Origin of the sequence: Streptomyces sp. NPDC015346, from assembly GCF_043078785.1 — a bacterium.
Classification (GTDB): Bacteria; Actinomycetota; Actinomycetes; order Streptomycetales; family Streptomycetaceae; genus Streptomyces.
Window position 1 is genome coordinate 160,144 of record NZ_JBIBTW010000008.1, and the last position, 54,590, is coordinate 214,733.

At 72.0% G+C, this 54,590-nt stretch carries 55 protein-coding genes and 4 pseudogenes (2 of these 59 only partly in view); 25 read left to right on the forward strand and 34 right to left on the reverse strand.

The window, feature by feature from the left end:
• The 3 genes from ACF06X_RS27290 to ACF06X_RS27300 all read left to right on the forward strand — a co-directional run.
• On the forward strand, positions 1-1,569 hold the 3' portion of the coding sequence (locus ACF06X_RS27290; protein ID WP_392289929.1) for an ATP-binding protein. It extends 117 nt beyond the left edge of the window; the window shows 1,569 of its 1,686 coding nt (coding positions 118-1,686); the start codon falls outside the window, past its left edge; it ends in the stop codon at positions 1,567-1,569.
• Positions 1,570-1,734: 165 nt separating this feature from the next.
• Positions 1,735-2,745 carry a questin oxidase family protein gene (locus tag ACF06X_RS27295; protein ID WP_392289930.1) on the forward strand — a complete coding sequence of 337 codons (1,011 nt, stop codon included), beginning with the start codon at positions 1,735-1,737 and terminating at the stop codon, positions 2,743-2,745.
• A 120-nt stretch (positions 2,746-2,865) separates the two neighbouring features.
• Positions 2,866-3,906, forward strand: coding sequence for a vWA domain-containing protein (locus tag ACF06X_RS27300; RefSeq protein WP_392289931.1), 1,041 nt, complete (start codon positions 2,866-2,868; stop codon positions 3,904-3,906).
• A 99-nt stretch (positions 3,907-4,005) separates the two neighbouring features.
• Here the strand turns inward: ACF06X_RS27300 and ACF06X_RS27305 are convergent.
• Positions 4,006-4,227, reverse strand: a pseudogene (locus ACF06X_RS27305) (VOC family protein); the annotation flags it as partial.
• Here ACF06X_RS27305 and ACF06X_RS27310 point away from each other — a divergent pair.
• From ACF06X_RS27310 to ACF06X_RS27325, 4 genes and pseudogenes are all read left to right on the forward strand, one after another.
• Positions 4,206-4,403, forward strand: coding sequence for a hypothetical protein (locus ACF06X_RS27310; protein ID WP_392289932.1), 198 nt, complete (start codon positions 4,206-4,208; stop codon positions 4,401-4,403). The pseudogene ACF06X_RS27305 and the gene ACF06X_RS27310 sit on opposite strands and share 22 nt — an antisense overlap.
• 147 nt (positions 4,404-4,550) lie before the next feature.
• Positions 4,551-5,081 carry a hypothetical protein gene (locus ACF06X_RS27315; protein WP_392289933.1) on the forward strand — a complete coding sequence of 177 codons (531 nt, stop codon included), beginning with the start codon at positions 4,551-4,553 and terminating at the stop codon, positions 5,079-5,081.
• 150 nt (positions 5,082-5,231) lie between these two features.
• Positions 5,232-5,354: pseudogene (locus ACF06X_RS27320) on the forward strand (transcriptional regulator); the annotation flags it as partial.
• Positions 5,351-5,743, forward strand: coding sequence for a VOC family protein (locus tag ACF06X_RS27325; protein ID WP_392289934.1), 393 nt, complete (start codon positions 5,351-5,353; stop codon positions 5,741-5,743). The pseudogene ACF06X_RS27320 and the gene ACF06X_RS27325, both read left to right, overlap by 4 nt.
• Position 5,744: 1 nt before the next feature.
• On the opposite strand, the gene ACF06X_RS27330 is transcribed toward ACF06X_RS27325, so the two are convergent.
• From ACF06X_RS27330 to ACF06X_RS27340, 3 genes are all read right to left on the reverse strand, one after another.
• On the reverse strand, positions 5,745-6,578 hold the full coding sequence (locus tag ACF06X_RS27330) for an SDR family oxidoreductase (protein WP_392290188.1): 834 nt from the start codon (positions 6,576-6,578) through the stop codon (positions 5,745-5,747).
• A gap of 173 nt (positions 6,579-6,751) precedes the next feature.
• Entirely contained in the window at positions 6,752-7,138 is a 387-nt protein-coding gene (locus tag ACF06X_RS27335) for a VOC family protein (RefSeq protein WP_392289935.1), read from the reverse strand.
• Positions 7,139-7,198: 60 nt separating this feature from the next.
• The gene (locus ACF06X_RS27340) at positions 7,199-8,716 is read right to left on the reverse strand and encodes a glycoside hydrolase family 6 protein (RefSeq protein ID WP_392289936.1); all 1,518 of its coding nucleotides are present in this window, start codon (positions 8,714-8,716) and stop codon (positions 7,199-7,201) included.
• A 210-nt stretch (positions 8,717-8,926) separates the two neighbouring features.
• On the opposite strand from ACF06X_RS27340, the gene ACF06X_RS27345 reads away from it, so the two are divergent.
• Positions 8,927-9,676: an SDR family NAD(P)-dependent oxidoreductase gene (locus ACF06X_RS27345; protein WP_392289937.1), complete on the forward strand. Its 750-nt coding sequence runs from the start codon at positions 8,927-8,929 to the stop codon at positions 9,674-9,676.
• A 211-nt stretch (positions 9,677-9,887) separates the two neighbouring features.
• On the opposite strand, the gene ACF06X_RS27350 is transcribed toward ACF06X_RS27345, so the two are convergent.
• The 3 genes and pseudogenes from ACF06X_RS27350 to ACF06X_RS27360 all read right to left on the reverse strand — a co-directional run bounded on the left by ACF06X_RS27350 (position 9,888) and on the right by ACF06X_RS27360 (position 16,089).
• Entirely contained in the window at positions 9,888-12,935 is a 3,048-nt protein-coding gene (locus ACF06X_RS27350) for a tetratricopeptide repeat protein (RefSeq protein WP_392289938.1), read from the reverse strand.
• Positions 12,936-14,815 (reverse strand): annotated as a pseudogene (locus tag ACF06X_RS27355) (HSP90 family protein). It lies immediately after the preceding gene.
• A gap of 296 nt (positions 14,816-15,111) precedes the next feature.
• Positions 15,112-16,089 carry a hypothetical protein gene (locus ACF06X_RS27360; protein ID WP_392289939.1) on the reverse strand — a complete coding sequence of 326 codons (978 nt, stop codon included), beginning with the start codon at positions 16,087-16,089 and terminating at the stop codon, positions 15,112-15,114.
• Positions 16,090-16,239: 150 nt separating this feature from the next.
• Here ACF06X_RS27360 and ACF06X_RS27365 point away from each other — a divergent pair, with 150 nt between their 5' ends.
• Complete coding sequence (locus ACF06X_RS27365; protein ID WP_392289940.1) at positions 16,240-17,502, forward strand: phospholipase D-like domain-containing protein; 1,263 nt, start codon at positions 16,240-16,242, stop codon at positions 17,500-17,502.
• Positions 17,503-17,559: 57 nt separating this feature from the next.
• Here ACF06X_RS27365 and ACF06X_RS27370 read toward each other — a convergent pair whose 3' ends face one another.
• The 8 genes and pseudogenes from ACF06X_RS27370 to ACF06X_RS27405 form a co-directional block, all read right to left on the reverse strand.
• Positions 17,560-17,823, reverse strand: a complete 264-nt coding sequence (locus ACF06X_RS27370; RefSeq protein WP_392289941.1) for a hypothetical protein — start codon at positions 17,821-17,823, stop codon at positions 17,560-17,562.
• A complete protein-coding gene (locus ACF06X_RS27375; RefSeq protein ID WP_392289942.1) occupies positions 17,807-18,379 on the reverse strand; it encodes an RNA polymerase sigma factor in 573 nt (190 codons plus the stop codon). Before ACF06X_RS27375 ends, ACF06X_RS27370 begins: the two co-directional genes overlap by 17 nt.
• Before the next feature lie 385 nt (positions 18,380-18,764).
• Entirely contained in the window at positions 18,765-19,037 is a 273-nt protein-coding gene (locus ACF06X_RS27380; protein ID WP_392289943.1) for a hypothetical protein, read from the reverse strand.
• Positions 19,037-19,288: a hypothetical protein gene (locus ACF06X_RS27385; protein ID WP_392289944.1), complete on the reverse strand. Its 252-nt coding sequence runs from the start codon at positions 19,286-19,288 to the stop codon at positions 19,037-19,039. The genes ACF06X_RS27380 and ACF06X_RS27385 overlap by 1 nt, the downstream gene beginning before the upstream one ends.
• Positions 19,289-19,381: 93 nt before the next feature.
• Complete coding sequence (locus tag ACF06X_RS27390; protein ID WP_392289945.1) at positions 19,382-19,906, reverse strand: AAA family ATPase; 525 nt, start codon at positions 19,904-19,906, stop codon at positions 19,382-19,384.
• Between the two features lie 320 nt (positions 19,907-20,226).
• Positions 20,227-20,421, reverse strand: a pseudogene (locus tag ACF06X_RS27395) (MFS transporter); the annotation flags it as partial.
• Between the two features lie 84 nt (positions 20,422-20,505).
• Positions 20,506-20,889: a VOC family protein gene (locus ACF06X_RS27400; RefSeq protein ID WP_392289946.1), complete on the reverse strand. Its 384-nt coding sequence runs from the start codon at positions 20,887-20,889 to the stop codon at positions 20,506-20,508.
• Between the two features lie 47 nt (positions 20,890-20,936).
• Positions 20,937-21,254 (reverse strand): hypothetical protein, encoded by a 318-nt coding sequence (locus ACF06X_RS27405; protein WP_392289947.1) that lies wholly within the window; start codon positions 21,252-21,254, stop codon positions 20,937-20,939.
• A 242-nt stretch (positions 21,255-21,496) separates the two neighbouring features.
• Between ACF06X_RS27405 and ACF06X_RS27410 the strand changes: the two genes are divergently transcribed.
• From ACF06X_RS27410 to ACF06X_RS27420, 3 genes are all read left to right on the forward strand, one after another.
• The gene (locus ACF06X_RS27410) at positions 21,497-22,408 is read left to right on the forward strand and encodes a hyaluronoglucosaminidase (RefSeq protein WP_392289948.1); all 912 of its coding nucleotides are present in this window, start codon (positions 21,497-21,499) and stop codon (positions 22,406-22,408) included.
• 34 nt (positions 22,409-22,442) lie between these two features.
• Positions 22,443-22,598: a hypothetical protein gene (locus tag ACF06X_RS27415; RefSeq protein ID WP_392289949.1), complete on the forward strand. Its 156-nt coding sequence runs from the start codon at positions 22,443-22,445 to the stop codon at positions 22,596-22,598.
• A gap of 247 nt (positions 22,599-22,845) precedes the next feature.
• Entirely contained in the window at positions 22,846-24,834 is a 1,989-nt protein-coding gene (locus tag ACF06X_RS27420; protein WP_392289950.1) for a PQQ-binding-like beta-propeller repeat protein, read from the forward strand.
• Between the two features lie 111 nt (positions 24,835-24,945).
• On the opposite strand, the gene ACF06X_RS27425 is transcribed toward ACF06X_RS27420, so the two are convergent.
• Positions 24,946-25,497 (reverse strand): YciI family protein, encoded by a 552-nt coding sequence (locus ACF06X_RS27425; protein WP_392289951.1) that lies wholly within the window; start codon positions 25,495-25,497, stop codon positions 24,946-24,948.
• A gap of 47 nt (positions 25,498-25,544) precedes the next feature.
• Entirely contained in the window at positions 25,545-26,978 is a 1,434-nt protein-coding gene (locus ACF06X_RS27430) for a purine-cytosine permease family protein (protein ID WP_392289952.1), read from the reverse strand.
• Between the two features lie 93 nt (positions 26,979-27,071).
• On the opposite strand from ACF06X_RS27430, the gene ACF06X_RS27435 reads away from it, so the two are divergent.
• Positions 27,072-27,704 carry a TetR/AcrR family transcriptional regulator gene (locus tag ACF06X_RS27435; protein ID WP_392289953.1) on the forward strand — a complete coding sequence of 211 codons (633 nt, stop codon included), beginning with the start codon at positions 27,072-27,074 and terminating at the stop codon, positions 27,702-27,704.
• Positions 27,705-27,951: 247 nt separating this feature from the next.
• Here the strand turns inward: ACF06X_RS27435 and ACF06X_RS27440 are convergent, their stop codons facing one another.
• Positions 27,952-29,136, reverse strand: a complete 1,185-nt coding sequence (locus tag ACF06X_RS27440; RefSeq protein WP_392289954.1) for an aromatic acid exporter family protein — start codon at positions 29,134-29,136, stop codon at positions 27,952-27,954.
• Positions 29,137-29,405: 269 nt separating this feature from the next.
• Here ACF06X_RS27440 and ppk2 point away from each other — a divergent pair, with 269 nt between their 5' ends.
• Positions 29,406-30,332 (forward strand): polyphosphate kinase 2, encoded by a 927-nt coding sequence (gene ppk2, locus ACF06X_RS27445; RefSeq protein WP_392290189.1) that lies wholly within the window; start codon positions 29,406-29,408, stop codon positions 30,330-30,332.
• Positions 30,333-30,361: 29 nt separating this feature from the next.
• On the opposite strand, the gene ACF06X_RS27450 is transcribed toward ppk2, so the two are convergent.
• The 3 genes from ACF06X_RS27450 to ACF06X_RS27460 form a co-directional block, all read right to left on the reverse strand.
• On the reverse strand, positions 30,362-30,841 hold the full coding sequence (locus tag ACF06X_RS27450) for a hypothetical protein (protein ID WP_392289955.1): 480 nt from the start codon (positions 30,839-30,841) through the stop codon (positions 30,362-30,364).
• Between the two features lie 202 nt (positions 30,842-31,043).
• Complete coding sequence (locus ACF06X_RS27455) at positions 31,044-32,246, reverse strand: MFS transporter (protein ID WP_392290190.1); 1,203 nt, start codon at positions 32,244-32,246, stop codon at positions 31,044-31,046.
• Positions 32,247-32,269: 23 nt separating this feature from the next.
• On the reverse strand, positions 32,270-33,655 hold the full coding sequence (locus ACF06X_RS27460) for an NAD(P)-binding domain-containing protein (RefSeq protein ID WP_392289956.1): 1,386 nt from the start codon (positions 33,653-33,655) through the stop codon (positions 32,270-32,272).
• A 165-nt stretch (positions 33,656-33,820) separates the two neighbouring features.
• Here ACF06X_RS27460 and ACF06X_RS27465 point away from each other — a divergent pair, with 165 nt between their 5' ends.
• A complete protein-coding gene (locus ACF06X_RS27465; protein WP_392289957.1) occupies positions 33,821-34,183 on the forward strand; it encodes an ArsR/SmtB family transcription factor in 363 nt (120 codons plus the stop codon).
• Positions 34,184-34,210: 27 nt separating this feature from the next.
• Here the strand turns inward: ACF06X_RS27465 and ACF06X_RS27470 are convergent, their stop codons facing one another.
• From ACF06X_RS27470 to ACF06X_RS27485, 4 genes are all read right to left on the reverse strand, one after another.
• Positions 34,211-34,495: a hypothetical protein gene (locus ACF06X_RS27470; protein WP_392289958.1), complete on the reverse strand. Its 285-nt coding sequence runs from the start codon at positions 34,493-34,495 to the stop codon at positions 34,211-34,213.
• Complete coding sequence (locus ACF06X_RS27475) at positions 34,492-34,791, reverse strand: hypothetical protein (RefSeq protein ID WP_392289959.1); 300 nt, start codon at positions 34,789-34,791, stop codon at positions 34,492-34,494. The genes ACF06X_RS27470 and ACF06X_RS27475 overlap by 4 nt, the downstream gene beginning before the upstream one ends.
• Before the next feature lie 85 nt (positions 34,792-34,876).
• Positions 34,877-35,539: a response regulator gene (locus ACF06X_RS27480; protein WP_392289960.1), complete on the reverse strand. Its 663-nt coding sequence runs from the start codon at positions 35,537-35,539 to the stop codon at positions 34,877-34,879.
• On the reverse strand, positions 35,536-36,684 hold the full coding sequence (locus ACF06X_RS27485; protein WP_392289961.1) for a sensor histidine kinase: 1,149 nt from the start codon (positions 36,682-36,684) through the stop codon (positions 35,536-35,538). The genes ACF06X_RS27480 and ACF06X_RS27485 overlap by 4 nt, the downstream gene beginning before the upstream one ends.
• Positions 36,685-36,913: 229 nt before the next feature.
• Here ACF06X_RS27485 and ACF06X_RS27490 point away from each other — a divergent pair, with 229 nt between their 5' ends.
• From ACF06X_RS27490 to ACF06X_RS27510, 5 genes are all read left to right on the forward strand, one after another.
• Entirely contained in the window at positions 36,914-37,372 is a 459-nt protein-coding gene (locus ACF06X_RS27490) for a DUF6223 family protein (RefSeq protein WP_392289962.1), read from the forward strand.
• A gap of 314 nt (positions 37,373-37,686) precedes the next feature.
• Complete coding sequence (locus ACF06X_RS27495; RefSeq protein ID WP_392289963.1) at positions 37,687-40,182, forward strand: SpoIIE family protein phosphatase; 2,496 nt, start codon at positions 37,687-37,689, stop codon at positions 40,180-40,182.
• A gap of 230 nt (positions 40,183-40,412) precedes the next feature.
• Positions 40,413-41,477 (forward strand): polyprenyl synthetase family protein, encoded by a 1,065-nt coding sequence (locus ACF06X_RS27500; protein WP_392289964.1) that lies wholly within the window; start codon positions 40,413-40,415, stop codon positions 41,475-41,477.
• 162 nt (positions 41,478-41,639) lie between these two features.
• Complete coding sequence (locus tag ACF06X_RS27505; protein ID WP_392289965.1) at positions 41,640-42,512, forward strand: ABC transporter ATP-binding protein; 873 nt, start codon at positions 41,640-41,642, stop codon at positions 42,510-42,512.
• A complete protein-coding gene (locus ACF06X_RS27510; protein WP_392289966.1) occupies positions 42,509-43,288 on the forward strand; it encodes an ABC transporter permease in 780 nt (259 codons plus the stop codon). The genes ACF06X_RS27505 and ACF06X_RS27510 overlap by 4 nt, the downstream gene beginning before the upstream one ends.
• Positions 43,289-43,383: 95 nt before the next feature.
• Here the strand turns inward: ACF06X_RS27510 and ACF06X_RS27515 are convergent, their stop codons facing one another.
• From ACF06X_RS27515 to ACF06X_RS27530, 4 genes are all read right to left on the reverse strand, one after another.
• Complete coding sequence (locus ACF06X_RS27515) at positions 43,384-43,641, reverse strand: hypothetical protein (RefSeq protein ID WP_392289967.1); 258 nt, start codon at positions 43,639-43,641, stop codon at positions 43,384-43,386.
• 170 nt (positions 43,642-43,811) lie between these two features.
• Positions 43,812-44,888 carry a hypothetical protein gene (locus ACF06X_RS27520; protein WP_392289968.1) on the reverse strand — a complete coding sequence of 359 codons (1,077 nt, stop codon included), beginning with the start codon at positions 44,886-44,888 and terminating at the stop codon, positions 43,812-43,814.
• A gap of 144 nt (positions 44,889-45,032) precedes the next feature.
• Complete coding sequence (locus ACF06X_RS27525; protein ID WP_392289969.1) at positions 45,033-45,164, reverse strand: hypothetical protein; 132 nt, start codon at positions 45,162-45,164, stop codon at positions 45,033-45,035.
• A gap of 131 nt (positions 45,165-45,295) precedes the next feature.
• Entirely contained in the window at positions 45,296-45,940 is a 645-nt protein-coding gene (locus ACF06X_RS27530) for a class I SAM-dependent methyltransferase (RefSeq protein ID WP_392289970.1), read from the reverse strand.
• A gap of 105 nt (positions 45,941-46,045) precedes the next feature.
• Here ACF06X_RS27530 and ACF06X_RS27535 point away from each other — a divergent pair, with 105 nt between their 5' ends.
• Together ACF06X_RS27535 and ACF06X_RS27540 are read left to right on the forward strand one after the other, a co-directional pair.
• The gene (locus ACF06X_RS27535) at positions 46,046-47,155 is read left to right on the forward strand and encodes a PP2C family protein-serine/threonine phosphatase (RefSeq protein WP_392289971.1); all 1,110 of its coding nucleotides are present in this window, start codon (positions 46,046-46,048) and stop codon (positions 47,153-47,155) included.
• Between the two features lie 54 nt (positions 47,156-47,209).
• Entirely contained in the window at positions 47,210-47,839 is a 630-nt protein-coding gene (locus tag ACF06X_RS27540) for an alpha-ketoglutarate-dependent dioxygenase AlkB (RefSeq protein ID WP_392289972.1), read from the forward strand.
• Between the two features lie 15 nt (positions 47,840-47,854).
• On the opposite strand, the gene ACF06X_RS27545 is transcribed toward ACF06X_RS27540, so the two are convergent.
• Positions 47,855-48,691: an oxaloacetate decarboxylase gene (locus ACF06X_RS27545; RefSeq protein ID WP_392289973.1), complete on the reverse strand. Its 837-nt coding sequence runs from the start codon at positions 48,689-48,691 to the stop codon at positions 47,855-47,857.
• Between the two features lie 205 nt (positions 48,692-48,896).
• Positions 48,897-49,346 carry a MarR family winged helix-turn-helix transcriptional regulator gene (locus ACF06X_RS27550; RefSeq protein ID WP_392289974.1) on the reverse strand — a complete coding sequence of 150 codons (450 nt, stop codon included), beginning with the start codon at positions 49,344-49,346 and terminating at the stop codon, positions 48,897-48,899.
• A gap of 105 nt (positions 49,347-49,451) precedes the next feature.
• Here ACF06X_RS27550 and ACF06X_RS27555 point away from each other — a divergent pair, with 105 nt between their 5' ends.
• Together ACF06X_RS27555 and ACF06X_RS27560 are read left to right on the forward strand one after the other, a co-directional pair.
• Complete coding sequence (locus tag ACF06X_RS27555) at positions 49,452-50,009, forward strand: quercetin 2,3-dioxygenase (protein ID WP_392289975.1); 558 nt, start codon at positions 49,452-49,454, stop codon at positions 50,007-50,009.
• Positions 50,006-50,893 (forward strand): alpha/beta hydrolase fold domain-containing protein, encoded by an 888-nt coding sequence (locus ACF06X_RS27560; RefSeq protein ID WP_392289976.1) that lies wholly within the window; start codon positions 50,006-50,008, stop codon positions 50,891-50,893. Before ACF06X_RS27555 ends, ACF06X_RS27560 begins: the two co-directional genes overlap by 4 nt.
• A gap of 67 nt (positions 50,894-50,960) precedes the next feature.
• On the opposite strand, the gene ACF06X_RS27565 is transcribed toward ACF06X_RS27560, so the two are convergent.
• The 3 genes from ACF06X_RS27565 to ACF06X_RS27575 form a co-directional block, all read right to left on the reverse strand.
• Complete coding sequence (locus ACF06X_RS27565) at positions 50,961-51,794, reverse strand: aldo/keto reductase (protein ID WP_392289977.1); 834 nt, start codon at positions 51,792-51,794, stop codon at positions 50,961-50,963.
• Positions 51,795-51,888: 94 nt separating this feature from the next.
• Positions 51,889-52,527, reverse strand: coding sequence for an isochorismatase family protein (locus ACF06X_RS27570; protein WP_392289978.1), 639 nt, complete (start codon positions 52,525-52,527; stop codon positions 51,889-51,891).
• 101 nt (positions 52,528-52,628) lie between these two features.
• Positions 52,629-53,621: a GlxA family transcriptional regulator gene (locus tag ACF06X_RS27575; protein ID WP_392289979.1), complete on the reverse strand. Its 993-nt coding sequence runs from the start codon at positions 53,619-53,621 to the stop codon at positions 52,629-52,631.
• Positions 53,622-53,744: 123 nt separating this feature from the next.
• Here ACF06X_RS27575 and argG point away from each other — a divergent pair, with 123 nt between their 5' ends.
• On the forward strand, positions 53,745-54,590 hold the 5' portion of the coding sequence (argG, locus tag ACF06X_RS27580; RefSeq protein WP_392289980.1) for an argininosuccinate synthase. Its footprint extends 600 nt past the window's final position; 846 of the gene's 1,446 nt are visible here — the first part of the coding sequence; the start codon lies at positions 53,745-53,747; the stop codon falls past the right edge of the window.

The window sequence follows — 54,590 nt, forward strand, 5'->3', positions numbered from 1 at the left end:
GACCGTAATGGGCGCGGGGGCGGTGGCGGCCGCGACCAAATCGACGTCCTCGGTCCGCTGATCCGTCTGGTGGACCGCTCGCTGGTCACCGTGGCCGACGGCCCCCGATACCGGCTGCCCGAGTCGATAGCGGCGTACGCGCTGGAACGACTGGCGGAGGCGGGCGAGAGCGACGTCCTGAACCGGCGCCATCAGGCCTACTACACCGAGTTGGCCGAGCAGGCGGCACCCCACCTGTACGGATCCGAGCAGCAGCGCCGGCTGACACTCCTCGACCAGGAACGCGGCAACCTGCGCGGCGCCCTGGAGCGTGCCGTGCGGGGGAAGGACGTCACCGGGGCCCTGCGCCTGGCGCTCGCCTCGACGTGGTACTGGTTCCTGCGTGGGCGTCTGAGCGAGGCACGGCGGTCGCTGGAGGGGGCCTTGCGGCTCTCCGGCCACGCGGAGCCCGCGCTCCGGTCCGACGCACTCCTCTGGCACGCCGGTTTCACCGTGCTGGCCGCGCAGGGATCCGGCCGTACGGTCCGGACGCCCGACGTGACGGCCACCGACGAGACAGCCGCCGACGCGACAGCTGCCGGCGAGACAGCCACCGAGAAGGCTGGTTCCGCGCGTGGCGTCTGGTTCCTCGGCTACGCGCTGCTCAGCGCGGGCGAGAACCTGTCCCGCAGCGAGGCCCTGGTGGACCGAGCCCTCAATCGTCTACGTACCGCCGGCGATCGGTGGGGTACCGCCGCGGCGCTCAGCACCCGGGCCGCGCAGGCCCTGCTACGGGGTGACCTGGCCGCCGTACGCCACAGCGCCGGGGAGGGCCATGCCCTGTTCGAGGAACTCGGCGACCACTGGGGGCAGTTGCAGACGAGCTATCCGCTGGCCGCGCTGGCCGGCATCACCGGTGACTACGCGCGCGCCGCACAACTGCACCGGGAGGGCCTCCGGCTCGCCGAGGACCTGGGATTTTGGACCCACGCCGCCGACCGGCTCACCGGGCTCGGCAGGGTCGCCCTGCTGACCGGTGACGTCCCAGAGGCGACCGAACTGCACCGGAAGGCGATGGCCCTGGCCGCCGAGCACGGCTACGCGGCGGGCGAGATCCACGCGGAGATCGGCCTCGCGCTCGCGGCCCGGCGCGAGGGCGACCTCGACCTCGCCGAGCAGCACCTGCGCACGGCCCTCGCCTGGCACCGGCGGTTCGACTTCGACCCCGGCCCCGCACTCCTGCTCGCCGAACTGGGCTTCCTCGCCGAACAGCGCGGCCAGGCCGCCGATGCCCTCTCCCTGCACCGCCAGAGCCTCGCGGTAGCTCGCGAGGGCGGCGATCCGAGGGCCGTCGCTCTCGCGTACGAGGGCCTGGCCGGCGCCTACGTCCTCCTGGGAGAGCCGGAGCGAGCCGCCCGCCTGCTCGGCACGGCCGCCCGTGCCCGCGAGGCCGCCGGCGCCCCACTGCCGAAGGCCGAACGCGGCGACGTGGACCGCATCACCGCCAGAGTCCTCGCGGCGCTCGGAATGCCGCCGTTCACCGCCGCGTTCTCAGCGGACATCGACGAGTCCGACGGCGGATCCGCATGAACCAGCCCCGGCCGCGTGGACCACCGCTGGTGACTGTGACTGTGTGTCAGTCGACCGTACGGAGGCAGCGATTCCGCCCCAGGGCACACCCTTCTCGCGTCCTAGGTCAGGTCTTAAGCCTTCAGCCCGTTACGCCGTCATGGCACCCCGCCTAGCGTTCCAGCCATGGATACGACGGGCATTCTGGACGAGGCACTCCAACGACTGCACACCTCAGGGCCCGAGCGGCTCGGACGGCTCACCAATCACGCGCCGATGGCCGTCGAGGCGCTCGCCGCTCGCGGACAGGCACGTTCGGTGCACCGCTGGCTCGATGTGTACGCACGCAAGCTTGAGGAGTTTCCGTCCTGCACGGAGCCGGTCACGGAGGCCAACTGGCGTTCCGCCCTGGGTGATCCGCGCCGGGCCGGCGACTGGATCGGCTACTTCGAGCGCGAGATCACCGAACGTCCCTGGCGCGAGGTACTCACGCGGTGGTGGCCCCGTCTTCTGCCCGGCATGTACGGCGGCTCGACGCACCCGGTGATCCGGGTGGGCCACGCCGTGCGCACTCTTCTGGCCGGTGAGAGCACCGAACCCCGCCTGGCCGAACTCGCCCACGGCCTCGGCTACTGGGCCGCTCGCCACCGCCCTGTCACGGGCATCGCCCCGCTGGCCGGCGCCGGCAGTGCGGCCGCCGCCCTCGATGCGGTACCTCCCCTCGCCGAACGGGACGGCGGCTTCCCCGACCGACTCAGCCGCGTCACGGCCCTGCCGGTGTGGGCGGCCGCGATCACGGACCCCAACGAGGCGTACCGCAGTCTCACCGAACTGGTGCGGGCGGCCACCCACCGGTATGCCACTCACGGCCACGGCGAGGAGACGATGCTGGTCCACGCGGCCACGGCTCCCAACGCCGTCCTGCGCGCCCTGCCCGCGCTCCCCCAGCCCTTCTGGGTACCGAGTCTGCGGGCCGCCTGGACGGCTTCGGCGGCGGTGACGGCGATGTACGCACCCGACTCGCCGGTCGCGTACTCCCCACCGGGCACGCTCACCGCCGACGAGATTTTCGAGCGAGCCCTGGCACACGGCGACGAACACGTCATCAAGCTGACCGACACGGCCCTCGATGTCGGCGACGAACCGGCCCTGGCGGCGGCTGTGCGCTCCATCGAGCTGAGCGAACCGTTGAGGTAGGCGGCAGCAGAGCCCGCCGCAGGGAAGCGACCGGCTCTTCCTCCGGTCCGGGAGCCACGATCGATTGTCAGTGGTGGGTGAGACGGTAGGAGCATCACGTCGGAAAGAGGGGGAGCTTTCATGTCCGGAAAGCAGAACTACATCAATCACGTCGCTCTCGTGTTGGACGCCAGTTCGTCCATGTCGCACCTGAGCCGCAAGGTCGTCGAGGTCGCCGACCAGCAGATCGAATATCTCGCTCGCCGGTCGAGGGAGCTGGACCAGGAAACCCGCGTCACGGTGTACGTCTTCGCCGACAAGGTGGAGTGCGTCATCTACGACAAGGACGTGCTGCGGATGCCGTCGCTGAAGCAGCTGTATCGGGTCGGTGGAATGACGGCTCTGCTGGCCGCCGCGCTGAAGTCGCAGCGCGAGCTTGCTCAGACCGCTCAACTGTACGGCGACCACAGCTTCCTGACGTTCGTACTGACCGACGGGCAGGAGAACGCGAGTCACCGCTGCCCGGATGCCCCCGCGAGCGATCCGCGGGAGCTGGTGAAGGCCGTCGCCGAGATGATCGAGACGCAGGAGGACAACTGGACGCTTGCCGTGCTGGTGCCGGACCAGGCGGGCAAGCGCGAGGCGATGCAGTGCGGTTTCCCGAAGGAGAACATCGCCGTCTGGGACGCCACGAGCACGCGAGGTCTGGAGGAGGCCGGGCAGGTCATCCGGCAGGCCACCGAGAAATTCATGGTCGGCCGCACGCAGGGTGTCCGGGGATCTCGGGCGGTGTTCTCCGCGGGTGCGGAGACGGTCAACAAGGACACCATCAAGGCGGCCGGTCTCACCCCAGTGGATCCGTCGGATTACCAGCTGATTCCGGTGGCTCGTGACGCGGCGATCCGGGAATGGGTCGTCGAATGCGGGCACACGTACCGTACGGGTGCTGCGTTCTATCAGCTGAGCAAGTCGGAGAAGATCCAGGCGCGGAAGCAAATAGCGGTACTGGAGAAGAAGACGGACCGGGTGTATACGGGGCCCGAGGCGCGAGCTCTGCTCGGCCTGCCGGACGTGGAAGTGCGGGTCAAGCCGGACCACAACGACGACTTCACGATCTTCGTCCAGAGCACCAGCGTGAACCGGAAGCTCGTACCGCACACGCGGCTCCTGCTGATGTCCTGACCCCGTGGAAGCCCCGGTCGGTCCTGGAGGCTTCGCGGGCCGCCCTCCGGCCGGCGAGGCGCCGCCGGGACCGACTGCGGGGACGGCCTGCGCCGCGGATCACGACACGCAGATGCAGAACTCGTTCCCCTCGGGGTCCTGCCAGACCTGCCAGAGGTTCTCCTGCATCTCTCCAACCGCTGTGGCTCCCAGCGCTGCGGCGCGGGCGACGGCCTCGGGGAAGTCGTCGGCGACCAAGTCCACATGGATGCGGTTCTTGGCCGTCTTGGGCTCGGGAACGCGCTGAAGGAATGATCCCCATGCGCATCCGGCTCGTCCAGGGCCTCGCCCTGCTCTCCACCGGCGCCCTCGCCGGCGCGTTCGGCTACGGGGCGGCCAACCTCGTACCCGCCTTCAACGCCGTGCCGCTCGACTACGCCCGTACAAGCGCCGCTTTCGCCACCTTCGCGCTCCTGATTCTGCTCTCCCTGCGCACCGAGGCCGGGCGGACGCAGTAGGCCCGCGGTTCTGCTTCTGTCAGTGCCGTCTGGCAGGGTTCGCCACATGAACGATCATCCGATGCGGTCGGGCGCGGTGGTGGCCGGGACGATGAAAGGTCGTCGGCGTTCCCCTTCCCGGAACCGCCGCGGCCCGGGTGAGGGCTGATGGGCGACTACTTCCAGACGATCGCCGACATCGACGCGACCGCCGAGGAGGCCGAGGCGCTGGGGGCGCGGGTGGTGGCGTGGCTGGTCAGCGAGGGGGTCGTACACGCGGAGCGGACGTCCGAGATGCTGGGCAGGCCGGTGTACTCGCCGGGGCCACGGTGGGACGACGTCACACAGTGGCCGAAGCAGAGCACCGACGGGCTGGCCGTCATCACCCGCCGTACCGTCTTCTGGGGATCCCTCGGCTCCGACGGCTCCCCCGTCTGCCCGCACTGCTCGGCGCGGGCCGACGTCGCACCCTGGCCGGGAGCCGTGGAGGTCTGGCGCCGGACCGGCACCGCCGAGCTGCGGTGCCCGGCGTGCGGTCGCATGGTCCCGCTGGCCGAGTGGGCGTGGGAGGACGACCGTTTCGCATTCGCCCACCTCGGCTTCGAGATATGGAACGCGGCCCTGCTCCGCCCCGAGTTCGTCGCGGGGTTCGGCCGCGTCCTCGGCCACCGGATCCGTACGCTCGCGGGGAAGCTCTGACCGCCGGTGCCGCGCGCGTGGTTCCGTCTCTTGGGGGTGGTACGGGACCGTCATCGGGCTTCTCGGGGTCTTCGAGGAGCCGGACCGCTGCCGGGGTGAGCCGAGTGTCCTCCGCGGTGCAGTAGTGCGGGGGAACACACCGTCCGGGGATCGGCGGGTCTGGTCGTTTCGCGGCGCCAGGGACGCTACAAATTCCACGACCTGAACACCGAACCCCTTGAGCGCGTCGTGATGCGATGGCTCAGGCCCGACACACCGGAGAACACTCCATGAGGATCCACCTGACCAGCGTCTTCGTCGACGACCAGGACAAGGCCCTGCGCTTCTACACGGATGTGCTGGGCTTCGTGAAGAAGCACGACGTCCCGCTGGGTACGGACCGGTGGCTGACCGTGGTCTCGCCGGAGGACCCCGACGGGACCGAACTGCTGCTTGAACCCTCCGGCCACCCGGCCGTGCAGCCGTACAAGACGGCGCTGGTCGAGGACGGGATCCCGGCCACCTCCTTCGCCGTGGACGACGTACACGCGGAGTTCAACCGACTGCGGGGGCTCGGGGTGCGCTTCACCCAAGAGCCGCTGGAGATGGGTCCCGTCACGACGGCGGTTCTGGACGACACCTGCGGCAACCTGATCCAGATCATGCACAGCAAGTCCATGTGATTCAACGGAAGGCGTCGGCGTTCTCCGCAGCCCATTGCCGGAACGGGCGGGCCGGCGTTCCGGTGATCCGTGTGACCGTGTCGCGCACCCTCAGCAGCCCGTCGTTCACGTCTCCACCCGTGACGTCGAGGACCGCTTCCGCGGCCTCGGCCCCGAAGACCGCGACCATGTGTGCGCGGGCCTCCCGGCGGCTGATCTCGACGAAGGGGACCTCCCGGCCCAGTGCCGCCGCGATGGCCTCGACCTGCCCTCGGGCGGTCACCGGTTCCGGACCGGTCAAGGCGTATGTGCGGCTCCGGTGGCCGGGCTCGGTCAGTGCCACCCGGGCCACCGCCGCGATGTCCGCAGGGTGGATGGTCGGCAGCGCGGTCTCGGCGTACGGCGCACGGACGGTCTCGCGGGCCCGGATGGTGTCCGCCCACATCAGGGCGTTCGAGGCGAACTGCGTCGGCCGCAGGATCGTCCAGGCCATGCCGCTCGCCTTGAGCAGTTGCTCCACTGCCAGGTTCCTGCCGGCGGGGCCCAGGTGCGGGTGGGTCTCAACGGTGATGGACGACACCAGGACGACGTGCTCCACACCCGCGGTGCGGGCGGCTTCGAGAATCTCGGCGTCTGATCCCAGACCCGACACGAGAAACAGCGAGCGCACCCCTTCGAGCGCGGGCTTCAACGACGCCGGCTCCGCGAAGTCGCCCTCCACGGCCTCGACGCCTTCGGGGAAGACAGCCCGTGCGGCATCACGCGTGAGGCCTCTCAACGGCCCTGCACCGCGAGCGCGCAACTCCCTCAGCAGGGCACTGCCTATGTTTCCGGTGGCTCCGGTCACGAGGATCATGAGTGTCTTCCCGTCGTCGGTCGTCAGGTCGTCGGTCGTCAGGTAAGCCACACGCTAGAACCTCAACAAGGCTTGAGGTCAAGGACGGTGGCGCGCCCTCCAACCACGTGACGGGCTCAGCGCTCCACCCGGCCTGCCTGTTTCGCCGGGTAGAGCGCTGAGTGGGAAGCTGTTCAGCTGGCGGCGTCCTGCGGGTACCAGCGCAGTTCGACCGTGTTGCCGTCCGGGTCCTTGACGTAGACCGACTGCGCCGAGCCGCGCGCGCCCCAGCGCGGGACGGGGCCCTCGATGACGTCGAACGTCCCGGAGTCGATGACCTCCTGCCAGTCGAGCGGGTCCACGACCAGGCAGATGTGGTCGACGTTGGACTCGCCTCGCGGACGGGAGAAGAGGTCGATGACCGTGCTCTCGTCGATGCGCACGGACGGGAAGGGCACCTTGCCGGCCCGCCACTCCTCGACCCGCTCGGGGGCGAGGCCCAGGGGGCCGGTGTAGAACTCCAGCGCCTTGTCGACGTCGGTCACGTTGAGCACCAGGTGGTCGAAGGCTTTGACTCGCATGACAGGTCCTCCGGTCTTCTTGCGTTTCTTGTCTGCTTACATGGGCGCGCCGGCACCGGCTCAGCGGCCGTCGATGAGGGCGTCGGCGAGGTCCGGGGAGAAGGAGCCGGCCGGCGGGGAGCCCGCCGGGCATTCGGCGGAGTCGCCGTCCGAGTCGCCCGGGTTCTTGATCCACAGGAGGTACTCGGCGCCGCCCGTGCCGGCCCGTGAGGTCACGCCCAGCTTGCGCCCGGCCGGGTTGCAGAAGCCGACGTGCCCGCTGCTCGGGACGCCGGGCGTCACATAGGCGCCGTTGCCGTTGCGGGCGGTGTCCACGACCCAGCGGGCGTCGACGCCGAAGTCGGCCTTGAGCTGGGCGGCCAGCCTGCTGCCGTACTCGTTGGAGATCTCGGTGGAGTCGAAGTTCGAGACGCCGATGGAGACGCCGCGGGCCATCGAGACGCCGGAGCGGTTGAGCAGATAGGCCATCCGCTTCAGGCCGATGCCGCCGTTGCCGTCACTGCCGCTGAGGTCCTGCCCCAAGGTCCAGGTGGCGTTGCCTCCGTCGAGATACGTCTGGACGAAGGGGCCCTGCGCCCTGAGGTGTTGGTTGGCGTACCAGAGCATGTCGAAGCGTGCTTCGAGGGCTTCACCGGAGATGCAGGCCGGGTCGGAGGACTGGGCGACCGCGTCGGGCTCCAGGACCACGATGGCCGGACGGCCCTCGATGCCCTGGGCGAAGGCGTCGATCCACTCCTTGTAGCGGTCGGCGTCGGCGGAGCCGCCCGAGGAGGCGCCGCCGCAGTCACGGCCGGGGATGTTGTAGGCGACGAGCACGGGGAGCTTCCCCTTGGCCGCCGCCGCTCCCACGTAGTCGCTCACCTCGGCGCGGATGCCGGTCGCGGCGTTGCCGTCGGCGTCCCAGTTGCCGAACCACTTCACGGTGGTGTGGTCCGCGATGGCCGCCTTGATCTTCCCGGCGCGGGGGTCCGTCGTGCCCTGGACCCACCTCATCGCCGTGCCGGCGGGGTCGGTGTAGAAGCCTTCGCGCGCCGTCGAGGTGGTCAGCGAGACGTTGTCCAGGATGACGTCGGTCCTGACGGCCTGGCCGCCGACCTGGAAGTCGATGTGCCCGTCGTTCGAATCCAGCGTGGACGTGAAGGTCCAGCTGAACCGCTGGGCGGTGGTCGTCAGGCCGACTTCGTTGGCCAGGGACGTCGGGTACGGCTCGGTCCCCAGCTGCACCGTCGACTTGACCTTCGTCGTCCTGGAGGCCTTGGCGTCGAAGGACAGGGTGTACGTGACGCCCGGGCGCAGCCTGATGTCGTTCTGCCCCACGACCGTGCGATACCACTGCCCGACCTGGTCGGCGGGGGCCGGTTCGACCGTGGCCCGCAGCGCGCCGTCCACGGATCTCACCAAGACGCCCGAACTCCCCCACCAGTTCGCCGTGTCCGTGTCGAAGGTGCCGTTGCGCGCCAGTTCGCCGTAGACGGCCTGCTCGGGTGCCGCCTCGGCGGCGGTGGCGGGGACGGTGAGAAGGGCCGCGGCGAGCGCGCAGGCGCTCAGAGTGGTGAGTGCTATGGAGGTGTTTTTCATGCTCAGCTTTCTTCGGTCCTCTTCGATCGGTTTCGATCTTCTTAGCACCACGGGGGACAAGAGCGCCCCGCCGACGGGGGAGACGGCGGGGCGCGTTCTCAGTGTGACAGGCGAGGGCTGCGAACGTGTCCGTTTCCCCGCTCTTCCCCCGCGGCACCCAGTGACGACGAGCGGAGACCTCCCCTGGAGGCCGTGACAGGATCCACCGTCATGAGCATTGAACGAACCACGCCGACGGACCGGGCCGTCGCCCTGGTCACCGGTTCCACGTCGGGCATCGGGGAGGCCGTCGCGCGCCGGCTGGCGAAGGACGGGACGCGGGTGGTCGTGCACTCGCGGCGCAGTGCGGAGGCCGGGCAGGCGTTGGCTGCGGAGCTCGGCGGGGCGTATCTGCGGGCGGATCTGGCGGTGGAGGACGAGGCTCGGGGGCTGGTCGAGGCGGCACTCGACCGGTTCGGGCGGCTGGACGTGCTGGTGAACAACGCGGGCATCAGTTGGCCGATCCCGCACGACGACCTGGCCGCGGCGACGCCGGCGGACTGGCGGCGGCTGCTGGAGGTCAACCTGATCGCGCCCTGGGTGCTGTGCACGGCGGCACTTCCGGCGCTACGCCGGTCCCCCGACGGCGGCAGCATCGTGAACATCACCAGCCACGCAGGGGTCCGCCCCAAGGGCTCCTCCGTGCCGTACGCGGCGAGCAAGGCCGCGCTGAACCACGTGACCCGGCTCCTCGCCGCCGCGCTCGGGCCGGAGGTGCGGGTGAACGCGGTCGCTCCAGGGCTGGTGGACACGCCCATGACGAAGGACTGGGCCCAGGCACACGAGTTGTGGCGGGACCGCGCGCCCATGCGGCGCCCGGCTCAGCCCGCCGACGTGGCCGACCTCGTCGCGTCGTTGATCGCCAGCACGTACCTCACCGGTGAGGTCGTCGTGCTCGACGGCGGACTGAACCTGACCTGACCTGACCCGACCCGACCCGGCCCGACCCGACCTGACCGGGCCCGACTGACCGCGTCCGGCCCGACCTGACCACACCTGGCCCGACCTGGTCACACCCGGGCCCGACCTGACCTGGCCGAATCCGCTCGGCGCGCGCGATCCCACAACTGGCCCCATCCTGAGCATGGAGCCCGCCCGGGAGCCCTTCGCACGTCGACCGGGCGGGCCGCAGCTACCGCGCCAGATAGTCCTCCCGCAGGGCGTTGAGGATCTCGGCGGCCTCGGGGAGTTCCGCCTTCCTGCAGCGCGCCGCCGCCGTCGTCAGTCGGGCGACGGCCTCCTTGAACAGGCCGAGGCCGTTGCCCTCGATCAGGGCGGCGATCCGGACGGCTTCGGCACGCGGCACCTCGCCGTGCTCCCCGCCCCGTTCGTGGGCGGCGATGGCGGCCTCCGCCTCCGCCAGGGCCTCCGGGAAGCGTTCGGCCTCCGCCAGGACGCGGGCGCGGCGGTAGTGCACGGTGCCGCTCTCGTACCAGGGAACGAAGTTCTCGGTGCCTTCCGGCACAGCGGCCCGGACCTCGTCGGCCTGTGCCAGATGGCCCAGTGCCGCGTCCAGGCCCTCGCTCCCCCGGCACAGCATGGTGAGGCGTGCGAACTCGCACATCATGGTGCTGATCACGGAGGGGTTCGGTGCCTCGGCGTGGGACGCGACGGCGCGCGCGTACGCCGTGTCCGCCGCGTCCCAGCGGTCGGCCATCGCCAGCGCGGTGGCCGCTTCCGCCGCCACCAGGGTGTGCACCGCGCGGTCGTCCTCCCACCCGGCGACGGTGTCCGCAAGCCGCAGGAACTCCTCGGCCGCGGGCAGGTACTCCTCCAGCTCCCGCAGCCCCCGTGCCAGGGTCAGCCGCGCCTGGGCGACGAGTCGTTCGTCGAGGGCGGAGGCCGACTCGTCGGAGAGTACGGATTCGAGTACGGCGACGGCGTCGGCCCGCTGCCCGGTGCGCGCGAGGACGTCGGCGAGCTGGAGGCGCATGTCCGTGGCCTCGTTGTGCGCCCCGTCCTGGTCGAACCGCGCGGCGGCCTCCGAGAGGTACCGCACGGCGCCGCCGGAGTCCCCGAGATGCGAGGCGGCGTGGCCGAGCAGCGCGTACGTGGGTGCCAGCTGGAAGTCCGTGTCGTCGTGGCGGACGGCGTCGGCGATGGCCCGGTGCAGCAGCTCCACCGCCTCCGCCGGCTCGTCCTTGGCCAGCAGGATCTGGGCGAGCAGCGCGCGCGGGCGCGATCCGCGCCAGGGGCGCCCGGAGTCGTCGACGTTCTCCAGTGCCGCGCGCAGCTCCGCCTCGGCGCGCACGAGGTCACCCCGGCGGCCGGCCAGGTCGGCGACGAACTGCCGCGCGCTGGCAATCTGGTGGGGGACGGACAGACGCTCCGCCTCCGCGTGCAGTGTCCGGGCCTCTTCCTCGAACCGCTCGACCGCCGAACCGGTGGGCTCCGGCAGTTCCCGCAGCACCTCCTGGTAGGCGGCGAACGTGCGGGAGTACAGCACGCCGAGGTACTCCAGTACGCGCTCCGTCCGCCTCTCGGCTTCCGACTCCGGCTCCCCCTCCCCCGGGGCCTCGCCGGTCAGCGGGGCCTCGGTCAGAAGACGTTCCACTGCGCGCCTGGTCTCGTCGAGGCCAGCCTGGACCGCCTCCGCGTCGGGCCGTTCGGTACGGGAATCCGCGCTCTCGTCCGGGGCGGTGGTCCAGGCGAAGACCCGGGTACGGGCGGAGAGGGCGTGCCAGGGCATCCCGAGCCGCTCGAACAGAACCTCGGCGCGTCGCAGCTCGGTGACGCTCTCCGCGCTGAAGTCGTCCTGCGAGAGCAGGTACGCGCGGTGCTCGGCGAGTTCCGCGCGCAGCAGGTCCTCGGGGCCGAGCCGGGGGTCGTGCGTGGCGTTCTCGTCCGCCACGCGTTCGGCGACACGGGCCCAGAGCCTGGTGCTGCCGGGGTGCCCCTTGGCCGCCAGACGCCGCGCCTCGCGCACCAGGGAGACGAAATCCTCGGGAAGGTCCGGCACGGCGGCGGCCGTCGGGACGGCGGTGGAGACGGCCGCCGCCCGCTCCCCGGCCCCGGCCCCGGCACCAGCACCCCGGCCCGCACCCGCACCCGTCCCCGCACCGGAAGGGCGTGTGAGGGAGGTCCGCAGTCCGAGCGGGAGCGGCTCGTCGAGCAGCGGGGTCCGGCCGAGGCGCAGCCGGCGGCGGTCGCCGACGGCCGTCGTGCCGTTGCGTGCGTCGAACGCGCCGGCGAGCCGGTCCGCCTCTGAACGGACATGGGTGAGGAGTTCGGCTGCGGTCCAGTTCCGTCCGGGCGGGCCGGCGACGGCGGTGTCGGCGTGCCCGTCGCCGACGAGACGGTGGAGCAGCACCTCGACGCCGGTGAGGAAGCCGAGGCGGGCCAGCGGAGCGCCGGTCGCCTCGAACAGCGGACGGTTCTCCGCCAGGATCTCCAGCCCCCGTCCCTCGTTGCGCGACAGGGCGCAGAACTCCAGGTGCAGACCGACCTCGTCCTGCATGCCCGTATTGCCCCGGACCCGCCGGTAGCCGGTGAGGTGGTGGGAGCGAGCCTCGTCCGCGCGGTCGGCGCGCAGCAGCGGCAGCAGGGCGCGCGCCTGGCTCATCTGCGGCTCCTCGCTGCAGCCCATCGTTCCGTCGAGGACCGGTCGCCAGCTCTCGAGGGCCGCGGCGTCGTCGCCCGACGTCACCTGGTGCCAGGCGAGGTGCCGGGTCTCGCAGGCCTCGCAGTCGCTCAGTTCGGTACGGGGCCGGGTGGCCCACAGGTCGTAGGCGTCGGCGACCCCGGCGCCGGTGTGGGAGGCGACGTGGTAGCGCATCGCCGCCACCGGCTGCATGCCGTGGTCCGCCTTCTCGTAGCGGACGCGCATCTGGTCGATCCAGCCGTGGACGGTGGCCAGGGGCACCTCGGGCACCTGCAGCAGGGACGTCGTCACCCACTTGAAGCGCCAGAAGATCTGGTGGGCCTCCCACTGGCTGAAGGACTCGGGGGAGGTGTCCCACAGCTTGAGCAGGCGGGCGAAGGTGACGGGCGACTTGCGGTGTTCGCCGGTGAACTCGTACGCCGACATCAGTTCGAGCAGGGCCGTGACGAGGACGTCGGGCTTGTCGAAGGGCTCGGCGGCCTCGACGAGCTCCTCGGCCGTGATGGTGCGCTGCAGGCCGTGGGGGCGGTCGTTGTTCTCGCGCAGCGCCTCGACCACGGCCTCGGGGGTGTCCAGCATCTACATTTCCTTCCGGGGCTCGGAGCCGGGTGCCGCCGTGCCGGAGTGGTGCATGGCGTGGGTGAGCAGGCCGATGAAGGCCCGGTTGAGCAGGGCGCTCTCGCTCGCCCGGAGCGGACGGCGGCTGAGCAGCAGGGCCTGGCCGTAGAGGGCCTCGGCGGTCGTGACGGCCAGGCCGCGCTCGGTGATCGTGATCGCCTGGCGGACCAGCGGGTTGAGGTGGTTCAGGACGAGCTGGGCGCGCGGGGTCTCGTGGCGCAGGGAGCCGAGGATGTCGGCCCACAGCCCGTCGCTGTCGGCGGCCAGGCTCGACCTGGTCCGCTCGTGGCGGGCGTCCCGGTTGTCGAGGAGGAGCGCGGGGGCGGTGACGGGCTGGAAGTCGCGCAGGACGACGTCGCAGTCGTGGACGCCGATGGTCTCCCGGGCGACGGCGAGGAAGGCCGCGGCGCGGAGTTCGGCGGTCGGGTCGACGGCGTCGAGATGGGCCGTGACGGTGGCGGGGTCGAGGTCGGTGACGGACGTCCCGGGCCGGATCTCGGGCAGTCGGAGCACGAGGTCGCGGTCGTAGGTGTAACCGCCGTTGACGACGCCCAGGCCGGCGGCCGCGGCGATGGGGGCGACCTGGCGGAACTCCTCCACACTGCGCGTGACCAGGAGGGTCGGGTGCGTCCGCGCGAACTCCTCAAGGTGACATTGCCGTCGGTGGTCTCGAACGGCAGCCACGGCAGCACGATGCGCAGCAGCTCGTCGTCGTAACGGGCGAGCGCCTTGACGGCGAGGTGGTGCGTGTCGATGAAGCGGTGCAGCAGGGACGGGTCGCTGGCGGCGAGTCCGGTGAGCCAGTCACGGATCCGGTCGCCCAGGGCGTCCCGTACGGCGGACAGGGTGCCGTCCTCGTACAGCGACTCCCGGGACGCCGTGGGCCGCAGACTGGTCGTGTCGACCACGCAGCGTACGAAGAAGGCCCAGTCCGGCAGCAGTTCGGGGGCCTGGTCGGTGAGCAGCATGCCCTTGAGATGCACCCGGTGCCCCGCGCGCTGGGCCGGGCTCACGGCCGTGGGAAGGACGTAGGCGACGCCGCGCAGGCCCGCCGCCGGGAGGTCGAGCTCGATGGCGTCGAGCGGGGTGAAGTCGAAGAGGCCGCGGCAGTACGCGGTCATCGCCTCGCGGCGCGCCAGTGGGGAACGGTGGTGCCGCTCCCACGGGGGTGTCTCGTTGACCTGGTGCAGCTCGCCCCGCGGTCCGACGACGGTGACCTCGTGACGGAGGAGGCCGCCGTAGTGCCGGGCCAGGGAGGCCACCTGCTCCGGGCTCGTCCACTCGGCGCTGTCGGCGCGCGGGACGAGACGGACGGTGGTGCCCGGCTCGGGCACGGCCGAGGCGGGCAGGGTACGGATGGTGTAGCGGCCGTCGGAGTGGCCGCGCCACTCGACGGCGGGCGCCGACGGGTCGGCGGCGGAGCGGCTGAGCACCGTGATCTCGTCGGCGACGACGAAGCAGGCGAGCAGACCGATGCCGAACTGGCCGATGAAGTCCCCGCGGCCGGCCTCGAGCCCGGCGCCGTCCAGGGCGCCGTCGGCGGTCCGCTTGGAGCTGCGGCCGATGGTGGCGAGGAACCGGTGGACGTCGGCCTCGGTCAGGCCGATGCCGGTGTCCGTGACGGTGAGGGTGTCACCGGTGCGTACGGTGATGGTGCCGGGAGTGCCGGATGTGCCGGACGTGCCGGACGCGATCGCCTGGCGTGCGGTGATGGCGTCGACGGCGTTCTGCAGCAGCTCGCGCAGGTAGACGCGGGGGCTGGAGTAGAGGTGGTGGGAGAGCAGGTCGACCAGACCGCGCAAGTCGACCTGGAAGGTGTGGGCGGTCTCGGAGTGAGGCACCTGGCGGAGTCTTTCGGTGGGCGCCCGCGGCCTGAGCGGCGCGAGCGGGAAAGTGGACGGAAAGGTACGGAGGCGGGGTACGGAGGCAGGGGTACGAGGAGGGGGGCCGCCGACGAAGCGTTCCGGCGGGGCGGGCGGAGGCTGCCTACGGGCGCGGCTCCTGTGACGGCCGGACCCGCCGACCGGGCAGCCACGCGGAGAGACGGCTCGCCGGAACAGGAGTTCCGGAACGGAAGTTCTCGGACAGGCGGCCGGGTCCGCCGAGACCGACGCCTCGGCCTTCGTGGCCCCCCCGCTCAGCGCCCTACCGACGATCGCTGCTGCCGATAGGCCGCGGCGGGGTCGGAACCGTTGAGGTAGTACCACGGGAAGTCGGTGACGCGGCCTTCGGTGGCGTGGAAGCACTCCCGCGCGGCCGCCTGTTCCCCGGCCAGTGAGAAGGCCATGGCGAAGGTGTTGAAGACCTGGTTCCAGGCTCCCCGGCGGACGAAGTCGGGGTGCCGGATCGAGTGCTCGGCGGCCTCCCGCAGCGACGTGCGCACGTCGGCCCGACGCATGTAGACGGCGTCGGGTCCGTCGTCGAGGGAGAGCCATTCCTCGAGGTGGGCGATGGCGACGAGTTGGCCCAGGGGCGTGCCGCCGGGGGCGCCGTAGGCGGACTCGCGGGCGAAGGCGTGCATCTCCTCGTGCGAGCCGCCCCATTTCTCGCAGACCTGTTGCAGCTGCTGCTGGTGCGCTCCCATGTGATGCCGGTCGCGCCGCACCGTCGCCTCGAACCGGCGTCGCGCGACGCTCTGGCCGACCTGCAGGCCGCGGCCGGTGATCTGGAGGGCGTACCAGGGCGAGGTCCACCGCGGCTCGCGCTCCGCCACTTCGTACAGCCACTGCTCGGCCAGACCCAACCGCGCGTGGAACACCTCGAACTGATCGCGTGAGACGTCCTTCGCCCTGGCCCCCGTACGGGCCTCCCACCCCCAGCTGATGTGGCGGATCCCCGCCACGAGCCGGGGCAGCGCCGCCTCGGGTTCCGTTTCGAGGACGCCGGCGATCCATCGCTCCACACCGGCGGTGTCGCCGACGGCCCACAGCAGTTCCGTCCGGTCCTCGCTCTCGGGACGTGCTTCGAGCACCTCCCGCACCGTGCTCCAGTCCGCCGCCTCGGCGGCCGCCCGCACGCGCTGTACGTCGGGATCACCGGAATCCTTCTGCACCTGTGCGACGGGCCGGCCCGTCAGTTTCCCCAGCGTGAGCCCCCAGTCACGGAGCAACGCCATGTCCCCACCCCTTGCCATGTTCGAACGGGAGGCAGATGATCAGCGCGCCCCGTGGGTGTAGTGACTATCACGCGCGACCGACAATCGCACAGCTGTTTCCGCGGCTGACGTAGGGTCATGCCCTCAACCAGTGATCATCGAGGGGGATCCATGCTTTCCAGCATCCGCGGACGCGCGTACGCGGCCGGGACGGCACTGATACTGGCGGCGGGCTTGCTCGGTTCCGCGCAGAGCGCGACCGCCGAGGAGGTGGAGCGTGTGGCGCTGTCGGCCGAGGCCGTCGCCGCGCCCGCGATGGGGCCGCTGTTCAACGACCCGACCTCTGCCGACCCGGCGCGGCAGAACGCCATCAAGAACCGCGTGCGCGAGTTCATCGCGGCCGCTGACACGGGTTCGACCATCCAGATGGCGATGTACCACCTGTGGGACGACACCGTCGCCCAGGACCTGGCGAACGCCCACACCGCTCGCGGGATCGACGTCCAGGTCGTCCTCGACGAGACGAGCGTCAGTGACCCCGTCGGGAGTCCGGACTCGTACAACACGCTCAAGGCGGCGCTCGGGACGGACATCACCAAGAGTTCGTACGTGACGCTGTGCGCCAAGGGCCGGTCGTGCCTGGGGTCGAGCACGAGCGGGATCAACCACAACAAGTTCCTGCTGTTCAGCAGCCTCGGCGGCGGCGCGGTGACGCAGGCGGTGCTGCAGATGACGGCCAACCTGACGCCGTCCAACCATTCCCGCTTCTGGAACAGCTCCGTGGCCTTCGCGGGAAATTCCACTATGTACGCGGCCTACACCTCCTACTTCGGCAAGCTGGCGAGGCAGGACCGGGCCAACTGGGACTACACGTACGCCGGCGCGGGCGACTACAAGGTGTACTTCTTCCCGCGTGCCGGGACCACGGACGACACCGACACCGTCGTCAACGCCCTCGACAACGTGGGCTGCACGTGGAGCGACTCGACCGGGACCCACCGCACCGCGATCCGGGTGGCGATGCTGAAGATCACCCGTCAGGCGGTCGCCGACAAGCTTCGGGCGCTCGCGGCGGCCGGATGCACGGTCGACATCGTCTACAGCGAGACCGACAGCGGTACGTGGAACGCCCTGCACGGTCAGACGCGGCTCACCACCCGCTGCTACCAGCACAACCATGACGGCGATGCCGGCACCCCGAACCGCATCGTGCACTCGAAGAACCTGATGATCGACGGGATGTACGCGGGAGCCAGGGAGAAGCTGGTCTTCACCGGCAGCCACAACTGGAGTGGTCCGGCGCTGCGCGACAACGACGAGGCGATGCTGCGGATCACGACGCCTTCGGTGTACGACGCGTTCGTGACCAACTTCGGCCAGACACGGGCCGCCGCCTACCCGGGCACGGCGGACGACACGGCCGCCTGCCGCTGACCCTGAGCACACAGGCACCACCGCGCCGCCCGGCGCGGTGGTGCGTGTCGGGAGCGGCTACGCCCGCAGCGTGCACCTCCCCTCCGCGCACGAGCGCTGGAGGCGCCCCCTCGAAACGGTCTGTACGAGTCCGATCGTCCAGCACATCGGGCACCCGCGCAGCGCCAGCGCACCGGCCGGCAACAACAGCAGGCTGGGCCAACCGAGTACGGGCATCAGCGCGAAGGCGCCGATCAGCGCACCGAACCCCACCGCACCCCGGACAAGATGCCGGGGCAGGGACGAACTCGCGAAGTCGGGGCTCTCAGTCTTCGTTCCCACCGGCGTTCCCTCCCGAAGCCGCATCCGGTGTGAGCCGCACCCGGTCCCGAACGGCCGCGCGGGCTCTGTGCAGACGGGACTTCATCGCGGCCGTACTGAGCCCAAGGGCGTCGGCGACCATCCGTCCGCTGTAGCCCTGGACGTCTCGCATGATCAGCACGCGTCGCTGGTCGGCGGGCAGCGAGGCGACGGCTGCCACCACTCGGCCCGCCTCCAGCTGTCGCAGGGCCTCGTCCTCGGCGGAAGGCACGGGGTCGTCGCGCAGCGGTGTGCGGGGGCCGAGCGTGGTACGGGCACGCCGCAGGCACTCGTTGCGCACGATGCGGAACATCCATGACGCCAGGGCGCCGGAGGCCCGCAGCATCCCGATCTTCCGGTACAGGATGATCAAGGCCTCCTGCGCCGCGTCCTCGGCGTCCTCGGGAGTGGCGCAGACCGACCGGGCGAAGCGCACCACGTTCGGGTGCGAGCCCGAGACCAACGCGCTGATCGCGTCGGCATCGCCGCGCTGTGCGGCGACGATCAACTGCTCGCCGGGCCAGGAGCGCTCAGCCACGCGCTCGCCCCCGCTTGCGCAGTACGACGAAACCGCAGGTGCTGAGCAGCACCACTCCGCAGACGACAGCGATTCCCACCATCACGGCAACCTCCTCCAGTTCGCGTCCCGGCATCCGGCCGGCACGGATATAAGAGGCACGGGGCCGCCAAAAGGATTCGAAGAGCCGCTGCCCCGGCGGCGAGCTCCTCGGGGAGCCGGCCGCGAGAGCGCAGCCTGACGCAAGGCGGCTCCACCGGGACGCGGGCCCCGGTGGAGCCGGACGAGCCCGTGCGACGGGGGAGACACACGGGCTCTCCAGGAAGTGTGGCACGGCCGGCCTCCGTACGCACGAAGGAACGCGGACCGGCCTGTGGTTCTCAGAGGCAGCCGCCCTGCGGCGTGGCTAGAGCTCGATGTACGCGACGACGACCACGGTCCTGAGCGCGGTCACGAAGTACAGGACCGTCACCTGCTCGACTTCGTCGACGTACCGGCGCAGCCGGGGGCCGACGGCGTCGCCCGGGATCGGCTCGCCGGCCTCGGGGTCGAAGGAGATGACGACCAGGGCCCGGTCCAGGGCGTGGATCTCCGCCTCGGTGGTCAGGTTCTCCAGCTGCTTCGCGGCGGAGTCGGAGAACGCGATCCGGGCCCGGCGCGGGCCCTGTGGCGGGGCCATCAGGCGACGGCCGGTCGCTGCGCGGCGAGGCGGGCGAGGTGGGCCTCGCGCAGCTCCTCCCACGGCGTGCAGTCCTCCACCGCCGGCAGGCCGTTGGTGGCGATGTCCTCGAGGACGGCGGCGAACTGGTCGGCGTTCGCGCGGGTCCTGGCCGCGTACGCGCGGACCGCGTCGGCGGCCGCGGGCTCCAGCTGCCGGCGGGCGGCGTCGGACGCGGGAGGCGCGGGGGGCGCGGCCGGCTGTTCGCTCATCAGAGGCTCCAGGGGCGAGAACTGACGTGTTCCCCCACGATATCGCCGGGGCGGCCCTGCGGGCTCGGTACGGGTGAACCGGGCTCCGGGGCGCTACACCTCGCGCGCCTCGCGCGCCTCCCCGCCCCCTCGGAGGTCGGTGTCGGGCCGTACCAGGAATCCACCACGGCCGTCGAAGCGCACCTCATAGACGGCGTCGAACCCGTCGGCGAGCGAGGGTCGGCGGAGCTTCGTGAAGGTGGCGTGGATGCCCACGTCGGGCACCCGCTCACGGCCCGTCCGCGCGGCGTTACGGCGCTTGGAACCGGCGACGTCGGGTGGGAACCAGTACGCCGTCGCCGTGGCGCCATGGGCATGCCCGGCCGCCACCAAGGGCCGCCACTCCTCCGGCGACGGGTTCGTGTTGTCGACGGCCACGGACCGGCCCTCGGCGAGCGCGGCCGCCACGAGGCGCATCTGCCGCTCCTGCTTGCGTCGGGCCGCGCGGGGGAAGAGGTCCTTGCTGATCAGTGCGTAGCGACCCGCCAGACACCGGCCGTAGAAGGTGGACTTCCCGGAGGCCTGCAGCCCGACCAGCACGGCGATGTCGAGGACCTCGCTGTCAGAGTCCGCTGTCACCTTCTCCTCCTGTGGACGTGTCCGACGGAACCATCAGGCGGCTACCCCGCTCCCGCCCCGCGTAACGGCCACGGCGTCCGCACCGCGAGCCGTGTCCGTGTCCTCGCGGCGCGCGCGTCGGTGACGGCGGCGAGGGCACCCCACAGGGCTGTCAGTACGGCGATCGCCCCGGTGCCGGTCACTTTCCAGGCCACCATGACGCGTCCGGCCCTCTCGGCCGGCACCCTCTGAAGACGCTCGGTCGCGAACAGCGGGTTGAACACACCGACGGAGGTGATCAAGGCCAGTTCGATGACGATGACCAGGACCACACCTCCGCTCCCGAGCGGCAGCGCGAGGAGCGCGCCGACCGCCAACCCGGCGGCCGCCAGCGTCGAGACCGCGGCCGGGCCGACGTGGAGCACCTGGATCGCGATCAGCGGGAACGCGCCGAACCCCAGCCAGGTGCCGACCATGGAGGCGGTGAAGGCCGACCACAACCATCCGAAGGAGCGCCCGAGCCTGTGCCGTGCCATCACCACCCACCGTGGACGACGAGGATTCGACCGGGCGGACCTGCCGGCAGCCGCCCGCCGGACCTCGCTCGATGTGGCGGGACGTCAGACGGGCTTCAGCCGCGCGCGCAGGAGACAGAACTCGTTGCCCTCGGGGTCGGCCAGGACATGCCAGCTCTCCTCTCCGGTCTGGCCGACGTCGACAGGCACGGCGCCCAGTTCGAGCAACCTGGCCAGCTCGGCGTCCTGGTCGCGGTCGGTGGCGCTGACATCGAGGTGCAGCGGGAGCTTCCCGCGCCGGGGGTCGCGGCCCGCGTTCAGGACGAGGGTCGGCTGTGCTCCACCGAATCCGACGCCGGGCGGGCCGATCTGGATACTGCCGTCATCTTCTCTGGCCAGCTCGACATAGCCGAGGACATCGCACCAGAACGCGGCCAGGCGGTCGGGGTCTTCGGCGTCGATGACGAGTTCGCTGATTCGGCAGGCCATACCGCGAGGATAGGTGCGGCGGCCCGGCCCAGCCACCGTCTTCGCCCTCACTCGAAGTTGTCACGTGCCAGGCGGAGTGCCAGCTCTTGGAGGATGAGTTCGGTGTCCTGGTCGGCGCCCGTCTGGTCGTAGGCGTCGGCGACCGCCTCGAAGGCGACGATGAAGCCGTTGACCAGCGCGCTCAGCGGCTCAGAGAGCTGGGAGAGCACCGCCAGGCCGGCTTCTTCCGCGCTCGCGCCGACCGGCACGGCGAAGTGCCCGGGAATCACCTCGCCGAGCAGGTCCGACACGAGGCCCTCGTCGACCCCGCCCCGCAGAGCCGTCAGCGCTGCGATGGCCTTGAGCTTGATCTCGTTCTCCGTCACATACCCGAGCCTAGAAGCGAGCGGGGGCGCGACGACGCATTCCGCCCCCGCGCCCGGTCACCGATATCCGATTCGGCCGGGTTCCGCCCCGGCCGCCGGGCGGGCGCCGCTCCCGCCGCCGGGCAGGCCCGCCGCGGCCGCCCCGACGGCCTGGCGTGAGCCGCCGTCAGCGCGTAGCGTGCCCATGCCCGTGCCGCCGGTGCGCGGGGAGCCGTCGGCTCAGGGGTGGGATGAGGAGCGTTGTGACCAGTACGCGGAGGCTGTTCCTGGGGGCGTTCACGGCGGGGGCCGTGACGGTGGTCGCGGGGCCGGGAACCGCATCGGCGGCCGAGCAGGAGGGCCAGGCGGAGGGGGACGTGATCTTCGAGGGCGAGGTGAAGGCCCGGAGCTTCAGGACCGAGGCCGGTGCCACCTCGACGTTCCGGACGACGTCCACGGCGACGACGACGAAGCTGCACGCGCTGACAGCGCATCAGACGGGTGTCGCGGGCAACGGCGTGGCGCTGAACGTCGTGTCGGACAACCCCGACGATTCGGCGATGTACCTGTCCGGCACGGAGAAAGCCCGGGGCACGCTCAAGATCTCTCACCGTGGCTATGCGGACGCCTCTGACGGGGGCGCCGCCGCGCTGTCCATCTACCTCGAGACGACGGGGGTCGTGGACGGATCGGGTGGCACCGCCGCCCAGGGCATCTTCATCTCCCACACCACCGGGCCCACGAAGGGCAACCTCATCACCGTGCGGAACAACGCCGTGGACGACTTCGTGGTGAAGGGCAGCGGGCAGGTGGGCATCGGCGTCCCGGTCGGTGCCACGCCCCGTGCGCGGGTGGAGATCGCCCAGCGCGATTCCGCGATCGGACTGCTGATGCAGGCCAACGCCGACTCGGCCAGTCGCCTGGTGGAGTTCCGCGACCGGGCGGGCGTCGCGAAGCTGCGGGTACTCAACAGTGGGGCGTTGGCCGCACAGAACGCCCAGTTCGGAGTCGCGGGCGCCGAATCGTACGGCGGTGGTGACGGCGTGATCGGCATCCGCAACGCCACCACACCACCCACCGCGAATCCGACGAACGGCGGCGTCCTCTTCGCCGAGGGCGGCGCCCTCAAGTGGCGTGGTTCCGCCGGGTCCGTGACCGTCATCGCGCCGGCCTGACTCCCCCGTACGCCGTACCCGTCTCGAGGCAACCATGGAACTGACCCCTGAACAGCTCGTGTCCGAATTCCACGACGCCGTGATGGAACTGTATTTCGCCCGGAAGCGCATCGCGCTGCTCGAGGCGGAGAACGCGGCTCTCAAGAGCCGGCTCGCGCTCGTCGAACAGCCGCCCGCGACCGAGAACTGAGCTGTTCAGCTGTTCACGGAAGGCGCTCCGCCGCTTCGCCGGTGAAGCGGCGGAGGGCGGAGTGGCGTTCGTGGTGATCATGCCGCATGATGCCGTGGTCACTCTCCCGGTGACGGCGGGTCAGGGCCGGTATCCCGTCCCGACGCGTGTCAGGTCCCTGTCTTGTCCACGGGGCCCGCACCGCGGTCGACGGCGCGGCTCACCTGCCCGTATCCCCATCCCGATGGTTTTCCCTGGAGGCATTACGATGCGCCGCTGGCTCCTGTCCCTCCTCGCGGCATTGCTCGCGGTCCTCTCGTCCGCGGTGCCCGCGGGCGCCGCGGGCACCGCCGCGACCGCCGACTGCACCGGCCCGGGCTTCGAGCGCTTCGGCACGGCCTCGCCGACCGGCGCGATCGTCGGCTCCGTCGTGCACGAGGGGCGTGGCTACGTCGTCACCCGCGGCCGCAAGCCGGTGGTGCTCGCCGAGTACGACCTCGCGACGCGCACCGTGGTGCGCGAGGTGGACGTACCCGACGGCCCCGGCCCCGGCTCCCCCGAGGGCGCGTGGGCGATGGCCGTGTCGGGCGGCAAGATCTACATCGGTACGTACGTCGACCCCAGTCTGTACCGCTTCGACCCCGTCACGGGCACGATCACGCATCTGAAGACCTTCGGTGGCGAGGGCGGCTTCATATGGAGCCTCACCGCCGCGCCGGACGGGGTCCTCTACGCGGGCACCTACCCCGGCGGCAGGGTGTGGGAGTACAACCCCGCCACCGGGGCCGCGCAGGACTTCGGCGTCCTCTCCAGCGGTGAACGCTACGTGCGGGCCGTCGACGCCGATGCCACCAACGTCTACGCGGGCCTGCTCGACTCGGGCAAGCTGCTGGCGATCAACCGGTCCACCAAGGCGATCCGTGTGCTGGCCACGAACCCCGGCGGGTTCTCCACGGTCGCCGTCGGCCGCTCCCGGCTGCGCGCCGGCAGCGGCAGCACGCTGTTCGACGTGAAGACGGACGGCACCGACCTGCGGAAGGTCGCGCTGGGCGCCGGCAGGTCGATCGACGCGATCGGCCAGGCCCCGGACTACACCGCGTACGTCTCCACCCGCCCGAACGGCCTCATCGCCCGCTACCGCACCGCGGAGCCCCTGAAGTGGTACGCGCAGGCGCCGAAGGCCGACGAGGAGACCCGGGGCCTGTTCCTCGACGGCACCACCCTCACCGGTTTCTCCGGCAGCGGCGGGGTGTGGCAGCTGGACGTCGAGACCGAGCAGTCGACGTACACCGGTCTGCTGGACGCGGGCCTCAGCGAGGGGGACGAGCGCCCGCAGTCGCTGCTGCGGGCCACCGACGGCAAGGTCTGGGTCGGCGGCCACTTCAATGTGACCGTCCACGACACCGCCACCCGCACGAAGCGCTCGATCTGGGTGCCGGGCGAGCCGAAGGCCTTGGTCCAGCGCGGGGACAGGATCTACGCGGCGATCTACCCGAGCGGCCGGATCGTCGAGATCGACCCGACGCGGAACGACGCCCTGCGCGAAGTCACCTTCCTGCCCAGCGGGCAGCAGCGGCCGTGGGACATGGAGTACGACCCCGTCACCGACCGGCTCCTGGTGGCGTCCGCGCCGCTCGGCACCAGCACGGTCGGTGCGCTGACGGTCGTCGACCCGATCGCCGGGACCACCGAGCCGTATGTGAACGTGCTCCCCAACGAGAGCCTGATGAGCCTCAGCCTCGGCCCGAACGGCATCGTGTACCTGGGCGGTGACGTCCGGGGCGGCGGCGGTGGCGACCCCGCGCTGTGGAACAGCGCGGCCAGCGTCGGCGCCTTCGACCTGACCACCCGGAAGCTCCTGTGGGAGGTCGACCCGGTGGCGGGCAACCAGACGCTGCAGGACATCAAGGTCCACAACGGCATCCTGTACGGGGTGTTCAAGCGCAACGCGGGCTGGTTCACGATGGACGTGCAGACCCGCCAGGTCCTCGACAAGGGCACGCTGCCCGGTTACGGCGAGATCGAGGTGCACCAGGGCAAGGTGTTCACCTCGACGTACTTCGGCGGCGGCAACGTCCACCTGCTGGGCCCCGGCCTCGCCGACCCGCAGCTGATCGCCACCGGGCTCGGCGACGAGTGGTACACCAACCCGCAGCTCGCCTTCATCCCCGGCACCTGGCAGGCCTGGGCGCTGACCGGCCGCGAGCTCACCCGACTGCGCCTCGACCCGGCCTGTGCGCCGCTGACCGTCACCTGATCCGCCGGGGCCCCACCGGGCCCCACGTGAGGAAGCCCCGCCGGGTGTGTCCCGGCGGGGCTTCCTCCTTCTCGTTCCGTGCCCCCCGCCGAAGCGGTGGACGTCGTCGGTTCAGGACGGGCGACCGCCGAACCGCCAGTCATGGACCTCGATGTCGGCGTACAGGTCCTGGGCCAGGACCGCGCGCGCCGCCGCCGGGTCCGGCGCCCGGAGCAGCGCTGCCGTGCCCAGCCACGCGGCGCCGTCGTCGGACAGCAGCGGCCCGTACGCGATCAGGTCGTCCCGGTCGGACGGCAGGGTGAGGCCGTCGCCCTTCCCCGCCCCGAGGCCGAGCACCAGGTACCGGTTGCCACCGGTCCGGCCCCCGGGGAAGTCCCACATGGTGCGCCCCAGCAGGTTGCGCCATCGACGTACCATCACGTCCCGGTACGCGCCGGCCTGATAACCCGGCTCGTCGAAGGCGAAGGAGCGGGCGGCGGCGGGATCCGGCAGGTCGACGATGTGGACGCTGCCCGTGGGCGTCTCGCGGTCGCTGGTCAGGGTCGGCCCCCGGGCGATCATCTCGGCGGCGTACCCGTCCATGTAGGACCAGTGCCGCTCCAGCAGTTCGTGGCGGAGCGCCAGAGACCCGGTCCGGTCGCGGTGGTAGCAGAAGAACTCCATGCCACAGTCTGAACGACGCGCACGACGCCGTGTTCGTACGGGCGGTGTCAGGGGCGCGGGACGGTCCGGAGGGCGCGTGCGGACGCCCAGTAGACGGCGGCGGCGACGCCCATGCCGGACGGGATCGCCAGATCGACATCGCCCATGGCCCGGGCGATCGGGCCGGTCCAGAAGCTGGTGGTCACCCACATCAGGGAGGTGAGTCCGCCGGTGAGGAGCGCGAGGACGCCGGACCAGTGGACCCCGCGGTGGTACCAGAAGGGTCCGCCGTGTTCCTGTGCGAGCAGGTCCGGCCCGTCGTAGCGGTTGCGCCGCAGGACGAGGTCGGTCACGGCCACCGCCATCGCCGGGCCGGTCACGATGACCACGAGCTGGAGCATGGTGTTGACGCTCGTCAGGAAGTCCTCGACCAGGAGCGCGTACAGCGTCATGGCCGTGCCGATGACGCCGATGGTCAGGACCGCGGGGACGCGCGCGAGGCGGACGCCGACCGACTGGATGGACAGGCCGGCGCTGTAGGCCGTCATGCCGTTGTTGGCCAGGGTGTTGAGGATGATCGCGAGGACGAAGACGGGAACGAACCACCCCGGGAGGATGCTTTCCAGCGCGGCCTGAGGGTCGGTCATGTCGAGGCTGGTGGCCGCGAGCGCGCCGACGGTGGTGAGGACGACGCTCGGCAGGTACGCGCCGCTCGCCGTCCATCCGGCGATGGCGACCGGGCTGCTGTCGCGGGGCAGGTAGCGAGCCAGGTCGGGGCTGTTGCCGTACGACAGCGGTGTGGAGGCGACGATGGTGAAGCCGATGCCGAGGGTGGCGGCGAGCGCGGCGCCCTGGAGCGGCTCCGCCGGGGCGTACGACCAGTCGGCCTCGGCGAGCACGTGTCCCGTCACGACGACGAAGACGAGGGTCAGCAGGACGCTCAGCGCGGAATAGAGGCGGACGATCGTCGCGTGTCCGTAGATCGCGATCAGGAGGGTCGCGCCGGCGATGAGGCAGATGACGGCCGCGCCGACGGCCGGGTGGTCCGGCAGTCCCATCCGCTCCACCAGGCCGATGCCCGCGACCGAGGCGGCCGACCAGTTGAGGGCGAGGTAGGCCGCGGCGATCAGCCAGCCGGTCAGGACGAGCACGGCCTTGTTGCCGATGACCCCGTAGAAGGCGCGCGAGACGACCGAACCGCTGGTGCCCGCGGCCGGGCCGCTCGCCGCGATGACGCCCGTGAAGACCCACAGCAGGCTTCCGGCGAGGATCACCCCGACCGCCTGCGGCAGCGTCAGCCCCATGAGGATCAGCGTGCCGCCGACCACGAAGCTCAGATAACTGACGTTCGGTGCCGCCCACACCGCGAAGAGCCGGCGGGGACGGCCCGTGCGCTCGTCGGCGGGGACCAGGTCGATGCCCCGGGTCTCCAGGTGACCCGCGCGCTCGGAACTCCGCCCGCCGCCGAGAGGCGCCGGGGAGGTGGTGGGGTGTGTCGTCATGGAGCCCTCTCGGGGATGCGTCGGCGGCGGCCGCGCCGCTATTGGTCGTGCGACCAACTATGTATTGGTCACCGATCCAATAGCCTGGTCCTCATGACGTCAAGACCCCAGCCGAAACGAACGCGGAAGCTGCCGGAAGAACGCCGGGCCGAGATCGTGGAGACCGCCGCCCGCATCGCCCTGGCGGAGGGGCTGGAGGTGATCACCCTGCGGCGCGTCGCTGAGGAGCTGGGGGTCCGCCCCGGCCTCATCAGCCACTACTTCCCGGTCGCGGACAACCTCGTGAGCGAGGCGTTCACCTCCGCCACGGCCAAGGAGCGCGACTCGCTCCTGCCGCCGCACGAGCGGGAACTCCCACCCGTCGACCGGCTCGCGCGCTTTCTCGTGAGACTCGCGGACGGCGACTACCGGGACCTCAGCCGCCTGTGGCTCAACGCACGGCATCTCAGCAGGTTCAAGGACTCCCTGCGCCTGGCGGTGCGCACGCAGGAATCGGCGACCCGCACCGCGCTCGTCTCCCTCATCGCCGACGGCGTCGAAGCCGGCGAGTTCACTACCGACGACCCGCACGAGGCGGCTCTGCACGTCCTCATCACGGTCGACGGCCTGGGGTCGTACGCCAATGACGACGCGCCGATGGACGGTCCGGACGTCCGCGACGTGGCGATCGAGACGGCCGAGATCCGGCTCGGACTGGCCCCGGGCACACTCCGCCTCCGCGCCTGATCGCCACCTCGTCACCTCTCGGGGGAAGTACGGGTCGGTGGAGGTACGGGAGAAGTGGCCGGACTCGGCCAGGTGTAGCCCGGCCGATACGGGGCACGCGAAGGGCAGGCCCCGCCGCGCATCCCCCCGTCGCGGCGGGGTCTCGCCGTGGCAGCACTCACGGGCCGCGCCGCTGACCGCGCCGGTGACCGCGCCGGGTCGGCCCGCGTGCCAAGGCTTGGGCCAAGGCCTGGGCCTGGGCCTGGGCCTACGACTGGGCTCGCCCCGGCACGTGTGCGGTCGAGACGGCGGTCAGCGCCTGGCGGCCCCAGCGGAGTTCGGCCAGCAGGCGTGCCGCGTCGGTGAGGAGGGCGCCCTGGAGTGTGGGGGCGGGTGGGCGGGCTTCCGGGGCCGAGAGTTCCTGGCGTTCGAGCGTGCCGAGCGCGCTGTCCGCCGCGTCGATCATCTCGGTGAGGCGATCGTCGTCGGCCGGCGCGGGCCTGCCCAGCTCCTCCATCACGGGGGCCAGCCTCCGCAGCAGGGAGCCGAGGCCGGAGCGGAAGGTGCCGGGCAGGGTGTCGAACTCCTCGTCCGCCAGGGCGAAGTCCAGGGTCCGGGTCAGGGACCGCAGGTGATCGAGGCAGCGCTGGGCGGCGGTGAGCGCCTCGCGGGCCCGGGGAAGGGCCTCGGCGTCCCCCTCGAAGCCCCGGCGGGGGTTCAGCTTCGCGTTCTCCTCCTCCGCGTCGATGCTCCCCCGGACGCGATCGCAGTCGGCGGACAGCCTGCGCCAGTCCTGTCGCCACCGCCGCACCTGGTCGGGGTCGGGGGCGCTCGCCTCGAAGGCGTCGGCCAGGCCGTCCGTACGCCGGCTCATGCCCTCGTAGAGACGGGCGACGTCCTGCTGCCGGTGGCTCGTGTGCCGTGCGGGAGCGAGTACGAGATGGGCGGCCAGTCCGCAGAGGGCGCCGACGAGCACGGAGAGGGCGAGGTGGCCGATGTAGTCGATCCGCCCTTCGCCGGAGGAGAAGGCGAAGAGCCCCACGACGGCGACCTGGATGCCCTGCTGCCCCAGCCGGCGCACCCGGCCGATCCGTAGGGCGATCAGGGTGAGGAGCGCGAGGGTCCACGCGTGCAGCCCGAAGGTGGCCGCCAGGGCGGCGGCGAGCGTGGCCCCCACGGCCATCGCCAGCAGGTACTGCACGGACTCGCGGAAGGAGCGGTAGACCGTGGCCTGCACCGCCACCAGCGCGGTGAAGGGCGCGAACGTGGAGACCGTCGGTGGCAGGAAGTGGTGGGCCAGCATCCACGCCGCCGTGGCGGCGACGACGGTCTTCCCCGTGAGCAGCAGATCGTCCCGCTCACTGCCCGACGACCGCACGGCACGCCGCACATAGGCGGCCGTCTCGGCGGCCCCGGCCCACACCCGTTCCGGTCCCTTGCCCCACCTGGACACGATGGATCACCTCCAGGGGGCCGTCTGCCCCGCCGATCCGGGGCGACGCACATACGTCGTACCGGGAACGACACCGTCGGCGAGGGTTGGCGCGACGGGCCGGGGGCACCGGCAGGGAGCAGGACAGCGAGGCGAGCCGGCCGGGCCGGACAGCCGGGCCTGACCGCCGGGCCGGACAGTGAGGTGAGCAGGTGGGTGAGGTGACCGACGCGAGCGCGGCGAACGCCGAGGAGAGCGAGGTCGAGAAGGCCGCGGAGCAGCAGGACCTCTTGAACGGCCTGAGCGTGGACGCGAGCCGGCCCGAGCAGCCCGTCCTGCTCAGCGCCGCCGGCGAGCCGATCCGCACCTGGCAGGAGAACTACCCCTACGACCGGAAGGTTCGGCGGGGCGAGTACGAGCGGGCCAAGCGGATCCTCCAGATCGAGATGCTGAAGCTGCAACGCTGGGCCAAGGAAACCGGTGCCCGGCTGATCGTGGTCTGCGAGGGCCGCGACGCCGCCGGCAAGGGCGGCACCATCCAGCGGTTCACCGAGCGGCTCAACCCGCGCGGCGCCCGGATCGTGGCTCTGGACAAGCCGACCGAGCGGGAGGCGGGGCAGTGGTACTTCCAGCGTTACGTGGCCCACCTGCCGGCTCCCGGCGAGATCGTGTTCTTCGACCGCTCCTGGTACAACCGGGCGGGCGTGGAGCGAGTGATGGGCTTCTGCACCGACGACGAGTACGCGCTCTTCCTGCACCAGTGCCCGTTGTTCGAGCGCATGCTGGTCGAGGACGGCATCCACCTGTCGAAGTTCTGGTTCTCGGTCTCCCGCTCCGAGCAGCGCACCCGCTTCGCGATTCGCCAGGTGGACCCGGTACGGCAGTGGAAGCTCTCCCCCACCGACCTGGCCTCGCTCGATCTCTGGGACGACTACACCGCCGCCAAGGTCGCCATGTTCCGGGCGACGGACACCGCGCACGCACCGTGGACGGTGGTCAAGAGCAACGACAAGCGCCGGGCCCGCCTCGAGGCCATGCGCAGCCTGCTGTCGCGCATCGACTACACGAGCAAGGACCCGGCGGCCGTGGGTGAGCCGGATCCGCTCATCGTCGGCGCGGCGGACACCCTGCTCGAACCCGGCGAGGAGACCTCCGCCCTCTCCCCCACCCCTCTGGCCCCGCGCCGCGAAGGCCCGGGGGAGCACCCGGAGAGCTGAGAGCCCGATCCGGCGGGCGCGGCGGTACGTCAGCGGCCGTAGGCGTCCCGGCAGAGCTTGACGAGCCCCGGGGCGACGACGCCGTCGGCCTGACCGCAGAGTTGCGCCATCTGAGGCGGCCGCTGCCGCTGTGGCGGCCGGAGCTTGGGGGTGGTGCGGCCCGCTCGCGGCGTGTCGGTCTTCGGCGGCGACACGCCGTACCGCTCGGTGCGACGAGGGATCGGCGGACGGGTACGGGCCGGCGGTGCCGTGCCCCGCCATGGCCGGGCCGTGGCCGGTGTCTTCTTCGGCTTGGCGCCGGGACCGGTCGACCCCAGAGCCTCGCGCGGCGGGGCCTGCCGGGGCTCGGGCCAGGTCGGCAACGGGGACGGGGGCCGGTCGGCGGCCGGGGCGATTCCTGCGGGACGGCCAGGGGCGGGCGGCCGTGCCGGGTGATGGACGGATACGCAACCGGTCATGCTCAGGAGCGCGGCGAGGACGAGCGACGGTGCCGCCTTTCGGAAGTGCATGGGGCCACGCTGCCGCAGCCGGTGACGGTCCGTGAGCGAACGCGTGGCCGTCCACCGGGACGAGTGACCACGCGTCGCTTCCGAGACGGATTCGGCGGTGGACCGGGGAACCCCTAGCGGGCACCGGCCCGGACGGCGCGGGTGACGTGTGCCGAGCGAGGAGCCGGGAGCCGGGAGCGAGGAGCCGGGAGCGAGGAGCGTGCTACCGCGGGGTGCGGACGGAGGTGGCACCGGCGATCAGTGCCGCGGCCGCCCCGAGGCCCGCGAGCACGGCGAAGAGTTCCGGATGGCCGCCGAGCGCCGGGGCGAGGAGGGCCGCCGTGAAGGGCGCGAGGGCGGCCGCGGTCTGGGCGGGGGCGCTGAGCAGGCCGGAGAGTCTGCCGTAGTGCCGTGTCCCCCATCGGTCGGTCACGGCGGTGGCCTGGAGAAGGGTGAGGTTGCCGCGGACCATGCCGGCCCCGGTCGCTACGGCGAGCAGCAGGATGTACGGGCCGGGAATGAGGGCGAAGGCGGCGGTGGTCAGGCCGCCCAGGGCGATGAGGAGCACCGTGCGGGTGGTGGGGCCGGTGCGGCGGGCGAGCGTGGCGTAGAGGGTACGGCCGAGGGTCTGGCCGGCTCCGCCGAGGCCGAGGGCCCAGGCGGCCTGGCCGGTGGTGTAGCCGCGTTCGAGGAACAGCGGGACGACGGTGACGACGACCGCGTACATCGCGAACGCCGAGAGCGTGAACGCGACGGCGAGCAGCAGGAACGGCCGGCTGCGTACGACCGCCCACGCGTCGCCTCCCGTCCCGCCGTCCGCCGGCGGAGCGGGTGGCCAGGGCGCGCGGAGCGCGAAGAGGTGGGCGGGGATCGTGACGGCGGCGAGGATCGCGGCGAGCACGAGGTAGGTGGTGCGCCACGTCAGGTGGTCGGCGAGCACGGCGGTGAGCGGGGCGAAGACGGTGGAGGCGAGGCCGCCGGCGAGGGTGACGACGGTGAGGGCGCGGACGTGGTCGGGGGCCCACCACCGGGTGAGGGCGGCGAAGGCGGGCTGGTAGAAGGTGGTGGCCATGGCGAGCCCGGCCAGGGTCCAGCCGGCGAAGAACACGGGCAGGTTCGGAGCCAGGGCCATGATCACGAGGCTGAGCGTCCCGGCGGCGGAGCCGGTGGTCATGACGGCGCGCGGGCCGCGGCGGTCGATGATCCGGCCGACGCGGATTCCGGCCAGGCCGGAGACGGCAAGGGCGAGCGAGAACGCCGCCATCGTGGCGCCCGCGGACCAGCCGGTGTCGGCCGTGATCCGGGGGTTGAGGACGGGGAAGGCGTAGTAGACGATTCCCCAGCTGGTGATCTGTGTCGCGCAGAGCGCGGGCAGGACGGCGCGGGGCCGCGTCCGGAGCGTCGTTCCGGTCGCGGCCCCGTCCATGGGGGTACGGGTGTCGAGGCCGGTCACGAGCCGCAGGCGGGCGCCGGGGCGGTGGCGCCGAGCTGGATGAGCGCGGGGGCGGGGGCGCAGCAGCCTCCGCCGTCGGCCGCCTGCTCGGTCCGGGGCTGGTCGAAGAGGCCGGCCCCGCCGCAGACTCCGGTCTCCGGCAGCACCAGTTCGACGCGCTCGGCGGCCTCGCGGTCGCCGGCGATCGCCGCGACGACGGAGCGGACCTGCTCGTAGCCGGTGAGGGCGAGGAAGGTCGGGGCACGGCCGTACGACTTCATGCCGACCAGGTACACGCCCTGTTCGGGGTGGGACAGCTCCTTGACCCCGTGCGGGTAGACCGTGCCGCAGGAGTGCTGGTTGGGGTCGATCAGCGGAGCCAGTTCGACGGGGGCCTGAAGCCGCTCGTCCAGGCGCAGGCGGAGTTCGTCGAGGAAGGACAGGTCGGGGCGGAGGCCGGTGAGGACGATGAGCTCGTCGACCGGGTCGAGCCGGTGGCCGTCCTCCGATACCAGCACGAGCCGCTCGCCTTCGCGCTCGATCGCCCGCGTGCGGAAGCCGGTGACGGCGTCGGCGTGGCCCTCGTCGACCGCCGCCTTGGCCGCGAGGCCGAGGGCGCCGCGGGCGGGGAGCTGATCGGCGGTGCCGCCTCCGAAGGTGGAGCCGGAGATGCCGCGGCGCAGGATCCAGGTGGCGTGCGTGCCGTCGCCGTCCTCGGATTTCGCGAGGTCGGCGAGTGACGCGAGGGCGGTGAAGGCGGAGGCGCCGGAGCCGATGACGGCGGTGCGCTTCCCGGCGTAACGGGCCCTGACGGCCGGGTCCTTGAGGTCGGGGACGCGGTAGGAGATCCGGTCGGCCGCCGCGCGCTCGCCGAGCGCCGGGAGCCCGTCGCCGCCGGCCGGGGAGGGGAGGGCCCAGGTGCCGGACGCGTCGATGACGGCGTGGGCGAGGATCCGCTCCTCGCGGCCGTCGGTGTACTGGACGTGGACGGTGAAGGGCCGGGTTTCGCGGTCGGCGTCGACGACCCGGTCGCGGCCGGCGCGGGAGACGCCGGTGACCCGGGCGCCGAGCCGGACCGTGTCGCCGAGGACGTCGGCGAGCGGCTGCAGGTACCGCTCCGCCCAGTCGCCGCCCGTCGGGTACGTCGCCGCGTCGGGCTTCGTCCAGCCGGTGGGGGCGAGGAGCTTCTCGGCGGCCGGGTCGGTGAGTTCGCCCCAGGTGGAGAAGAGCCGGACGTGCGCCCACTCCCGCACCGCCGCTCCCGCCTGCGGGCCCGCCTCCAGGACCAGGGGCCGAAGGCCCCGGCCGACGAGGTGGGCGGCGGCGGCCAGACCGGCGGGTCCGGCGCCGATGACCACGACGGGCGGCTGCTCGGTGGCGCAGGCGGAGGCGGTGGCGCTCATGACGTACCCCTTGGTTGTTTCGACGTCCGTCTATCTCGTACGCCCTCAGCATGGCACCTGCTTCGATAAGCGTCAACATAGACATCCATCGATTTCATGGGCGCCGAGACGGAGACGTACGCGGCACCCCTCGGCACTTGGTTCGACGTATGTCAACATAGACACATGTCGAACACGAAGGTCTTGCCGCTGCTGGAGCCCGCCGTCGAGCCGTGCTGCCCGCCTCTGACCGAGCGCCCTCTGACCGCTGAGGAAGCCGAGCGGACCGCCGTCATGTTCAAGGCGCTCGGCGATCCGGTGCGGCTGCGGCTCTTCTCGGCCGTCGCCTCGCACGAGGGCGGCGAGGCGTGCGTCTGCGACATCTCCGACGTCGGCGTCTCCCAGCCGACCGTCTCCCACCATCTGAAGAAGCTGAAGGAGGCCGGGCTGCTCTCCTCCGAGCGGCGCGGCACCTGGGTCTACTACCGCGTCGAGCCGGCCGTCCTGGCCGCCATGGGCCGGCTCCTCACCAACGCCGCCGCTGCCTGACGCCGGGTCGGTGCGTCGTGGGCCCGGTCAGGGACCGGCGAGGATGAAGATCAGCTCTACGCGTCCCGGCCTCTTCCCCTGAGGGTCGTGCACCCGGTACAGGAGGGTGATCGCCACGCCCGTGTCCGTGGTCGGCTCGGTCGTGAGGCGGCGGAGCTCGATGGCCTGGACCGGCTCGCCCGTCGACCCGGGAGGCCGTGGGTCGGCGGCGAGGAGCGCCAGGGCGTCGTGCACGGCGCGGCGCCCGCCGGGCGACAGGTGCGCGAACTCGGCGTACAGCCGCCGGGGGACCTGGACGATCCAGTGCGTCACGCGGCGCCCTTGTCGAGCTCGGCCCACAGGTCGTCGACGCCGATGAGGTCGGCCTCGCCGGCGACGGACGCGCGGACGGCTTCCGCGACGTCGGCCCGCCGGGTCCGCAGCGCGACGAGGTGACGGGCCTGTGTGATGACGGCCGTCTGCTCCCGCCCGAAGCGTGCGGCGTCCAGCCGGGCGTCGAACGCGGCGAGTTCGGCGGAGCCGACGACCGCGAGGGCGGCGCGGAGTTCGGCGAGGGTCTGCGGGCCCTCGTCCGGCTCGATTCGGTACGGGTTCGCGTACGCGCTCATCCTGTGGCCTCCTCGTCTCGTGCAGGACCACCGTACGACGGACGACACGGTCGTGGGGAGGCCTCGGCGCATCGGAGGACCGATGTCATCGGCTGCGCGGGGTCACCAGGCCGGATTCGTAGGCGAGGACGACGAGTTGGGCGCGGTCGCGGGCGTGGAGTTTGGCCATGGCCCGGTTGACATGGGTCTTCGCGGTCAGCGAGCTGATCACCATGCGGTCGGCTATCTCGTCGTTGGACAGGCCCCGCGCGACGAGGGCGACGGCTTCCCGTTCCCGGTTGGTCAGTTCCTCCAGGCCCGTCCCGGCGTCGCCGGCGAGCGGCTGACTGACGTACCGGTGGATCAGTTTGCGGGTGATCGACGGGGCGAGCAGGGCGTCGCCGCGGGCGGCGACCCGTACCGCGTGCAGGAAGTCCTCCGGCACGATGTCCTTGACGAGGAATCCCGCCGCGCCGGCGCGCAGCGCGTCCAGGATGTAGGCGTCCATGCCGTAGTTGGTGAGGATGACGACGTGCACCCCGGCCAGGGACGGGTCCGCCGCGATGTGCCGGGTCGTCTCGATGCCGTCCATGACCGGCATCTGGATGTCGATGAGCGCGACGTCGGGCAGATGGTGCCTGGCGAGGGCCAGGCCCTCTTCCCCGTCGGCTGCCTCGGCCACCACTTCGATGTCGTCCTCGAGGTCGAGGAGCGCGCGGAACCCGCTGCGTATGAGCGGCTGGTCGTCGACCAGCAGGACGCGGATCACGAGGTCCGGTCCACGGGGAGTTCGGCCTGGACGGTGAAGCCGCCCTCGCCTCGCGGTTCCGCGCGCAGGCGACCGCCGAGGGCGGTGACGCGTTCGCGCATCCCGAGCAGGCCGATGCCGGGCGTCGGGGCGGTGTCCGGCGTCGCCGTGCCGTCGTCGTCGACGCGTATGGCGAGGGCGTCCGGGCGGCAGTCGATCCGGACCGACGCGGTGGCGGCGCCGGCGTGGCGGGCGACGTTGGTGAGCGATTCCTGCACGATCCGGTAGGCGGTACGGTCCACGGTGGCGGGTACGTCGTGGTGGTGGCCCTCGATCGTCAGCGTCGCGTCCAGGCCGATGGTCCGGGCCTGTTCGACGAGTTCGGGGACGTGGGCGAGCCCGCGCGGCGGGGTCGTGTCGTCGTCGCGCAGCGCCTCCAGGGTCGCGCGCAGCTCGCGGGTCGCCTCACGTCCGGCCGCCTGGATCGCGAGGAGCGCCTCCGGCACCTGTTCACCGCGCCTGCGGGCCACGTGGACGGCGACCTCCGACTGCACCTTGATGACCGAGATCTGGTGGGTGAGCGAGTCGTGCAGCTCCCGTGCGATGCGCAGCCGCTCCTCGTCGGCGCGGCGCCGCGCGGTCTCCTCCCGGGTGCGCTCGGCTTCGTCCGCCCGCCGCTCGGCCTGCCGCAGCGCTTCACCGGCGGCGCCGGCCGCGATCAGCCAGGCGATCTCCAGGGCGCCGCGGGCCCGTGCGAACGCCTCGCCCGTGTCGTGGAGTCCGGCTGCCATGGCGGCGAGCGGGAGCGCGGCCAGCATGGTCACGCTCGCCACCAGAGTGAGGGTGCGGTGCCCCGCCCGTACCGCCGCGTACACCGCGAACAGGAACGCGACGACGGGCACGTCGAATCCGGCCGCCTGATAACCCACCGCGCACAGCCCGGTGACGGCCAGGACGGGCACCGGAGCCCGGCGGCGCGCGGCCAGCGCCAGGCCGCCGGCCGCCAGCAGCGCGTAGCCGAGCGGGTCGAGGCGCGTGGCGGAGTGCTGCCCCGACACGCCCGTGACCAGGAGCGCCGCCGCCACACCGAGCGCGATCGCCCCGTCCGTGAGTCCCCTCCGGAGGTCTGTGAATCCGCTCCGGGCACCGGCCCGTCCTGTGCTCATGCGCGCACCCTAGCCGGACGCCGCCGCGGCCGGATCCCACTCGCGGACGAGAGGCCGACTACCGCGCCCGTCGTACGTACGGGCGTTCCTGCCGCGTCCGCGGCAGCGCGAAGTGTCCGCGCCCGCGGGACGACCGGCTGGGCGCCCCGGCGACATGATCGGGCGACACCCAGACAGTCAGACATTCAGTCACCCTCGCCCGACGAGGCGTGTGAAGGAGGAGAGGGCCATGAGCTCATACGGAGCCCTGAAGGCGGTCCGACGTGTGGTCGCGGCGACCGGAGCCGCCCTGCTCGGGACGTGGGTGCTCGCGGCGCCGGCGACCGCGCGGGCCTCGGTCCAGCCGGCCGCCGCCGACGTGTACACCATGAGCGCCGGTCGGCTCGGGGCCACCACGGCCGCCGTGCTGGCGCTGATCGGTGTGGCCATCGGCGGGCTGGCCCTGGCCCGCCCCACCGGTCGCTTCGGCACCGGCACCGGCACCGGGCGGCTCGGGGCGTCCGTGGCACTGGCGGCGGGGCTGGTCGCCATGGCGCTCGGTGGGCTGGTCGTCGCCACGTCCGACGGCGGTCTCGGCACCGGCAACGGGCTGGGCGGGGCGATCGTGGCCCTGGTGGTGGGGCTGATCAGCCTGGTCCTCGGCGGGATGGCCCTGGGCCGCTCCCGCCGCACGGCCCGGCCGTCGTAGACCCGCACCCGCACCCGCACACGGCGCGGCGCGGCGCGGCGCGGACGGTCGGAGACCCTCCCGTCTTCCCCGCCGGGAGCTGGGGAGATTCACTCTGACGGCACAGCGCGACGGCCGGACCGTCCACCTCCGACGAACCGCCCGCACGGCCGCGGCCGTCACCGGTGCCGTACGCGTCACAGGGCCGAGGGAGCCATGCGGGCCACGACGGCCACGCGTACCGCACCACCACGCAAGGCCCTCCGCCGGGCCGAGCGCGGTTGTGCGGTAGGGACTGCCGACCGACCATGAGGGTACGTAGGGAGGCCGATGCCATGAGCGCGGTGCACGCGGCCGAGGACGCCGACTTCCGCGGCCCCCTCGATGTGACGAAAGCGGCGACCGCCGTCCTGGACGCCGACGGCACCGTCGTCGGCTGGGGCCCGGCGGCGTCCGCGCTGCTCGGCTACCCCCCGCACGAGGCGGTGGGCCGCCCCATCGGCTCGTTCGTCGCCGATCACCCCGGTGCGTACGCGACGGGCACGCCCCTCCCGGGCGCGGCGCACGCCCGGCGGCAGGTGCTGCGCATGCGCCATCGGGACGGCCGCGTCATCCGCGTGGCGACCGCGACCGTCCCGCTGTCGCACACCGGGACGGGGCCCGCCAGGCTGCTCTCGCTGGCGGACGCGGACGAGACGGAGCGCTGGGAGGCCCTCCAGTCGATGCTCCGGGGCCTGGTCGACCAGTCGCCCATCGGCCTCGCCATCTACGACACCGATCTGCGGGTCGTATGGACCAACCGCGCCCTTTACCACGAGATGGGCGCCTCTCAGTACGCCGGCCTCGGCCCCGACGAGATGGTCGCCCAGGGCGAGATCCTCTCCGAGGGGTACACGGCCACGCTGGAGGAGACCATGCGCCGGGTGATCGCCACCGGCGAGCCCGTCATCGACCTGCACTACAGCGGCCGCCCGCCCTCGGATCTGGAGCACGACCACGTCTGGTCCTGCTCCTACTACCGGCTCCAGAGCGCGAACGGCACGGCCCTGGGCGTGTGCGAGGAGTCGGTGGACATCACCGACCGCTACCTCGCCCAGCAGCGGCTGGACCTCCTCGTACGGGCCGGGGCCCGGGTGGGCACCTCCCTGGACATGACCCGTACGGCGCAGGAGCTCTCGGCCGTGGCGGTCCCGCAGTTCGCCGACGGCATCACGGTCGACCTCATCGACGTCGTCCTGGAGGGCGAGCAGCCGCCCCCGGGGACGGCGACCGCCAGGCGTCTCGTACGGGTGTGGGAAGGACCGGCCCCCGAGGCGGCGGCAGACGAGGACCGAGGCGCGGGCCCGGACGTGGGCCCGGACGTCCGCACGGGCCCGGCGGGCAGGGCCGCACCGCCCCAGCCGGTCGTCCATCCGCCGGACTCGCTGCAGGCCCGCTGCCTGGCCGGCGGCCGCCCCGTGCTGGAGGGCCCGGCACCGAAGGGGCCGACACCGGAGGGCCCGGCACCGGAGGGGCCGGCGCGGACGGACGGCGCGCACTCCCGGCTCGCCGTGCCGCTGTGCACCGAAACGTCCCCGCTCGGCGTCGTCACCTTCCGCCGCGACAGCCACCCCGACCCGTTCGAGTCCGGTGATCTGCTCGTGGCCGAGGAGCTGGTGGCCCGAGCCGCCGTCAGCATGGACAACGCCCGCCGCTTCACCCGTGAGCACACCGCCGCCCTCACCCTCCAGCGCAGCCTGCTCCCCCGGTACCTGCCGCGGCTCACCGGCGTGGACGTCGCCCACCGCTATCTGCCGGCGGACAGCAGGGCCGGGGTCGGCGGCGACTGGTACGACGTGATCGCCCTGTCGGGTACGCGCGTCGGCCTGGTCGTCGGCGACGTCGTCGGCCACGGTGTGCGCGCCGCCGCCACCATGGGCCGCATTCGTACGAGCGTGCGCGCGCTCGCCCGGCTCGACCTCCCGCCCGACGAACTCCTCGCCCGCCTCGACGAACTCATCACCCAGGACGCCCACGAACAGGCGGCGGTCCAGGCGGAGATGGACGACGCGGCCTTCGGCGTGACCTGTCTGTACGCCGTGTACGACCCGGTGACCGGGCGGTGCAGCATGGCCCGCGCCGGCCACCCGCTGCCCTCGGTCGTCGACCCCGCCACCGGCGCGGTCACGCACCCCGACCTGCCGGCCGGACCGCCGCTCGGCCTCGGCGGCCTGCCGTTCGAGAGCGGCGAGTTCACGCTCCCCGAGGGCAGCGTCATCGCCCTGTTCACCGACGGGCTCGTCCAGGGCCGGGACCGGGACCGCGACGCCGAACTCGACGCGCTGCACGCCGTCCTCGCCGACGAGCACGACCGTCCCCTCGACGACCTGTGCGACCGGATCGTCGCCACGCTGCTGCCGGGCCCCGTCGACGACGACGCCGCACTCCTCCTCGTACGCACGCGGACCCTGGACAGCGACGAAGTGGCCGCCTGGGACCTGGCCGACGACCCGGAGGTGGTGAGCCGGGCCCGCGCCCTGGCCACCCGTCAGGTCGGCGCGTGGGGGCTGGACGGGGAGCTCTCCTTCACCACCGAACTGGTCGTCAGCGAACTGGTCACCAACGCCATCCGGTACGCCTCCGGCCCCATCCAGCTACGGCTCATCCGCGACCGCACCCTGATCTGCGAGGTCTCCGACACCGGCCACACCTCGCCCCATCTGCGGCGCGCGGGGAACGAGGACGAGGGCGGCCGCGGCCTGTTCCTCGTCGCGCAGATGACGCAGCAGTGGGGCACCCGCTACACCGCGACCGGCAAGACGATCTGGGCCGAACAGCCGATTCCGCGGTGACGCCGACCGGCGATACGCTCACGCTGACGAGCCGCCCGATAACCCGCAAATCAGCCCCAGCGATCACTATGGGTGAATTTCGCGGCTTTTGGTTGCTGAGAGTGACAGCCGCGCCTTCCTCTCGCTTAGCTGGGCGGCATGCGATACGAGCAGGTTCGTCCCGGTCTCCGGGCCCAGCAATTCTTCATCGACGCCACCGAACCGCCCCACCCGGTCATCGGGGGTCGGTCATGACCGCACTGACCACGACGGAACCGACGACGACCGCCACGTCCGTCGCATCGGTCCTGCACAGAGCCCGCACCCTCGTCGCCCCCGCCTTGCGGGACGCGATCGGCGCTCTTCCCGAGCCGGAACGCCGCATCGCCCGGTACCACCGCGGATGGTGCGAGGCGGACGGCACGCAACTGCCCTCGTCGGCGGGCGGCGAGGGCGGTGGGAAGGCCGTACGGCCCGCCCTGGTGTTCCTGGCCGCCCGGGCGGTCGGCGGTCCGGCCGAGTGCGCCGTTCCCGGAGCGGTCGCGGTCGAGCTGATCCACGACTTCTCGCTCCTGCACGACGACGTGATCGACGGCGACCCCCTGCGCCGCCACCGCTCGGCCGCCTGGGCCGTCTACGGCACGCCCGCGGCGGTGCTGACCGGCGACGCCCTCCTGGTGGGCGCGCTGCGGGCCCTGATGGCGACGCCCGGACCGCTGGCCGACACGGCGGTGCGCGAGGCGTTGGTGATGCTGAGCGACCTGATGGTCGGTCAGAGTCAGGACGTGGCGTTCGAGAAGGTGGGCCATGTCGAGGTGGGGCAGTACCTGGCCATGGCGGCGGGCAAGACCGGCGCCCTGATGGGGTGCGCCTGCGCGCTGGGCGGTGTGCTGGCGGGGGCCGACGCCGAACGGGTCGCCGGGCTGCGGGACTTCGGCCGCTGCCTGGGGGTGGCCTTCCAGTGCGTGGACGATCTGCTCGGCATCTGGGGCGACAGCGCGCAGAGCGGCAAACCGGTCGGAGCGGATCTCGCGGCGCGGAAGAAGTCCCTGCCTGTCGTCGCGGCGTTGGCCGACGAGGGCGCCGCGGGCCGGAGCCTGGCCGCGCTGTACGCACGGCCGGAGCCGCTGAACGAGTCGGAGATCGCGCTCGCCGCCGAGCTGGTCGAGCGGGCCGGCGGCCGGGAGGCGACCGAGAGGGAGGTGTCCCGGCAGACGGCGGCCGCGATGCGCGCCCTGTCGCGGGCGCGGCCGACGGCCGAGGTGTACCGGCAGTTGCACGAGCTGGCCATGCTGCTGACGAGACGCGATCGATGAGGACCGGGCGGGGAACGACCGGTGTTCCGACGGCTCGGCGGGAATACACACCTGTGGGCGTAACGGGATTTTCCTAACGAAGGGTCATGCCGGTACGTTCAGTCGGACGTAGCCACGTCATGCTTCTGTCCGGCCGTCATCACCGCCGGCAGTCAGCCGTGGATGTTTTCATCCGACACTCACACGAGAGGGCGGGATGTGTCCGGGCCCCCAGCCGTCAGCGTGTACGGCCTGCACGTCACGCGGGGAAAGCACACCCTGCTGCACGACATTTCGTTCACGGTGCCCAGAGGCGCCATTGTCGGGCTTCTGGGCCCCAGCGGCTGTGGGAAGACCACACTTTTGCGCTCGGTGGTCGGCATTCAGGCGAGCACGGCCGGCCATGTGCAGGTGCTGGGCTTTCCCGCCGGCTCGCCGGCCCTCAGCTACCGCGTCGGGTATGTCACCCAGGCACCGTCGGTGTACCCGGATCTGACCGTTCTGGAGAACCTCAGGTACTTCTCGGCCGCCCTCGGCATGCGGGGGTGGCGGCGGGAGAACGCCGTGGTCCGCGTGGTGAAGGAGGTGGACCTCGCCGAGTACGCCGACAAGCCGGTCGCCCGCCTCTCCGGCGGCCAGTACTCCCGCGTGTCGCTGGCCGTGGCTCTACTCGGCACCCCGGACCTGCTGGTCATGGACGAACCGACCGTGGGGCTCGACCCCTTGGTCCGCCGTGAACTGTGGGAAGCCTTCAAACGTCTCGCGGAGAGCGGAACCACCTTGCTCGTCTCCAGCCACGTCATGGACGAGGCGGACCGCTGCGACCGGCTGCTGCTGATGCGCGGGGGCCGGTTGATCGCCTCGGCGGGGCGCGAGGACCTGCTGATGCACACCGGCTGCAACAGCGTCGAGGAGGCGTTCATGTACCTGGTGACCTCCGCGGCGAGGGCCGAGGCCGCCCCCCATCCGGTCGCGGAGCGCATCCCCGGTCCCTTGATCAGCGAGGCGCTCCCCGATCCCGACCGTCCGTACTTCGCATCGGAAGCCCGCAGGTGAGCGCGGAGCGTCCCTCGGTCCCGCAGCTGCGGGGGCGCCCGCTGCCGTTCTCGCCGAGCATCACCGTCGCGACGGCCCAGCGCGTGCTTCAGCAGATCTCCCGCGACCGGGGAAGCACCGCGCTGATGCTCGTCATCCCGTGCATGCTCATGGTGCTGCTCAAGCTGATGTTCCGCGACGCCGAGGAGTCCTTCGAGCGGGTGGGCCCGCAGGTGTTCGGCATCTTCCCGGTCATCGTGATGTATCTGGTCGCCTCCGTGTCGACGCTGCGGGAGCGGACGTCGGGGACCGCGGAGCGCCTGCTCACCCTCCCCGTGCAGCGACTCGACATCGTCCTCGGCTACAGCCTGGCGTTCGCGTTCCTCGCGCTGCTCCAGGCGGTGCTGTCCACCTTGCTGGCGATCGGCCCGCTGGGCCTCGACATCAAGGGTCCCGCCTACCTCCTCATGGTCATCGCCATGCTCGGAGCCCTGCTGGGGCTCGCGCTGGGCCTTCTCGTCAGCGCCTTCGCGCGCAACGAGTTCCAGGCGGTGCAGTTCCTGCCCGCCGGTGTCCTGCCGCAGTTCCTGGTGTGTGGGCTGTTCGTGCCACGGGAGGAGATGCACGGGGCGCTCGACGCCATGGCCCAGGTCATGCCGATGACGTACGCGGTCCAGGCGGCCACGGAAGCCGCCACACACGAGGGCGTCACCGGCGTCTTCGTCCGGGACGCCGTCCTCATTCTCGTGTGCGTCGTCGGGGTCCTGATCGCCAGCGCCGCCACGCTCAAGCGCTGAGCGAAAGGCCGCCGGACAGAAAGAAGCGGGTGGGGTACGGACCTGATGTCCGTACCCCACCCGCTCCGCGCGTCACGCGCCGGTCCGGCCAGGGGTCAGAAGCCGAAGCCCCCGCCGTGGGAGCCGAGGCCCCCGCCGTTGGACGTGCTCCATCCGAAGCCCACGCTGCCGTTGCTCGGGAACGAGAACGGGCCGAACTGGATCGGACGTCCGCCGCCGTGGCCCCCGTCGCCGCGGCCGTCGCTCAGCGTGGACGGTGCCGAGGGAGACGCGGACGCCGAGGCGGCGGCGCCGCCGGCCACCAGTGCGGTCGCCGCGATGGTGATCACGGCAGCACGACGAAGAAATGACATGAATGACTCCGAAGAATATGTGGGGGGTTGATCGACTCAATTCAGCACCCTATCCGTGCGGTGCGGCGAAGAATCGATAAGGCCCGACGATTTCCCTCCAAGGGGGCGTCGGAAATAACCTCATCTCCGCGTCGATATGCGAATTGATTCTTAGGCCTGTCACCTTTCACTCAGAACAGGTGGTCGTCCCACCACCACGCGAGGGAGGGCGCCGCCGGAAGCGGCTCGCTCCTGCCGTCGGCAGGGGCCTCGGCCCAGGCGAGCGGGGCTTCGTCCATCGGGTCCGGGACGTGTCCCAGGCTCAGATAGCGCGGTACCCGAAGGCCCCATTCCGCGTTGCCGCGAATGCCGTACCGAAGCCCCTGGAGGTAGCTGCTCAGCTCGACGCCCGCGCGCGGCCTGACCCGGTCGTGCACTTGCAGGAAGCGTGTCAGGACCCGGTCTCTGACACACGTGGCCGCTTCCACCGCCTCCTGAAGGGACAGGTCTCGGTGGTGCATGAGGACGCTGTAGATGTTCTGGTCGGCGTGGCCGCGTGACACCTCCTTGCGCAGCGAGTGCCGGTCGTTGTCGAGCGCGGCCACCAGGATGGCCATCTCCGTCAGCGCGCGCACCACGGGCCGGCTCAGCTCCGCCTGCGGTACCTCCAGGCCGGTCGCCAGCTCCAGCATCGCGAACGTCGGCTCGCCGCCCGACGCCAGCAGTCTCATGGCCAGGTACTCGTCGAGCTCCGGCATGCGGTCCGCCGCCTGGTTGCCGATCTGCCAGCAGACACCGGAGAGCCACGCGCGGTGGGCCTCCGTGAAACGGCGGACCTGCGTCGGCGAGCCGAAGGACCGGAAGCGGCCGACGATGTCCTGCAGGGGCCCCACGAACCGCTCGCCGCCGTCGGCCGCCGACGGCGCCTCGGCGGCACGCTGCACGCGTCCGGCGAGCGCGTTGAACTCGGCCGGGCGACGGCTCAGGGGGCCGTTGTCGCAGCGGGCGTCGTCGAACGCGAATCCCCAGTAGACCCACAGCGACGTCGCCAGCAGACGGTCGTCGTCGGCGACCGGCGCGAACCGGGCGTAGAAATCGGTGCTGTGCGTGGCCACGACCCAGGCCTCCTCGTGGCTGGAGGCGCACATGCCGCTCCCCCGGATCCACTCCACGGCGCGGGCGTCCACGTCACGTACGTGACGATGGATCGCGGACTCCAACGGACAGTAGAGGTCGGGCAGGACGACGTCGGCAACGGCCCTGGGCATGCGCGGCTCCTTGATCAAGAACGGGTCTTCCCATGCTGTGACCCGTCACCGCTCCACAACGAGACATCGAGGCGTTTTCCGGGCTAAACCCTCGAAAAAGGGAACACCGGCGGGCTGTTGACGCTCACCGGCTCCCGACTGCGGTCAGCGGGAGGTGAAGGCGATGCGGCCCGGGCGCGGAGGCTGGCGGGGGCGGTGGGCGAGGGCCGGTCCGGCGAGGAGAAGGGGAACGAGAGCGAGCGCGGGCACGCCGCGCCGCAGGAAGGTGCTGGCCATGGCGGAATGTGTACGGGCGGAACGGCGGGCGCTCGGCCTGCTACACCGGAGCCGCGCGGAACCTCACCGCAGAAACAATCAGGCGGCTCCACCGGATGGGCGGACCCCGGCGTGTCGGGAGCCGGCGAAGGTCACGTGCTCGGCGTGTCGGGCTTCTTCCAGGTCAGCGAGTACCGGCGGAGCACGTGGCGGCGGTAGCGCATGCCCGGAAGCAGGTGCCGCGCCGCGGCCCGCACCTGCCCGTAGCTCATCCGCGGGTCGGCGACCGGCATGCCCTCCGGGCCGCCGGCCCGACGCAGCACCTTCGTGGTCCGTACGAGAGGGGCGGCCGCGATTGTCGCGGCCCGCTCCGCCAGGCTCCCGTCGCGGGCCAGGCCGACCACCACCAGGGTGCCGCCGGGCCGCAGCAGGTCGCGCATCCGGGTGAGGGCGGCCTCGAAGTCCATGTGATGGATCGTGGTGACCGAACAGACGAAGTCGTAGCCCGAGGCGGGGAGTTCGGCGGTCAGGAAGTCACCCTCCAGGAAGGTGAGATCCGGAAGGCCTGGAAGGTCCGGGTGGCCGACACCGGCGAGCTCGCGGGCGCGGGCGAGCATCTCCGGCGACGTGTCGATGCCGGTGACGCGCTGCGCCCGCCCGGCGAGCTTCCACGCCAGCAGCCCGTCCCCGCACCCCACATCCAGCGCGTCGCCACAGCCCTCGGGAACAGCGCGCAGGATGCCCCGATGCCGAGCGACGTTGGTGTTCCAGTACGGCTCGGGGGCGGGGCGGGGCATCGGATCAGCGTAGTCGGCGGGCCGCGGGGCGATCAAGGCCGTCCGGGCCCGAGAGCGGCCCCCACTTGCGCTGCGCGCCGCGCGGGGCAGGTGTAGAGAGGAGGTGTGTCGCAGCGCCTACGAGGTCCTCTCCGGTCGACGCGAGCGGGTCACGCGAGGGTGGCCATCCCGATCGCGCTGATGGTGGCGGTCGTCGTGATCGACGTGCTCGCGCCGCCCGACATCCACCTGGGGCCGCTCCTGGTCGCGGCCCCGGCGATCACCGCCTCGTTCGCGGGCCCCCGGCTCACGGGGGTGGTGGCCGCCCTCGCCGTGGTGGCCCAGGCCGTCATCGCGGTGCTGCGCGACCGGGGCGAGCTGTTCTCGGCGAACCACCAGGCGCAGATCGCCGCCCTGGTCCTGGTGGGGGCGAGCCTCGTGTTCTTCTGCGTGCTGCGGGAGCGCCGGGCGAGACAGCTGACGCAACTGAAGTACGTGTCCGAGACCGCCCAGCGTGTCGTCCTGCGGCCGCTGCCGAAGCGGATCGGCCCTCTGCGCGTCGCCTCCGTCTATCTCGCGGCCGAGGCCGAGGCCGAGATCGGCGGTGACCTCTACGCGGCCGCACGGACCGGCTCCGGCACCCGGCTGATCGTCGGTGACGTACGGGGCAAGGGCATGACCGCCGTCGGAGACGCCGCCCTGCTGCTCGGCGCCTTCCGGGCCGCCGCCCACCGCGAGGCGAGTCTGGTCGAACTGGTCACGTACCTCGATGGGGCGGTCTGCTGGGACCTGGCCGAGACCGGTGAGGCGGAGGAGTCCGGAGAGACCTTCATCACCGCCGTCGTTCTGGACATCCCCGACGACGACAGCAGGGTCGACATGATCGACTGCGGGCACCCGCCGCCGGTCGTCCTGCGCGACGGTCGCCCCCTGACGATCGACGCCTATCAGCCCGCCCCTCCCCTGGGCCTGGGGGAGCTGGCGCGCCGCCACTACCACGTCGACACCTTCACGTTCGGGGTCGGCGACCTCCTGCTGGTCTACACCGACGGGGTCATCGAGGCCCGCGACCGCACCGGCGCGTTCTATCCCCTCACCGAGCGCATCGCCGGCTGGAACGAGGGCGGCCCCGACCTGTTCCTGCGCCGCCTCCGCCGGGATCTGCTCCACCATGTCGGCGGACGGCTGGGCGACGACGCCGCCATGATCGCGATCGAGCGCTCCCCACCGGCGTGAGCCACTCCCACCCTATTCGCTCATACGTTCGTTTTCAGTGGGTAGGCTGAATCCATGCACGCACATCTCCAGGCCTCGCTGTTCGACCAGGGTGACGACATCCGGCTCGGACCGCTGCACGGCGTACGGCGGCGTGAGCTGGGCAGCGGCGCCTGGATCGACCTGCTCCCGGGCTGGCTGACCGGAGCGGACGCGCTGTTCGAGGAACTGGCCGCCGGGGTCCCCTGGCGGGCCGAGCGGCGGCACATGTACGAGCGGGAGGTCGACGTACCCCGGCTGCTCGCCTACTACCGGGAGGGCGAGCCCCTGCCGCACCCGGTCCTCGAGGAGGCCCGGTCAGCGCTGAGCTCGTACTACGCGCCGGAGCTGGGCGAGCCGTTCGTCACGGCCGGTCTCTGCCTGTACCGCGACGGCCGCGACAGCGTGGCCTGGCACGGCGACCGCACCGGGCGCTCGGCCACTGAGGACACCATGGTCGCCATCCTCTCCGTGGGCGACCCCCGGGACCTGGCGCTGCGCCCGCGCGGCGGTGGCGCGGCGGCCCTGCGGCTGGCGCTGGGCCACGGCGACCTGGTGGTGATGGGCGGCTCCTGCCAGCGCACGTGGGAACACGCGATCCCCAAGTCGACCCGCGCGGTGGGCCCCCGGATCAGCATCCAGTTCCGCCCCCGGGGCGTCTCCTGAGCGGGGGCGGCCGGCCTACCGGCTGTGGAGGTTGAGCTCCAGGAGCTCCGTGGACTCGCGTACGCCCACGGTGCCCTGCCCCGCCGGTTCGGGAAGCCGGCCGTCCGCCGCCTTCAGGCCCGCGAGTGCCCTGTCGATCGCCTCGTGGGCGGCGAAGAGGCACGGGGTGCTGTAGATCGCCACGGCCACGCCCAGTTCGGTCAGTTCGGAGAGTGACAGCCTCGGCGACTTGCCGCCGCCGATCTGGTTGAACAGCAGCGGCACGTCGCCGACCACGTCGCGGAGTCGGCGGATCGCGTCGACGCCGCGCACGCCGTCCACCAGGACGACGTCGGCACCGCTCTTGGCCAGGGCATCCGCCCTGCGCAGCATCTCGGCCTCCTCGACGGCGTCCGTGCGGGCCACCACGACCATGTCGCCACGGTTGTCGAGCACCAGGCGCAGCTTGTCGAGGTACTTCTCCAGCGGGAGGATCCGCTTGCCGTCGGCGTGCCCGCACCTGCGCGGGCGTTCCTGGTCCTCGAGGATCACCCCGGACGCCCCGGCCCGGTCCAGCCGGCGCACGACATGGCAGGCCACCTCGGGATCGGCGTAGCCGTCGTCGATGTCGACGAGCAGGTGGTGGGCGGGGAAGGTGTGCCGCAGCCGCTCGGCGAAGGCCACGATGTCCGGCCAGGCGATGAAGCCGATGTCGGGCAGCCCGTAGTGGGACGCGGCGAACCCGAAACCGGAGAGGAAGAAGCCGTCGTAGTGCTTCGCCGCGAGGGACGCCGAGTACATGTCGTAGACGCCGATGAGGGGTGTCGTCCCGGCCTCGGCGATCGTGTCGCGCAGCCTGTGCCCGTAACTCATCGCCACTCCCGGGGAATTGCGCAGCGGTGGCGGGACCACCGCTGCCGTGGATCTTCGACGCAAGCTTCGCAGGGAGCTCGACACCCACACAAAACGGCGGTCACCCGATCGAGCCACCGAGCACGCCGGCCGCGGAGGGGGGCGCGCGCCGGTTACGCAGGTGAGGAGTGGCCCTCGCCCCTCCCCGCCCACGGCTGCGGCGGGGTCAGCAGGTGTCGGATGTCGGGGAGGGTGGGTGGCCCCAGGGGGTTTCCAGGGCTGTTCGTAGGGAGGTGACCGTGGCCTGGCCGATGCGGTCGGCGAGTTGGGCTTCCAGCCGGTCGAGGATGGTGATCGCCTGGCGGTGGGTGCGTTCGCCTTCCTCGGTGCGGCGGATCAGGCGTCGGCGTGCGGAGGCCGGGTCGGGGGTCTGTTCGAGCAGGCCGGCGGCGATCAGGGCGTGTACCGCCTGGTGCGCGGTCTGCCGGGTGACGCCCATGCGGCGGGCCAGCTCGGACACCGTCGTGCCCCGGTCGTCCAGGACGGCGAAGAGCTGCGCCTGGGTCGGAGTCACCGGCATGGCGCCGCCCGCCTCAAGAGCCGCCAACAGGCCTTCCTCGAACCAGCGTCGGGCGTCCCCGAGCAGCTGGGGCAGGTTACGGCGGTTCGACTGCATCGCGTCCTCACGAGGGTGCCGGGTTCGTGTCCAGCGCTTGATTGTCCCCACCCTCTCATGTCAGGCTGCCTGACATTCTGGCGGAGGTCGATCCGAGGAGCAGCCATGACCATCGAGTACGCCACCCGCTACCGGCGGGCCTCACACATCCCCCCGGAGCCGGGAAAGCCGTACTTCATCGAGAAGGGCGAGGGCGACCGGGCTCACCTCTTCGGTGACCTGATCACCATCTACGCCGGTGGCGAGCAGACCGAGAACACCTTCAACTTCTTCACCGTCGAGGGCCCCAAGGGCGACCTGATCCCGGCCCACGTGCACGCCGACACCCACGAGGTCTTCTACGTCACCCAGGGCGCCGTCCGCCTGTTCGTCGAGGACACCGAGGGCGACCAGCAGGAGAAGCTGCTCACCCCGGGCGACTTCGGCTTCGTACCCAAGAACTGCCGCCACGCGTACCGCATGGAGCGCCACCACAGTCAGGTCGTCGGCGTCGCCGCCGGCCCCGGCGGGACCTTCGAGCGGTTCTTCGAGAACCTGGGCGCGCCCGCCGAGCAGCTCGGCCTGCCACAGTCCTCCGTCGTGCCGGAGCCCGGCAGATTCGCGACCGTACCCGAGCGGTTCGACGTACGCTTCCTGCCCGATCACCAGTGGCGGACCCGATGACGGCGACCGGCCCCGCGCTCCGGGAACTCATCACCGCACCCCACCCCGACCTCGCTCCGCTCCCGCCGGCCGTGTCGCACGACGCCGGCGTACGCGAACTGCGCGGCGTGCCCTACGCGGACGTCGAGGGCGGCCGTCCGCTGGAACTCGACCTGTGGCTGCCCCCGGCCGACCCGACCGGCCCCTGTCCTCTGGTGCTGTTCGTGCACGGCGGTGCCTGGCGACGAGGCAGGCGCGACGACATGGGAATGCGTACGCGCCCCTGGGCACCGGGGCCGTTCGCCCGTCTCGCCGCCGCCGGCTCCGCCGTCGCCTGCGTCGACTACCGGCTCAGCGGGGAAGCCGCCTTCCCCGCCCCGGCGGACGATCTGCGCACGGCGTTGCGATGGCTCACGCTGCGCTCGGCCGAACTCGGCATCGACACGGGCCGCACGGTGGTGTGGGGCGAGTCGGCGGGCGGGCACCTCGCCTCCCTCCTCGCCCTGACACACGTCGACCCGCCGCTGATCGGCGCGGTGATCTGGTACGGGCCGAGCGATCTCACCACCGCCCGGGGCGGCTTCGGACCCGAAGACGCCACCACCCCCGAGGCGCTCATGCTGGGCGCCGCCCCGGCCGCCGCTCCGGAGCGCGCCCGCGCCGCCAGCCCGCTGCTGCAGGTCTCAACGGGCGCGCCACCGTTCCTTCTCGTTCACGGAGACGCGGACACCATGGTGGACTGCTCGCACAGCGAGTCCCTCGCCGCGGCGCTGGAGAGCGCCGGGTCCCCGGTGGAGCTGTGGCGGGTGCCGGGCGCCGACCACGGCTGGCACGGGGCGGCCGATTCCCAGGTGACCGAGATCTTCGCCCGCTCCCTCGCGTTCGCCCGACGGCTCCAGACCTGACGGGAGGGCCGGCCGGGGTAGCGCCCCCAACCCCGGCCGGGGGCGAACACCCGTCGTGATTCCGGGCCTACGTGGACAGGCTGTCGAGGCGTGCCCGGTGGGCCGGCGGCAGGTGGAGGTCGGCGGCGGCGAGGTTCTCCTCCAGGTGCCCGATCCGGGCGGTACCCGGGATCGGGAGGATGACCGGGGAGCGCGCGAGGAGCCATGCGAGCGAGACCTGCGCGGGCGTCGCGTCGAGTTCGGCCGCCACGGCGGCGATCTCGGCCGCGGCGCCGGACGCCGCACCGGCGACCGGGCGCCACGGCAGGAACGCGATCCCCGCCGCCTCGCACGCGGCGAGCACCGGTTCGTGCTCGCGGTCGAGGAGGCTGTACCGGTTCTGCACGCTCGCCACGTCGACGATCTCCCGCGCCTGGGCGAGTTCGGCGACCGTGACCTCGGACAGCCCGATCCGTCCGACCTTGCCCTCGGCCCGGAGCTCCCGCAGCGCCCCGAGCTGGTCGGCCAGGGGCACCGCGGGGTCGATGCGGTGCAGCTGGATCAGCTCGATCCGCTCGACGCGCAGCCGGCGCAGGGCATGATCGACCTGAGCGCGCAGCGTGTCGGGGCGCGCGTCGTGCTTCCAGCCGGCCGGGGAGGACGATCGGGCGACACCGACCTTGGTGGTGACGTGCAGCCCTTCCGGGTAGGGGTGCAGGGCCTCCGCCAAGAGCTCCTCGTTGGCTCCCCAGCCGTACATATGGGCGGTGTCGATCAGCGTGACACCGAGATCCGCGGCGCGCCGGGCGACCGCGAGGGCGGCCTCGCGGTCGGGGCCCCGTTCCGTCGGCAGGCGCATGGCGCCGAATCCGAGCCGCCGTACGTTCAGATCCCCACCGATACGGAACATGGTCGAACTCATCGTCCGCTGCCTCCCTCTCCTCGCTCAAGAGGCAACGCTAACAGCGCCGTTGGCCCCGACCAGCGGCCGGACTCGGGCCGGACTCGGGCCGGACTCAGGCCGGGAGCGCATCGACCGTGGGGACGACCGTTCCGAACAGGTCGGTGACGGCGGTCAGCGCGGCGACCTGGAGGGCGGCGGCGGGGAGGACGGTGCCGTCGGGGGTGGCGAGGGCGCGGGTGGCGGTGGTCTCGGCGACGACGGTGGGGCGGTAGCCGAGGTTGAAGGCGCCCTGGGCGGTGTAGTTGACGCACATGTGCGTCATGAAGCCGGCCAGCACGAGGTCCTTGCCGCTGCCGGGCTCGAAGCCGAGGCCGGTCAGGGTCTTCTCCAGTTCGGTGGCGTGGAAGGAGTTGGGGAACCGCTTGACCACGACCGCCTCGCCGTCGACGGGGGCGACCTCGTCGCTGATGGCGCCGATGTGGGCGCGGATGTCGTACGGGGTGTTCTCGCCGCCGTCGTTGATGATGTGGACGACCGGGGTGCCCGCGGCGCGGGCTCGCTCCAGGAGGCGGGCGCCGGCCGCGAGGGCCTCCTCGGCCCCTTCCAGGGCCATGACGCCGCTCCGGTAGGTGTTCTGGAAGTCGATCATCACCAGGGCGGACTCGCTCAGCCGGGGCGGGCGGCTGTCGAGGCCGACCACCTCGCGCAGGGTCGCGGTGGGCTGGTTCGCGGTGGGCTGGTTCGTGCTCATGGGGTGGTCGCCTTTCATGGAGGAAACGATCGCGGGCATGACGAAGCTGTCCGCCCTGCCTTCGTAAGGGAGATGTAGGGAGATGAAGTGGTGGGAAAAGGTCAGCCGGTCTGGGTGCGGAAGCGGCGCCGGTAGGCGGCGGGCGTGGTGGCGAGCTGCCGTCTGAACGCCCGGTGCAGGGTCTCGGTCGAGCCGAGCCCGGCGGCGGCCGCGACCCGGTCGAGCGGGCTGTCGGTGGTCTCCAGCAGCCGCCGGGCCACCTCGACCCTGGCGGCTTCGACGTAGCCGGCGGGACTGGCACCGGTCTCCTGTTTGAAGACGCGGGCGAAGTGCCGCTCGCTCAGGCACATCCGGGCCGCCAGCGCCTCCGCCGACAGGTCCTCGTCGAGATGGTCGGCGATCCACAGCCGTAGCTCGTCGATGTCGCGGCGGGAGGTGGCGGGCCGGCTGAGCGGTACGGAGAACTGGCTCTGGCCGCCCTGCCGCTTGAGGTACATCACCAGCTGCCGGGCCACCGTCAGGGCGACCTCCTCGCCCAGGTCCTCGGCCACCAGGGCGAGCGCGAGGTCCAGGCAGGCGCTGATGCCGGCGCCCGTCCATACCCGGCCGCGGTCGGCGCGGACGAAGATGGGGTCCGGGTCGACCGTGACCGCCGGGTGGTCGGCGGCGAGCTGGGCGGCGGTCGACCAGTGGGTGGTCGCCGTCCTCCCGTCCAGCAGCCCGGCCGCCGCCAGCAGGTGCGCGCCCACGCACACCGACGCCACCCGCCGGGCGTGCGGGGCGGTCGCCTTCACCCACTCCACGACATCGGAGTCGATACGGGCGACGGGGCCGTCGTCGGTCATGTCGACCGCGCCGGGCACCAGCAGGGTGTCCACCTGCCCGCCGACCTCGTCGAAGGTCAGGTCGGTCAGCAGCCGCACACCGGCCGACGTCGTCACCGCACCGGCGACCGGTCCGGCGAGCCGGACCCGGTATCCGGCGCGGCCGGCGGTCTCCCGGTTGGCCAGCGCGAAGACCTCGGCCGGGCCGGTGACGTCGAGGAGGTCGACGTCGGGGAAGACCGCGATGACGACACGGTGCGAAAGGGGCATGGACGTATCCTCACCGCCGGCCGGCCATGGCCGCAATGACGGTTCTCTGTCACATCCGGACACGGCCGCACGGGCGGAAGAGCGGGCTTTGCATGATCATGCGAGATGATGCATACTCTTCCTATGTCTAAGGTCCTCACCTCCCTTCCCGCCGGCGAGCGCGTCGGCATCGCCTTCTCGGGCGGGCTCGACACCTCGGTCGCGGTCGCGTGGATGCGCGACAAGGGTGCCGTCCCGTGCACCTACACCGCCGACATCGGCCAGTACGACGAGCCCGACATCGCCTCGGTGCCCGGCCGTGCGAAGACCTACGGCGCCGAGATCGCGCGCCTGGTCGACTGCCGCGCGGCGCTGGTCGAGGAGGGCCTGGCCGCGCTTACCTGCGGGGCGTTCCACATCCGCTCGGGCGGGCGGGCGTACTTCAACACCACGCCGCTCGGCCGCGCCGTCACGGGCACCCTCCTGGTCCGGGCCATGCTCGAGGACGACGTCCAGATCTGGGGCGACGGTTCGACCTTCAAGGGCAACGACATCGAGCGGTTCTACCGGTACGGCCTGCTCGCCAACCCGCACCTGCGGATCTACAAGCCCTGGCTGGACGCGGACTTCGTGACCGAGCTCGGCGGCCGCAAGGAGATGTCGGAGTGGCTCCTCGCCCACGACCTCCCCTACCGCGACAGCACCGAGAAGGCGTACTCCACCGACGCCAACATCTGGGGCGCCACCCACGAGGCCAAGACCCTGGAGCACCTGGACACCGGCGTGGAGACCGTGGAGCCCATCATGGGCGTGCGGTTCTGGGACCCCGAGGTGGAGATCGCCACCGAGGACGTGACGATCGGCTTCGACCAGGGCCGCCCCGTGACGATCAACGGCAAGGAGTTCGCCTCCCCCGTCGACCTCGTGATGGAGGCGAACGCCATCGGCGGCCGCCACGGCATGGGCATGTCGGACCAGATCGAGAACCGG

Excerpts from the sequence above, each read along its gene's own strand:
- ACF06X_RS27295 (WP_392289930.1), top strand. The coding sequence starts at position 1,735 with ATGGATACGACGGGCATTCTGGACGAGGCACTCCAACGACTGCACACC.
- ACF06X_RS27435 (WP_392289953.1), top strand. The coding sequence starts at position 27,072 with ATGACGTCAAGACCCCAGCCGAAACGAACGCGGAAGCTGCCGGAAGAA.
- ACF06X_RS27565 (WP_392289977.1), bottom strand. The coding sequence starts at position 51,794 with ATGAGTTCGACCATGTTCCGTATCGGTGGGGATCTGAACGTACGGCGG.
- ACF06X_RS27475 (WP_392289959.1), bottom strand. The coding sequence starts at position 34,791 with ATGAGCGCGTACGCGAACCCGTACCGAATCGAGCCGGACGAGGGCCCG.
- ACF06X_RS27415 (WP_392289949.1), top strand. The coding sequence starts at position 22,443 with ATGGAACTGACCCCTGAACAGCTCGTGTCCGAATTCCACGACGCCGTG.
- ACF06X_RS27315 (WP_392289933.1), top strand. The coding sequence starts at position 4,551 with ATGGGCGACTACTTCCAGACGATCGCCGACATCGACGCGACCGCCGAG.
- ACF06X_RS27300 (WP_392289931.1), top strand. The coding sequence starts at position 2,866 with ATGTCCGGAAAGCAGAACTACATCAATCACGTCGCTCTCGTGTTGGAC.
- ACF06X_RS27530 (WP_392289970.1), bottom strand. The coding sequence starts at position 45,940 with ATGCCCCGCCCCGCCCCCGAGCCGTACTGGAACACCAACGTCGCTCGG.
- ACF06X_RS27490 (WP_392289962.1), top strand. The coding sequence starts at position 36,914 with ATGAGCTCATACGGAGCCCTGAAGGCGGTCCGACGTGTGGTCGCGGCG.
- ACF06X_RS27570 (WP_392289978.1), bottom strand. The coding sequence starts at position 52,527 with ATGAGCACGAACCAGCCCACCGCGAACCAGCCCACCGCGACCCTGCGC.
- ACF06X_RS27505 (WP_392289965.1), top strand. The coding sequence starts at position 41,640 with ATGTTTTCATCCGACACTCACACGAGAGGGCGGGATGTGTCCGGGCCC.
- ACF06X_RS27525 (WP_392289969.1), bottom strand. The coding sequence starts at position 45,164 with ATGGCCAGCACCTTCCTGCGGCGCGGCGTGCCCGCGCTCGCTCTCGTT.
- ACF06X_RS27420 (WP_392289950.1), top strand. The coding sequence starts at position 22,846 with ATGCGCCGCTGGCTCCTGTCCCTCCTCGCGGCATTGCTCGCGGTCCTC.
- ACF06X_RS27325 (WP_392289934.1), top strand. The coding sequence starts at position 5,351 with ATGAGGATCCACCTGACCAGCGTCTTCGTCGACGACCAGGACAAGGCC.
- ACF06X_RS27500 (WP_392289964.1), top strand. The coding sequence starts at position 40,413 with ATGACCGCACTGACCACGACGGAACCGACGACGACCGCCACGTCCGTC.
- ACF06X_RS27575 (WP_392289979.1), bottom strand. The coding sequence starts at position 53,621 with ATGCCCCTTTCGCACCGTGTCGTCATCGCGGTCTTCCCCGACGTCGAC.
- ACF06X_RS27450 (WP_392289955.1), bottom strand. The coding sequence starts at position 30,841 with ATGCACTTCCGAAAGGCGGCACCGTCGCTCGTCCTCGCCGCGCTCCTG.
- ACF06X_RS27545 (WP_392289973.1), bottom strand. The coding sequence starts at position 48,691 with ATGAGTTACGGGCACAGGCTGCGCGACACGATCGCCGAGGCCGGGACG.
- ACF06X_RS27495 (WP_392289963.1), top strand. The coding sequence starts at position 37,687 with ATGAGCGCGGTGCACGCGGCCGAGGACGCCGACTTCCGCGGCCCCCTC.
- ACF06X_RS27460 (WP_392289956.1), bottom strand. The coding sequence starts at position 33,655 with ATGAGCGCCACCGCCTCCGCCTGCGCCACCGAGCAGCCGCCCGTCGTG.
- ACF06X_RS27350 (WP_392289938.1), bottom strand. The coding sequence starts at position 12,935 with ATGCTGGACACCCCCGAGGCCGTGGTCGAGGCGCTGCGCGAGAACAAC.
- ACF06X_RS27400 (WP_392289946.1), bottom strand. The coding sequence starts at position 20,889 with ATGGCCTGCCGAATCAGCGAACTCGTCATCGACGCCGAAGACCCCGAC.
- ACF06X_RS27465 (WP_392289957.1), top strand. The coding sequence starts at position 33,821 with ATGTCGAACACGAAGGTCTTGCCGCTGCTGGAGCCCGCCGTCGAGCCG.
- ACF06X_RS27385 (WP_392289944.1), bottom strand. The coding sequence starts at position 19,288 with ATGAGCGAACAGCCGGCCGCGCCCCCCGCGCCTCCCGCGTCCGACGCC.
- ACF06X_RS27555 (WP_392289975.1), top strand. The coding sequence starts at position 49,452 with ATGACCATCGAGTACGCCACCCGCTACCGGCGGGCCTCACACATCCCC.
- ACF06X_RS27485 (WP_392289961.1), bottom strand. The coding sequence starts at position 36,684 with ATGAGCACAGGACGGGCCGGTGCCCGGAGCGGATTCACAGACCTCCGG.
- ACF06X_RS27455 (WP_392290190.1), bottom strand. The coding sequence starts at position 32,246 with ATGGACGGGGCCGCGACCGGAACGACGCTCCGGACGCGGCCCCGCGCC.
- ACF06X_RS27425 (WP_392289951.1), bottom strand. The coding sequence starts at position 25,497 with ATGGAGTTCTTCTGCTACCACCGCGACCGGACCGGGTCTCTGGCGCTC.
- ACF06X_RS27380 (WP_392289943.1), bottom strand. The coding sequence starts at position 19,037 with ATGGCCCCGCCACAGGGCCCGCGCCGGGCCCGGATCGCGTTCTCCGAC.
- ACF06X_RS27540 (WP_392289972.1), top strand. The coding sequence starts at position 47,210 with ATGCACGCACATCTCCAGGCCTCGCTGTTCGACCAGGGTGACGACATC.
- ACF06X_RS27520 (WP_392289968.1), bottom strand. The coding sequence starts at position 44,888 with ATGCCCAGGGCCGTTGCCGACGTCGTCCTGCCCGACCTCTACTGTCCG.
- ACF06X_RS27330 (WP_392290188.1), bottom strand. The coding sequence starts at position 6,578 with ATGATCCTCGTGACCGGAGCCACCGGAAACATAGGCAGTGCCCTGCTG.
- ACF06X_RS27340 (WP_392289936.1), bottom strand. The coding sequence starts at position 8,716 with ATGAAAAACACCTCCATAGCACTCACCACTCTGAGCGCCTGCGCGCTC.
- ACF06X_RS27515 (WP_392289967.1), bottom strand. The coding sequence starts at position 43,641 with ATGTCATTTCTTCGTCGTGCTGCCGTGATCACCATCGCGGCGACCGCA.
- ACF06X_RS27365 (WP_392289940.1), top strand. The coding sequence starts at position 16,240 with ATGCTTTCCAGCATCCGCGGACGCGCGTACGCGGCCGGGACGGCACTG.
- ACF06X_RS27430 (WP_392289952.1), bottom strand. The coding sequence starts at position 26,978 with ATGACGACACACCCCACCACCTCCCCGGCGCCTCTCGGCGGCGGGCGG.
- ACF06X_RS27360 (WP_392289939.1), bottom strand. The coding sequence starts at position 16,089 with ATGGCGTTGCTCCGTGACTGGGGGCTCACGCTGGGGAAACTGACGGGC.
- ACF06X_RS27345 (WP_392289937.1), top strand. The coding sequence starts at position 8,927 with ATGAGCATTGAACGAACCACGCCGACGGACCGGGCCGTCGCCCTGGTC.
- ACF06X_RS27560 (WP_392289976.1), top strand. The coding sequence starts at position 50,006 with ATGACGGCGACCGGCCCCGCGCTCCGGGAACTCATCACCGCACCCCAC.
- ACF06X_RS27310 (WP_392289932.1), top strand. The coding sequence starts at position 4,206 with ATGCGCATCCGGCTCGTCCAGGGCCTCGCCCTGCTCTCCACCGGCGCC.
- ACF06X_RS27335 (WP_392289935.1), bottom strand. The coding sequence starts at position 7,138 with ATGCGAGTCAAAGCCTTCGACCACCTGGTGCTCAACGTGACCGACGTC.
- ACF06X_RS27550 (WP_392289974.1), bottom strand. The coding sequence starts at position 49,346 with ATGCAGTCGAACCGCCGTAACCTGCCCCAGCTGCTCGGGGACGCCCGA.